This is a genomic window from Rummeliibacillus sp. TYF005 (assembly GCF_003844195.1).
In the GTDB taxonomy this organism is placed as follows: Bacteria; Bacillota; Bacilli; order Bacillales_A; family Planococcaceae; genus Rummeliibacillus.
In genome coordinates, this window is sequence record NZ_ML122569.1 from 1 (window position 1) to 48,454 (window position 48,454).

Annotated in this window: 55 protein-coding genes and 1 riboswitch; of the genes, 48 read left to right on the forward strand and 7 right to left on the reverse strand. The window is 34.5% G+C overall.

Going from position 1 to position 48,454, the window contains the following annotated elements; all coding sequences use genetic code 11:
- The first annotated feature begins 40 nt into the window (after nucleotides 1–40).
- The 8 genes from CW357_RS13070 to phoU all read left to right on the forward strand — a co-directional run bounded on the left by CW357_RS13070 (nucleotide 41) and on the right by phoU (nucleotide 8,892).
- A complete protein-coding gene (locus CW357_RS13070) occupies nucleotides 41–520 on the forward strand; it encodes a DUF456 domain-containing protein (RefSeq protein WP_119417306.1) in 480 nt (159 codons plus the stop codon).
- Between the two features lie 195 nt (nucleotides 521–715).
- Nucleotides 716–1,324, forward strand: a complete 609-nt coding sequence (locus CW357_RS13075; RefSeq protein WP_119417299.1) for a superoxide dismutase — start codon at nucleotides 716–718, stop codon at nucleotides 1,322–1,324.
- Between the two features lie 281 nt (nucleotides 1,325–1,605).
- Nucleotides 1,606–3,795 carry a peptidoglycan D,D-transpeptidase FtsI family protein gene (locus CW357_RS13080; protein WP_119417300.1) on the forward strand — a complete coding sequence of 730 codons (2,190 nt, stop codon included), beginning with the start codon at nucleotides 1,606–1,608 and terminating at the stop codon, nucleotides 3,793–3,795.
- 729 nt (nucleotides 3,796–4,524) lie between these two features.
- Entirely contained in the window at nucleotides 4,525–5,490 is a 966-nt protein-coding gene (locus CW357_RS13085) for a PstS family phosphate ABC transporter substrate-binding protein (RefSeq protein ID WP_119417302.1), read from the forward strand.
- A gap of 63 nt (nucleotides 5,491–5,553) precedes the next feature.
- The gene (gene pstC / locus CW357_RS13090; RefSeq protein ID WP_233548163.1) at nucleotides 5,554–6,501 is read left to right on the forward strand and encodes a phosphate ABC transporter permease subunit PstC; all 948 of its coding nucleotides are present in this window, start codon (nucleotides 5,554–5,556) and stop codon (nucleotides 6,499–6,501) included.
- Complete coding sequence (pstA, locus tag CW357_RS13095) at nucleotides 6,501–7,379, forward strand: phosphate ABC transporter permease PstA (protein WP_124218279.1); 879 nt, start codon at nucleotides 6,501–6,503, stop codon at nucleotides 7,377–7,379. The genes pstC and pstA overlap by 1 nt, the downstream gene beginning before the upstream one ends.
- Before the next feature lie 16 nt (nucleotides 7,380–7,395).
- On the forward strand, nucleotides 7,396–8,223 hold the full coding sequence (gene pstB / locus CW357_RS13100) for a phosphate ABC transporter ATP-binding protein PstB (protein ID WP_119417304.1): 828 nt from the start codon (nucleotides 7,396–7,398) through the stop codon (nucleotides 8,221–8,223).
- Nucleotides 8,224–8,235: 12 nt separating this feature from the next.
- Nucleotides 8,236–8,892, forward strand: a complete 657-nt coding sequence (gene phoU, locus CW357_RS13105) for a phosphate signaling complex protein PhoU (protein ID WP_119417305.1) — start codon at nucleotides 8,236–8,238, stop codon at nucleotides 8,890–8,892.
- A gap of 162 nt (nucleotides 8,893–9,054) precedes the next feature.
- On the opposite strand, the gene CW357_RS13110 is transcribed toward phoU, so the two are convergent.
- Together CW357_RS13110 and CW357_RS13115 are read right to left on the reverse strand one after the other, a co-directional pair.
- On the reverse strand, nucleotides 9,055–9,525 hold the full coding sequence (locus tag CW357_RS13110) for an endolytic transglycosylase MltG (protein WP_124218280.1): 471 nt from the start codon (nucleotides 9,523–9,525) through the stop codon (nucleotides 9,055–9,057).
- Nucleotides 9,522–9,902, reverse strand: coding sequence for a hypothetical protein (locus tag CW357_RS13115; RefSeq protein ID WP_119417357.1), 381 nt, complete (start codon nucleotides 9,900–9,902; stop codon nucleotides 9,522–9,524). Before CW357_RS13115 ends, CW357_RS13110 begins: the two co-directional genes overlap by 4 nt.
- Nucleotides 9,903–10,174: 272 nt before the next feature.
- Between CW357_RS13115 and rpmG the strand changes: the two genes are divergently transcribed.
- The 5 genes from rpmG to CW357_RS13140 all read left to right on the forward strand — a co-directional run bounded on the left by rpmG (nucleotide 10,175) and on the right by CW357_RS13140 (nucleotide 14,592).
- The gene (gene rpmG / locus CW357_RS13120; RefSeq protein ID WP_010287907.1) at nucleotides 10,175–10,324 is read left to right on the forward strand and encodes a 50S ribosomal protein L33; all 150 of its coding nucleotides are present in this window, start codon (nucleotides 10,175–10,177) and stop codon (nucleotides 10,322–10,324) included.
- Nucleotides 10,325–10,391: 67 nt separating this feature from the next.
- A complete protein-coding gene (locus CW357_RS13125) occupies nucleotides 10,392–10,955 on the forward strand; it encodes a 5-formyltetrahydrofolate cyclo-ligase (RefSeq protein ID WP_124218281.1) in 564 nt (187 codons plus the stop codon).
- 23 nt (nucleotides 10,956–10,978) lie between these two features.
- Nucleotides 10,979–11,188 carry a YqgQ family protein gene (locus tag CW357_RS13130; RefSeq protein WP_119417355.1) on the forward strand — a complete coding sequence of 70 codons (210 nt, stop codon included), beginning with the start codon at nucleotides 10,979–10,981 and terminating at the stop codon, nucleotides 11,186–11,188.
- A 246-nt stretch (nucleotides 11,189–11,434) separates the two neighbouring features.
- The gene (locus CW357_RS13135; RefSeq protein ID WP_124218282.1) at nucleotides 11,435–13,318 is read left to right on the forward strand and encodes an LTA synthase family protein; all 1,884 of its coding nucleotides are present in this window, start codon (nucleotides 11,435–11,437) and stop codon (nucleotides 13,316–13,318) included.
- A gap of 191 nt (nucleotides 13,319–13,509) precedes the next feature.
- Nucleotides 13,510–14,592 (forward strand): YqgU-like beta propeller domain-containing protein, encoded by a 1,083-nt coding sequence (locus CW357_RS13140; RefSeq protein WP_371684199.1) that lies wholly within the window; start codon nucleotides 13,510–13,512, stop codon nucleotides 14,590–14,592.
- A gap of 85 nt (nucleotides 14,593–14,677) precedes the next feature.
- On the opposite strand, the gene CW357_RS13145 is transcribed toward CW357_RS13140, so the two are convergent.
- Nucleotides 14,678–14,857, reverse strand: coding sequence for a DUF2759 domain-containing protein (locus CW357_RS13145; RefSeq protein WP_119417352.1), 180 nt, complete (start codon nucleotides 14,855–14,857; stop codon nucleotides 14,678–14,680).
- Between the two features lie 300 nt (nucleotides 14,858–15,157).
- Between CW357_RS13145 and CW357_RS13150 the strand changes: the two genes are divergently transcribed.
- Nucleotides 15,158–15,796 (forward strand): MBL fold metallo-hydrolase, encoded by a 639-nt coding sequence (locus CW357_RS13150; protein WP_124218284.1) that lies wholly within the window; start codon nucleotides 15,158–15,160, stop codon nucleotides 15,794–15,796.
- A gap of 239 nt (nucleotides 15,797–16,035) precedes the next feature.
- Here the strand turns inward: CW357_RS13150 and CW357_RS13155 are convergent, their stop codons facing one another.
- Both CW357_RS13155 and CW357_RS13160 read right to left on the reverse strand, forming a co-directional pair.
- Nucleotides 16,036–16,278, reverse strand: coding sequence for a DUF2626 family protein (locus tag CW357_RS13155; protein WP_119416339.1), 243 nt, complete (start codon nucleotides 16,276–16,278; stop codon nucleotides 16,036–16,038).
- A gap of 143 nt (nucleotides 16,279–16,421) precedes the next feature.
- Nucleotides 16,422–17,117 (reverse strand): helix-turn-helix transcriptional regulator, encoded by a 696-nt coding sequence (locus CW357_RS13160; RefSeq protein ID WP_119416338.1) that lies wholly within the window; start codon nucleotides 17,115–17,117, stop codon nucleotides 16,422–16,424.
- A 280-nt stretch (nucleotides 17,118–17,397) separates the two neighbouring features.
- On the opposite strand from CW357_RS13160, the gene comGA reads away from it, so the two are divergent.
- The 11 genes from comGA (at nucleotide 17,398) to gcvPB (ending at nucleotide 26,308) form a co-directional block, all read left to right on the forward strand.
- Entirely contained in the window at nucleotides 17,398–18,417 is a 1,020-nt protein-coding gene (comGA, locus tag CW357_RS13165) for a competence type IV pilus ATPase ComGA (protein WP_124218285.1), read from the forward strand.
- Entirely contained in the window at nucleotides 18,389–19,462 is a 1,074-nt protein-coding gene (gene comGB, locus CW357_RS13170; protein WP_124218286.1) for a competence type IV pilus assembly protein ComGB, read from the forward strand. Before comGA ends, comGB begins: the two co-directional genes overlap by 29 nt.
- 54 nt (nucleotides 19,463–19,516) lie before the next feature.
- The gene (gene comGC, locus CW357_RS13175) at nucleotides 19,517–19,786 is read left to right on the forward strand and encodes a competence type IV pilus major pilin ComGC (RefSeq protein ID WP_119416341.1); all 270 of its coding nucleotides are present in this window, start codon (nucleotides 19,517–19,519) and stop codon (nucleotides 19,784–19,786) included.
- Nucleotides 19,776–20,234, forward strand: a complete 459-nt coding sequence (comGD, locus tag CW357_RS13180; RefSeq protein ID WP_119416335.1) for a competence type IV pilus minor pilin ComGD — start codon at nucleotides 19,776–19,778, stop codon at nucleotides 20,232–20,234. Before comGC ends, comGD begins: the two co-directional genes overlap by 11 nt.
- On the forward strand, nucleotides 20,224–20,526 hold the full coding sequence (locus CW357_RS13185; protein ID WP_119416334.1) for a hypothetical protein: 303 nt from the start codon (nucleotides 20,224–20,226) through the stop codon (nucleotides 20,524–20,526). The genes comGD and CW357_RS13185 overlap by 11 nt, the downstream gene beginning before the upstream one ends.
- Nucleotides 20,508–20,954, forward strand: coding sequence for a competence type IV pilus minor pilin ComGF (gene comGF, locus CW357_RS13190; RefSeq protein ID WP_124218287.1), 447 nt, complete (start codon nucleotides 20,508–20,510; stop codon nucleotides 20,952–20,954). The genes CW357_RS13185 and comGF overlap by 19 nt, the downstream gene beginning before the upstream one ends.
- A complete protein-coding gene (locus CW357_RS13195) occupies nucleotides 20,932–21,162 on the forward strand; it encodes a hypothetical protein (RefSeq protein WP_124218288.1) in 231 nt (76 codons plus the stop codon). Before comGF ends, CW357_RS13195 begins: the two co-directional genes overlap by 23 nt.
- 202 nt (nucleotides 21,163–21,364) lie before the next feature.
- Nucleotides 21,365–21,877 (forward strand): shikimate kinase, encoded by a 513-nt coding sequence (locus tag CW357_RS13200; RefSeq protein ID WP_119416331.1) that lies wholly within the window; start codon nucleotides 21,365–21,367, stop codon nucleotides 21,875–21,877.
- Nucleotides 21,878–22,027: 150 nt separating this feature from the next.
- A riboswitch (glycine riboswitch) is annotated at nucleotides 22,028–22,123 on the forward strand.
- A 239-nt stretch (nucleotides 22,124–22,362) separates the two neighbouring features.
- Nucleotides 22,363–23,463: a glycine cleavage system aminomethyltransferase GcvT gene (gcvT, locus tag CW357_RS13205; RefSeq protein WP_124218289.1), complete on the forward strand. Its 1,101-nt coding sequence runs from the start codon at nucleotides 22,363–22,365 to the stop codon at nucleotides 23,461–23,463.
- A 24-nt stretch (nucleotides 23,464–23,487) separates the two neighbouring features.
- A complete protein-coding gene (gene gcvPA / locus CW357_RS13210) occupies nucleotides 23,488–24,837 on the forward strand; it encodes an aminomethyl-transferring glycine dehydrogenase subunit GcvPA (protein ID WP_124218290.1) in 1,350 nt (449 codons plus the stop codon).
- Nucleotides 24,830–26,308 carry an aminomethyl-transferring glycine dehydrogenase subunit GcvPB gene (gene gcvPB, locus CW357_RS13215; RefSeq protein ID WP_124218291.1) on the forward strand — a complete coding sequence of 493 codons (1,479 nt, stop codon included), beginning with the start codon at nucleotides 24,830–24,832 and terminating at the stop codon, nucleotides 26,306–26,308. Before gcvPA ends, gcvPB begins: the two co-directional genes overlap by 8 nt.
- A gap of 416 nt (nucleotides 26,309–26,724) precedes the next feature.
- Here gcvPB and CW357_RS13220 read toward each other — a convergent pair whose 3' ends face one another.
- Entirely contained in the window at nucleotides 26,725–27,105 is a 381-nt protein-coding gene (locus CW357_RS13220) for a rhodanese-like domain-containing protein (protein WP_119416327.1), read from the reverse strand.
- 107 nt (nucleotides 27,106–27,212) lie between these two features.
- Here CW357_RS13220 and CW357_RS13225 point away from each other — a divergent pair, with 107 nt between their 5' ends.
- The 4 genes from CW357_RS13225 (at nucleotide 27,213) to CW357_RS13240 (ending at nucleotide 32,048) form a co-directional block, all read left to right on the forward strand.
- Nucleotides 27,213–28,046 carry a lipoate--protein ligase family protein gene (locus CW357_RS13225; protein ID WP_119416326.1) on the forward strand — a complete coding sequence of 278 codons (834 nt, stop codon included), beginning with the start codon at nucleotides 27,213–27,215 and terminating at the stop codon, nucleotides 28,044–28,046.
- 174 nt (nucleotides 28,047–28,220) lie between these two features.
- Nucleotides 28,221–30,785 carry a vitamin B12-dependent ribonucleotide reductase gene (locus CW357_RS13230; protein ID WP_119416325.1) on the forward strand — a complete coding sequence of 855 codons (2,565 nt, stop codon included), beginning with the start codon at nucleotides 28,221–28,223 and terminating at the stop codon, nucleotides 30,783–30,785.
- 196 nt (nucleotides 30,786–30,981) lie between these two features.
- The gene (locus tag CW357_RS13235) at nucleotides 30,982–31,578 is read left to right on the forward strand and encodes an HAD-IA family hydrolase (RefSeq protein ID WP_119416324.1); all 597 of its coding nucleotides are present in this window, start codon (nucleotides 30,982–30,984) and stop codon (nucleotides 31,576–31,578) included.
- A gap of 122 nt (nucleotides 31,579–31,700) precedes the next feature.
- Nucleotides 31,701–32,048 carry a hypothetical protein gene (locus CW357_RS13240; protein ID WP_119416323.1) on the forward strand — a complete coding sequence of 116 codons (348 nt, stop codon included), beginning with the start codon at nucleotides 31,701–31,703 and terminating at the stop codon, nucleotides 32,046–32,048.
- A gap of 16 nt (nucleotides 32,049–32,064) precedes the next feature.
- Here CW357_RS13240 and CW357_RS13245 read toward each other — a convergent pair whose 3' ends face one another.
- Nucleotides 32,065–32,961 carry a DUF1385 domain-containing protein gene (locus CW357_RS13245; RefSeq protein WP_124218298.1) on the reverse strand — a complete coding sequence of 299 codons (897 nt, stop codon included), beginning with the start codon at nucleotides 32,959–32,961 and terminating at the stop codon, nucleotides 32,065–32,067.
- Between the two features lie 146 nt (nucleotides 32,962–33,107).
- On the opposite strand from CW357_RS13245, the gene CW357_RS13250 reads away from it, so the two are divergent.
- The 19 genes from CW357_RS13250 (at nucleotide 33,108) to CW357_RS13340 (ending at nucleotide 48,341) form a co-directional block, all read left to right on the forward strand.
- Nucleotides 33,108–33,587 (forward strand): hypothetical protein, encoded by a 480-nt coding sequence (locus CW357_RS13250; RefSeq protein WP_147414510.1) that lies wholly within the window; start codon nucleotides 33,108–33,110, stop codon nucleotides 33,585–33,587.
- Nucleotides 33,588–33,638: 51 nt separating this feature from the next.
- On the forward strand, nucleotides 33,639–34,079 hold the full coding sequence (gene aroQ / locus CW357_RS13255; RefSeq protein ID WP_119416321.1) for a type II 3-dehydroquinate dehydratase: 441 nt from the start codon (nucleotides 33,639–33,641) through the stop codon (nucleotides 34,077–34,079).
- 6 nt (nucleotides 34,080–34,085) lie between these two features.
- Nucleotides 34,086–35,147 (forward strand): M24 family metallopeptidase, encoded by a 1,062-nt coding sequence (locus tag CW357_RS13260; RefSeq protein ID WP_119416320.1) that lies wholly within the window; start codon nucleotides 34,086–34,088, stop codon nucleotides 35,145–35,147.
- Between the two features lie 24 nt (nucleotides 35,148–35,171).
- A complete protein-coding gene (efp, locus tag CW357_RS13265; RefSeq protein ID WP_119416319.1) occupies nucleotides 35,172–35,729 on the forward strand; it encodes an elongation factor P in 558 nt (185 codons plus the stop codon).
- A gap of 264 nt (nucleotides 35,730–35,993) precedes the next feature.
- Nucleotides 35,994–36,218: a SpoIIIAC/SpoIIIAD family protein gene (locus tag CW357_RS13270; protein ID WP_119416318.1), complete on the forward strand. Its 225-nt coding sequence runs from the start codon at nucleotides 35,994–35,996 to the stop codon at nucleotides 36,216–36,218.
- A 54-nt stretch (nucleotides 36,219–36,272) separates the two neighbouring features.
- A complete protein-coding gene (locus CW357_RS13275) occupies nucleotides 36,273–36,593 on the forward strand; it encodes a hypothetical protein (RefSeq protein ID WP_124218293.1) in 321 nt (106 codons plus the stop codon).
- Nucleotides 36,594–36,720: 127 nt separating this feature from the next.
- The gene (locus tag CW357_RS13280; protein ID WP_119416316.1) at nucleotides 36,721–37,521 is read left to right on the forward strand and encodes a stage III sporulation protein AE; all 801 of its coding nucleotides are present in this window, start codon (nucleotides 36,721–36,723) and stop codon (nucleotides 37,519–37,521) included.
- A 283-nt stretch (nucleotides 37,522–37,804) separates the two neighbouring features.
- Nucleotides 37,805–38,182, forward strand: a complete 378-nt coding sequence (locus CW357_RS13285; protein ID WP_124218294.1) for a hypothetical protein — start codon at nucleotides 37,805–37,807, stop codon at nucleotides 38,180–38,182.
- A gap of 2 nt (nucleotides 38,183–38,184) precedes the next feature.
- Nucleotides 38,185–38,730, forward strand: a complete 546-nt coding sequence (locus CW357_RS13290) for a SpoIIIAH-like family protein (protein ID WP_119416314.1) — start codon at nucleotides 38,185–38,187, stop codon at nucleotides 38,728–38,730.
- A 115-nt stretch (nucleotides 38,731–38,845) separates the two neighbouring features.
- A complete protein-coding gene (gene accB, locus CW357_RS13295; RefSeq protein WP_119416313.1) occupies nucleotides 38,846–39,355 on the forward strand; it encodes an acetyl-CoA carboxylase biotin carboxyl carrier protein in 510 nt (169 codons plus the stop codon).
- 14 nt (nucleotides 39,356–39,369) lie between these two features.
- Nucleotides 39,370–40,725 carry an acetyl-CoA carboxylase biotin carboxylase subunit gene (gene accC, locus CW357_RS13300; RefSeq protein ID WP_119416312.1) on the forward strand — a complete coding sequence of 452 codons (1,356 nt, stop codon included), beginning with the start codon at nucleotides 39,370–39,372 and terminating at the stop codon, nucleotides 40,723–40,725.
- A 21-nt stretch (nucleotides 40,726–40,746) separates the two neighbouring features.
- On the forward strand, nucleotides 40,747–41,157 hold the full coding sequence (locus tag CW357_RS13305) for an Asp23/Gls24 family envelope stress response protein (RefSeq protein WP_119416311.1): 411 nt from the start codon (nucleotides 40,747–40,749) through the stop codon (nucleotides 41,155–41,157).
- A gap of 412 nt (nucleotides 41,158–41,569) precedes the next feature.
- Nucleotides 41,570–41,944: a transcription antitermination factor NusB gene (gene nusB, locus CW357_RS13310; protein WP_119416310.1), complete on the forward strand. Its 375-nt coding sequence runs from the start codon at nucleotides 41,570–41,572 to the stop codon at nucleotides 41,942–41,944.
- A gap of 38 nt (nucleotides 41,945–41,982) precedes the next feature.
- Nucleotides 41,983–42,834, forward strand: coding sequence for a bifunctional methylenetetrahydrofolate dehydrogenase/methenyltetrahydrofolate cyclohydrolase FolD (gene folD / locus CW357_RS13315; protein ID WP_119416309.1), 852 nt, complete (start codon nucleotides 41,983–41,985; stop codon nucleotides 42,832–42,834).
- Nucleotides 42,835–43,040: 206 nt separating this feature from the next.
- Entirely contained in the window at nucleotides 43,041–44,393 is a 1,353-nt protein-coding gene (gene xseA / locus CW357_RS13320) for an exodeoxyribonuclease VII large subunit (RefSeq protein WP_119416308.1), read from the forward strand.
- 3 nt (nucleotides 44,394–44,396) lie between these two features.
- Complete coding sequence (locus tag CW357_RS13325) at nucleotides 44,397–44,639, forward strand: exodeoxyribonuclease VII small subunit (RefSeq protein ID WP_119416307.1); 243 nt, start codon at nucleotides 44,397–44,399, stop codon at nucleotides 44,637–44,639.
- The gene (locus CW357_RS13330) at nucleotides 44,636–45,520 is read left to right on the forward strand and encodes a polyprenyl synthetase family protein (protein WP_124218295.1); all 885 of its coding nucleotides are present in this window, start codon (nucleotides 44,636–44,638) and stop codon (nucleotides 45,518–45,520) included. The genes CW357_RS13325 and CW357_RS13330 overlap by 4 nt, the downstream gene beginning before the upstream one ends.
- A 92-nt stretch (nucleotides 45,521–45,612) precedes the next feature.
- The gene (gene dxs / locus CW357_RS13335) at nucleotides 45,613–47,520 is read left to right on the forward strand and encodes a 1-deoxy-D-xylulose-5-phosphate synthase (protein ID WP_124218296.1); all 1,908 of its coding nucleotides are present in this window, start codon (nucleotides 45,613–45,615) and stop codon (nucleotides 47,518–47,520) included.
- Nucleotides 47,520–48,341, forward strand: a complete 822-nt coding sequence (locus tag CW357_RS13340) for a TlyA family RNA methyltransferase (RefSeq protein ID WP_124218297.1) — start codon at nucleotides 47,520–47,522, stop codon at nucleotides 48,339–48,341. The genes dxs and CW357_RS13340 overlap by 1 nt, the downstream gene beginning before the upstream one ends.
- The last annotated feature ends 113 nt before the right edge of the window (nucleotides 48,342–48,454 follow it).

Genomic DNA, 48,454 nt, shown 5'->3' on the forward strand with positions numbered 1-48,454 from the left:
GGAAAGAGCTCTTACTACTAATATACGAGGGAGAGCGTTAATGGATATTCTTTCATGGATTTTAGTTATTACAAGTTTTATCATTGCGTTTGTTGGTTTAATATATCCGGTTATACCATCTGTTTTATTTATTTTTTTAGGCTTTATCATACATGGACTATTCCATGGCTTTAGTGAATTCCCTTGGTGGTTCTGGGTATGCGAAATTCTTTTTACTATATTGTTATTTGGTGCAGATACACTTGCAAATGCGTTTGGTGTAAAAAGGTTTGGGGGTTCAGAAGCAGGCATCTGGGGAAGTACAATTGGTTTATTAATAGGACCGTTTGTTATACCGTTTGCAGGTATTTTAATAGGACCTTTTATAGGAGCAGTAATCGCCGAATTACTTTTTTCAAAAAGTTCTCTTAAACTGTCGTTGAAGATAGGAGTCGGATCGCTTGTTGGTTTTTTGACATCCGTAGTAACGAAGGGAATTGTACAAATAGTGATGATTGTTTTGTTTTTGGTCGTTATGTAAATTCGCTCTAAAAACTGGCTTTGCGTAAAACATTCAATCTTTTTATGTAATAGGCTAGTTGTATAAAATTCATAGTAATTCAGTCTAAAGGATGAAATTGAAAAATATAGTTAATAATATTTGAACGCAAATATAAATTTTGATAACCTAATGGATGTAGTAAATAATTACTTAATTTCAAGGAGGAATTTTATTATGGCATTTGAATTACCAAACTTACCTTATGCTTTTGATGCATTAGAACCACATATCGACGCAAAAACAATGGAAATCCATCACGACAAACACCATGCTACATACGTAGCTGGCCTAAACGCTGCTCTAGAAGGAAAATCTGAATTTGAAGGTAAAACAGTTGAAGAAGTAATTGCTAACTTAGACGCTGTTCCTGAAGCAGTTCGTACAGCTGTACGTAATAACGGTGGCGGCCATGCTAACCACTCACTATTCTGGGAATCATTAGCTCCAAATGCAGGTGGCAAACCAACTGGTGAACTTGCAGCAGCAATCGATGCAAAATTCGGTAGCTTCGATGCTTTCAAAGAACAATTCGCAGCAGCTGCTAAAACTCGTTTTGGCTCAGGCTGGGCTTGGCTATCACTAGCTAACGGTGAATTAGAAATTTCATCTACTCCAAACCAAGACTCACCAATCATGGAAGGTAAAACTCCATTACTTGGTCTTGATGTTTGGGAACATGCTTACTACTTAAACTATCAAAACCGTCGTCCTGATTACATTTCAGCATTCTGGAATGTTGTAAACTGGGACAAAGTTGCAGAACGTTACGCTGCTGCAAAATAATCCATTATTCTTGGAACAAAGCACGTATCTTACACGTCAGTAAGATGCGTGCTTATTTTTATGGGCTCGTTTAAAATGGGCATATATTTCTGTATTTCGTTACTACTATTTACTGTTGATCATATTAAAAATTTACAATTACATAGGCAAGAAAAATATTAATTCCCCTATGTCTTTGAAAGGCATGCAATTATTCATTTTTTAGCGAAAATGTTTTATGTTTTTTCACAGAAAAATGATATACTACTAATTGTGAATTGAGTGGAAAGGGGGCTAAAAGCATGCGCAAAAAAAACAAAAATATAAACAAACGTGCATCCAATGTCAAAGCAAAACAGCGTGCAAATCTTTCTTTTCGAATGAACGTACTGTTCTTCTCGATTTTCTTATTATTTTCAGCCTTAATATTACGATTAGGATATATGCAAATTGTAAAAGGAAAAGATTATGTTAGAGAATTAGAACAAACGGAAGAAGTCACAGTAAACACTAGTGTTCCACGAGGTCGAATATATGATCGACAAGGTCGTGTATTAGTTGATAATAAACCTAAAAATGCAATTACCTATACAAAATTGCAATCTACGACAAGCGAAGAAATGTTAGCAACAGCTAAAAAGTTATCAAAACTTATTAAAATGGATACAAGTAAAATAGCGTTGCGAGATAAGCAAGATTATTGGATTACTCTTCATAAAGATGAAGCTTATGCAAAAGTTTCAAAAAAAGAGCAAAGCGCTATTAATAAAAACGATAAGTTATCTACTTCTGATAAACAATCTGAACTCGATAAATTAGTACGGGATCGTATTACAAAAGCAGAATTGAAAAGTTTAACGAAAGAAGACTTACAAGTTTTAGCTATTTATAGCAAAATGGTAGCAGGGTATAACTTATCACCTCAAATTATTAAAAGTGATAAAGTAACAGATAAGGAATTTGCTATCGTATCCGAACATTTAAACGAGTTACCAAATGTCAATACAACAACAGATTGGGCCCGACAAAAAAATTCAGATTTAAGTATTCTTGGCTCTACGACTACACCATCTGAAGGGATTCCAAAGGATAAGCTCGATTATTATTTGGCTCGTGGCTACTCACGAAATGACCGAGTTGGGAAAAGTTATATTGAAGCTCAATATGAAGAATTACTGCAAGGGCAAAAAGCAGTTGTCAAAAACGAAACTAACGGAAAAGGCCAAGTTGTCGAAACAAAAACAACATCTCCAGGTTCACCTGGGAAAGACCTTGTATTAACAATTGATAGTAATTTACAAAAGAAACTTGAAAAACTAGTTGAAGAGCAATTACTTACAGCAAAAGCAACTGGTGCTTCTAGTCTTTTAGATCGTGCCTTTCTTGTCATGATGAACCCAAATACTGGGGAAATATTATCAATGGTAGGCAAAAAAATAGATACAGATGAAACTGGTAAAACTGTCATAAACGATTATGCTATTGGTACTTTTACTTCAGCTTATGAAGTAGGGTCAGTAGTAAAACCAGCGACATTACTTACTGGTTATTCATTAAATGCCATTACACCAGGAGAAGTCTTAACCGATAAACCGATTAAAATTGCTGGAACAAAAGCAAAATCTTCTATCTTTAACCGTTCTGGTGCAATTCCTTTATCAGATTTACAAGCGCTTGAACGTTCTTCTAACTCATATATGTTCCAAGTTGCGATGAAGATTGCTGGAGCTAATTATGTGTATAACGGTGGTTTAAGAGTACAACCAAATGATTTTACAAAAATTCGTAATTCATATGCTCAATTTGGTTTAGGAGTGGATACAGGTATTGACTTACCTGGTGAATTTACAGGATTTAAAGGTGAAGAATCGATTTCAGGTAAATTACTCGATTTAGTAATTGGACAATATGATACATTTACACCACTACAATTGGCTCAATATGTATCGACAGTTGCAAATGGTGGGAAGAGAATCCAACCGCATTTAGCAAAAGAGGTACGTGAACCTTCAGTAGATGGGAAAAAATTAGGACCTATTGTTAAAGAATTTACACCAAACGTATTAAATACGATTAACAATCCTCAGTCTCAAATTGATCATGTGAAGCAAGGGATGCATTTAGTGTATTTTGGTAGCCAAGGTTCAGCAGCTTCATACTTTAGAGATGCAAAATTTGACGCAGCAGGTAAAACAGGTACAGCTGAAGTTGTATACTACGGACCTAAAAGGGCTGCATATGGCACTCAAACATTAACAATTACTCATATCGGATTTGCTCCATACAAAAATCCGGAAATCGCCTATGCTGTAGTTGTTCCATGGGTGACAACAAGCCAAAGTTATACAGCTATCAACAATATCATTGCACGTAAAGCTGTTGAAACGTATTTCTCTTTACAAAAGAAAGAAATGAATAATAAAGAAGAAACCGTAGGACAAAAAATAGAAAGAGCAAACAATAAAAACGCTAGTAATAATTCTGCACAGTAGAATGATGCTTAGTAATATAAAAATACAGTGAATTCCATTTGAGGGAACTGAGAAACTTACCTTTTTTAGTTGTGTAAATGAAATTCAATACAATAAAGGCAAATTGTCGTCTTATTTGGACGGCAATTTGCCTTTTTCTCTCTCTTTTTTTCACTCAGAATTTTTAGTATTCGCTTAAGGTTGTGGGTCAATCACATTCTTCGAGGATAAAAGTAGACTCTACAAATTGATTAATTTTCCGAAGCATATTTCCCTTCGGCACCACAATATTGTGCTATGAATGGGTTTCTTGGTTTTAAATTTTTGGGAAAAGTATTTTAGAGAAGAGAAAAGAGTGGATTGGAGTGGAAGGCAGCGAGTCCTCGAAAATGTATTCACATTTTCTTCGTGCGGTGTAAATTCGAGGAAGCTAATTCAATGTCTAGCGGGAACAGCACGAGCTGAAGCACCCGGACTGAGCGTAGCGAGGGAGAAGGCTGAAGCCGTGCCCGCAGAAAGCGTAATCAGAACTAAAGTATATAAGTAAAAGATAAATNAGAAAGCGTAATCAGAACTAAAGTATATAAGTAAAAGATAAATCGATAGCTTTTTAAATTTATTTATATCAATTTACATCCCCTTTACAAAACCATAATAATCCCTAACATTCCATTTATATTCCCTCAACAAACTCCCATTATAGTAAGTATTGTAATAAACAATACAAATTCCTTTGGGAGGCAAACACAGATGAAAAACTGGAAGTACTTAATGATGACATCAGTTATCGGATCTGCATTATTTTTAGGAGCATGTGGTAATAACGATGACTCAGCATCAAAAAGCAATAACGGTTCAACAGAACAAAAAGCAGATGCAAGTCAAAAATTAGAAGGTAAAATTTCAGGTGATGGTTCATCAACAGTAGCACCAATTATGGAAGCAATCGTAGAAGAATATGCAAACGAACAACCAAAAGTTCAAGTATCAGTAGGCGTATCTGGAACAGGTGGCGGTTTTGAAAAATTCATAAAAGGCGAAACTGATTTTTCAAATGCCTCTCGTGAAATTAAAGACGAAGAAGCTGCGAAATTAAAAGAAGCAGGTATTGATTATACAGAAATGAAAATTGCATTCGACGGAATTTCAATCGTTGTTAACAAAGATAATAACTGGGTAGAAGATTTAACTGTCGATCAATTAAAACAAATTTGGTTAGAAGATGGTAAAGATAAAAAATGGTCAGATATTAACCCTAAATGGCCAGATGAAAAAATCGTATTCTATTCTCCTGGTACAGATTCAGGTACTTATGACTATTTTGTAAATGATATTTTAGAAGAAAAACAACTAGTAAAATCAGTTACTCTTTCTGAGGATGATAATGTCCTAGTTAAAGGAGTAGAGTCAGATAAAAATGCTATTGGCTATTTTGGATATGCATACTACTTAGCAAACAAAGATAAGTTAAAAGTTGTTAAAATTGGTGGGGTTGAACCAACACATGACACAATCGAATCTGGAGAGTATACACCACTTTCTCGTTCACTATACGTATATGTGAAAAACAGTGCTATAAAAGACAACCCTGTTATGTATGATTTTATGAAATATACAATTGAAAATGCTGGAGAAATGGCTGAAGCAGTTGGTTACGTAAAAACTCCAGATGATATATATCAAAAAGACTTATCTGCATTAGAAGCGTTGAAATAATAAGAGTTAAAAGGGAGTGAGTAGCAAATAGCTACTCACATTCCATTTGAAGGGGGACTTCAATTGGTTAGCTTTAAGCAACAAGATTCGCAATCTGTTCAACAACTAATCGAACAAGCAAAAGGCAAAGGTTCAAAAAAGTTAATGGAAAAAATAATGCCGAAGATATTATTTTTGACGGCATTAGTATCCGTCTTAACGACAATTGGTATTGTATTTACACTGATTTTTGAAACTTTTGAGTTTTTTACAAGAGTGAATATTATAGATTACCTAATCGGTAGAGAATGGCTACCTTTTGCTGGAGATTCACCAGCATATGGGGTTTTGCCATTAATCGCTGGCACATTAAAAGTTACATTGATCGCAGCAGTTGTAGCGGTTCCACTTGGGATAGCGGCAGCAATTTATCTAAGTGAGTATGCAAGTGATAAAATACGCAGAACGATTAAGCCAATTTTAGAAGTTTTGGCTGGCGTTCCTACTATTGTATATGGATTCTTTGCATTGACGTTTGTTACACCAATTATTCAAACTGTTATTCCATCAGTGAAAATTTTTAATGCAATAAGTCCAGGAATCGTAATTGGAATCATGATATTACCAATGATTGCTTCATTATCAGAGGATGCTATGTCTTCCGTTCCAAACTCGATTCGTGAAGGTGCTTTGGCACTGGGCTCTACAAAATTAGAAGTAACATTAAAAGTTATTCTACCAGCGGCAATATCAGGGATTCTTTCTTCTATTGTACTTGCAGTTTCTAGAGCAATCGGTGAAACAATGATCGTTTCTCTAGCTGGTGGATCGACTCCAAAATTCGACATGAATATTACTGATTCTATTCAAACTATGACTGCATATATCGTTCAAGTATCAAGCGGTGATGCTGGTTATGGAACTACTATTTATTATTCAATCTATGCTGTTGGTTTTACTCTTTTTATCTTCACATTACTGATGAATTTATTAGCACACTTTATCTCAAAACGCTTTAAGGAGGAATACTGATGAATTATATCAATCAAAAAGAAGTCATCAAGAGAATGTCAGGGCGAATATTCCTCAATGGTCTTTTTAAAGTGATCTTTCTATTAGCGACATTGTTCGCTTTAGCAACGCTTGGAATTTTGATTTATCGGATGGTTACACAAGGTTCTGGATATTTAGATGCTGATTTCCTGGGAAATTTCTCATCTAGATTTGCCGAAAAAGCTGGGATTAAGGCAGCATTGATAGGGTCGATTTGGCTAATGGCAGTTGTTGCTCCAGTATCACTTTTACTTGGTATAGGTGCAGCTCTTTATCTTGAAGAATATGCTTCTAAAAACAAAATGACGGATTTTATACGTATGAATATCTCCAATTTAGCTGGAGTTCCTTCTATTGTATTTGGTTTACTTGGATTGACCATTTTTGTTCGAAGTTTAGCTTTAGGAAAAAGTGTATTAGCTGCTGGATTGACCATGAGTTTATTGATATTACCTGTCATAATTGTTTCTTCTCAAGAAGCAATTCGCGCTGTGCCGAATGAATTGCGTGAAGCATCATATGGTATGGGTGCAACTAAGTGGCAGACTATTTTAAAAGTTGTACTACCTTTTGCGATACCGGGTATTTTAACTGGCTGTATTCTAGCACTATCAAGGGCCGTTGGTGAAACAGCTCCTTTAGTTGTAATTGGTATTCCTGTCATCGTACATTTTTTGCCAGAAGGAATTTTAAGCCAATTCACTGCTTTACCAATGCAAATATTTGATTGGGCAAAACGTCCACAACCAGAATTTCAACATGTCGCAGCAGCAGGGATTCTTGTTTTACTGATATTCTTAATTGTTTTAAATTCAATTGCTATTTTCATCCGAAATAAGTTCCAAAAACGTTATTAAAATTGGAGGATATAAAATGTTAAAAATTCAAGTGAAAGATGCAGAGCAAAATTCAACTGATAATCTTAAGGTACTTCAAACAGATAAGAAAAAAACTGTTTATCAAACAAGAAACTTGAATCTTTGGTATGGTGAGCAACAAGCTTTAAAAGATATAAATCTTGATATTATAGAAAATGATGTAACGGCTATTATTGGACCTTCTGGTTGTGGAAAATCCACTTATATTAAAACGTTGAATCGAATGGTAGAACTTGTACCAATTGTTCGTACAACTGGTGAAATTATCTATCGCGAACGAAATATTTTAGATAAAAATTATCAAGTAGAAGAATTAAGAACGAAAGTAGGAATGGTATTCCAAAAGCCAAATCCATTTCCAAAATCTATTTATGATAATATTGCCTATGGTCCAAGAATTCATGGTATAAAAAACAAAAAGATTTTAGATGAAATCGTAGAAAATAGTTTACGTGGTGCGGCTATTTGGGATGATGTAAAAGATCGTTTACATCAAAATGCATATGGGTTATCAGGAGGGCAACAACAACGTATTTGTATTGCTAGATGTTTGGCAATAGAACCAGATGTCATCTTAATGGATGAACCGACTTCAGCACTTGATCCTATATCAACATTAAAAGTAGAAGAACTTGTTCAAGAATTAAAACAAAATTATTCTATTATAATTGTGACACATAATATGCAACAAGCTGCACGTATTTCTGACAAAACAGCATTCTTCTTAAATGGTGAGGTAATTGAATTTGATGATACAAATAAATTATTCTCAACACCATCAGATCGACGTACAGAAGACTATATATCTGGAAGATTTGGCTAAGGAGGAAATAACATGACACCAAGGGAAAAATTCGATAGTGACTTAAAACGTGTTCAAAATCTACTTGTTGAATTGTGCGAACGTTCAATTCAGGCATTCGAGAAATCGCTGAATGTATTATTTTCAAAAAATATGGACGGTGCAATCGTTATTATTGAGCAAGACCGTTTCATCAATCGCTTAGAAGAACATCTTCATGATGAAATTATTCTTTTAATCACAAAACAGCAACCAGTAGCCACAGACTTACGAAGATTAGTTGCTCTCATCCGTGCTGCACAAGATATGGAAAGAATAGGTGACTATGCCGTAAGTATTGGAAAAGAAACAATTCGTATAGGTGAAAATCCCAAACCTTATCCAGAAGAGCAATTACGAGAAATGGGAAAATTGACTGTTAATATGTTAAAAGAAATGTTGGATGCTTTTGTAAAAGAAGATGTTGAAAAAGCAAAAGAAATCGCTTTACGAGATGATCAGATTGATCATTGTTATGGAGAAACAATGTCATCTATCGAAAAAATGATGACTAACGAATCCTCGAGTGGCCATGCAATTCAATTGGCGCTAATATGCAAATATATTGAAAGAGCTGCCGACCATGCCACAAATTTAGCTGAAGCTTTATTCTTTATAGTCCAAGGAAAAAGATTCGCTCTAAATTCATAAAAGGAGTTTTCCGTAAATAGTGGAAACTCTTTTTTATCATACATTTTAAATGTAATTCGTTAATTAATTAATTAATTTTAAGTTTTACATACAGTGTAGTGAAGTTTCAAAAATCACAAAAGATGTTTCAAACAGCAAATTTAGCTGATGAAACATCTTTTCTTATTTTGCGGATGTAATGATTTTGACTATGTCTTTATTAGACATATCAGATGATAATTGATAATCACCGATTTGAATATCTTTTGCTTTGTTCTTATTGATGATGTATCGTTCTAATTCACCATCATCCTTTATAATACCGCCATCTTTTAAAGCTTTTGTGACTTCGGTAGTCCCCATACCTTTTTTGATGACCAATTTATAAGTAGTGACTTTCTTTTTCTCTTTACTTGTCGAGGTGTTTTCTTTTTTTAAAGTTTGATAGTCTGTCTGAATCTTTGCAAGTTGTTCTTTTGCATCAGCAGCTTCTTCTTTTAAAGTATCGAGCTCTTCTTTTTTTATAACAACAGATCCTTTTGAAGCTTTTATAGAATTCTGAGTGTTTTCTTCAAAAAAGTGAGTTTGGATAGTCATTATACTTCCAGCAAGAAATAATCCAATGCCAAATGAGCGAATTGTGGATTTCATCATAAACGATTTCCCCCAGAAGCAATAATCGCTTGTACTTGTTCTGTTGATAGGGATGATCGTTTACTTATTTCTTCGGTGTTATAGCCTTGCTTATGTAAAGTGATAACTTGGCTAATTATAATTTGATGTATGCCCTTAATATTTGCCTTTGACGTTTGTTTAGGACTAACTTTTGTCTTTTTAACAAATGATTGAGGCTCAAATAGTAATTCCTCCTCAACGGCTTTTAAACGCCGTTTCAATTGATGGGTTTCTTGATAGAAGTTTAACGATAATTCTTCAACATCCTTCTCAAGTTGTTTAGATTGTTTCCCAACAAAAAAAGATGCGAAAATTATGAGCAATCCGACAATGATTAGTATGAGAGATAAGTCCATTCTGTTCACCTCATGTAGTTATTTAGTTGTGTATTCAGCCGAATATTAACGGGCAGTAGATTAGGAGGCAACTGCCCGTTAATACTGGAATGTTGTAACTGATTCTCAGCGAAGGAAAACCTTAACTGAGTGAATTTTACTTTATTTTAACATAACAAAATCTAATTAGAAATGACAGTAGATTTTTTTGCGAATTATGATATAATGGTTTAGTCGTATAAATCATGCTCACTAAGACATTTTATTCTTTATATAGAGTGGGAGGGATAACAATGCGCGTTAATATTACATTAGCTTGCACTGAATGTGGCGAACGTAACTACATTTCAAAGAAAAACAAACGTAACAATCCAGAACGTCTAGAACTAAAAAAATATTGTTCTCGTGATAACAAAATGACACTTCACCGTGAAACAAAATAATGCTCATTGCCAAAACCTTTGTGGTTTTGGCTTTTTCCATTTTTAGAGAAGTTGGAGTGAAAAAATAATGCATAAAAAAGAACTTCGAAAAATAATTATGAGTGAATTAAAAAAAATTAATAAAGAAACATATAAAGAAAAATCTGAACTTATACATAAAATGTTACTTCAAGAATCAGCTGTGAAAAATGCAAATATTATCGGTATTACACTTTCTGCTTTTCCAGAAGTAGAGACCTGGGATTTAATTAAAGCCTTTTGGGCATTAGGGAAGAAAGTGGTCGTACCGAAATGTGAGCCAAAGTCTAGAAGAATGACATTTTATGAAATCACATCGTTTCAACAACTTGAAACTGTATACATGCAACTTTCAGAACCAATTCCACATTTAACAACTAAGATTCCAAAGGAAGAGATTGAATGTTTAATTGTTCCTGGTCTTGCTTTTGATAGACAAGGGTTTCGATTAGGTTTTGGCGGTGGGTATTACGATCGATTTTTGTCAGATTTTGATAAAACGACCATTTCTTTGGCTTTTCATATGCAGATAGTTGAAAAAATCCCTACAGATGATTATGATGTACCTATTGAAAAAATAATTACTGAAAAAGAAATTATAAATTGCAATTGATTTGAAAGGGGAGAGTTAACTCCTTGGAAACAGTATATGATGTAATGCAACTTTTAAAACGATTTGGTACTTTTGTTTACACAAAAAACAGAATCGGCGATTTACAGTTAATGGAGATGGATTTAGTCGAATTGTATAAGGGTGGACTTATCGAGGCACGTGAATTCCAATCAGCCCGTCATATCTTAAGAACAGAAACTGTAAAACTTGAAAAAGAAATAACATCAAAATAAAAATTCAATTATACAAAGGACCTATTGAAAAGAATTTTTAAAAATGGTTTAATCTTTTTTAAAATGATGAAACTTTTTGTTGGATGTATTCGTTATTATAATGATAAATGAATACGGTATTATGGAAATAATAATTATGTAACAAAAATGTTGCTTTATTGTTAGAAAAGGATTAAGATATATTTTGTTTCTTTCATAATGGAACTAATTTTGTAACGAACGAAAGAAAGTAGGAGGATGTTAGGAATGAAATTCAATAAGCTACCTAAACATTCAATATTGGTGATCGCTATTATCACCACTTGGATTAAGACATACATTACTTATCAATCTAGTTTTGATATGGAAATTGACAATTCAATGCAACAATTCATCTTATTGATTAACCCGCTTGCATTCTTGTTATTTATATATGGGATTTCTTTATTCTTTAAAACTGCAAAAAGAAGAAATCGATATTTAATAACAACAAGTGTTATCTTATCAATACTTGTATACGGAAATGTTGTTTTTTATAGATTCTTTAATGACTTTATAACACTACCTGTATTATTCCAAACAAGTAACTTTGGAGATTTAGGAAACTCAGCTACATCATCTATTAACTGGTACGATGTTTTCTATTTCACTGATGTTGTATTATTAATACTAGCTGTTAAATTCTTACCTAAAACTAAAGAAGCTACAATTACTAAACCAAATTTACGCCGCACTTACTTTGTGCTAACTTTTGCTATATTATTCTTGAATTTGGGTTTAGCTGAAACACAAAGACCACAATTATTAACTCGTAGTTTTGACCGTGAATTATTAGTTAAAAATATTGGTACGTATAACTATCATTTATATGATATTTTCATTCAATCAAAATTCCACGCTCAACGTGCTATGGCAGATGGTAGTGAGCTAACAGATGTAACGAACTATGTGAAATCAAACCAAGGTGAAAATAATAAGAAAACTTTTGGTGTTGCTAAAAAACGCAACGTAATTATTATTTCACTTGAATCAACTCAAAACTTTGTTATAAACAATAAAGTGAATGGTCAAGAAATAACACCATTCCTTAACAAGCTAACAAAAGATAAGGATACTTTTTATTTTGATAACTTCTACCATCAAACTGGATTAGGTAAAACTTCTGATGCAGAATTTATCGTAGAAAACTCATTATATGGTACAGGACGAGGATCCGTATTCTTTACAAACAGTGGTAATACTTTTAACTCAATGGCAGAAAGATTTAACGAAAATGGCTATTTCACTTCTGTACTACATGCAAATAATAAGAGTTTCTGGAACCGTGACATAGTGTACCAAGCATTCAATATCAAAAAGTTCTATGATGTAGAATCTTATCATGTAACTGATGAAAACTCTGCAAACTGGGGATTAAAAGATATTCCTTATATGGACCAATCTGTAGAGATTATGAAATCAATGCCACAACCATTCTATACACGCATGATTACATTATCTAATCACTTCCCATTCACTTCAGATGAGGAAGATCAATTGATTAAACCTTACACTTCTGATGATAATACTGTAAATCGTTACTTCCAAACTGTACGGTATACAGATGAAGCGATAAAAGAATTATTTAAAGACTTAAAAGCATCTGGTTTATATGATAACTCAATCATTGTTATGTATGGTGACCATTACGGTATTTCAGAAAACCATAACAAAGCTATGGCACAATATTTAGGTAAAGATGCAATTACACCATTCGATACTGCACAACTTCAAAGAGTACCATTCTTTATCCATATACCAAACTCAGGTATAGGTAAACAAATGCATGAAGTTGCAGGACAAATGGACATTAGACCAACAGTATTACACTTACTAGGTATTGATACTAAAAATGATTTACAAATGGGAACTGACTTATTCTCAAAAGACCATAAAGACTTCGTAGCATTCCGTGACGGTCGTATTGTAACAGATAAATTAGTTTATGCTGGCGAAGTATGTTACGATAAAGCTACAGAACAAAAGACCGATTCATCTAAATGTTCACCATATATTGAGCAAGCAAACAAAAAACTAGATTACTCTGATAAGATTATCAATGGAGATTTGCTTCGTTTCTACGACAACAAAACGGGTGAAGCAAAAAAATAAAATAAGATTTTAAGTTATTCATTACCGCATGGCTATTACTGGCTATGCGGTTTTTTTACATTTATGTTAGTAAAAAGTAAATTTCATAAATTTAAATTCTCTAGATAAAAAATTATTAATATAATACTAGAATTTTTATCATTTAATCGTATAATGAAATAGTCAGAAAGGATGTGAAAAACGTGTTAAAGATGATTTATCTATTAGTGACTGCAGTTCTCTTTCTTGGTGCCTGTCAACAACAGTCGATTTCAAAAGAAAATAAAACAACAACTGAGAACAATAAAATTCATACCGTAAAATCAATCTCGAATATCGTCCCATATCAAATAAAGGCAGAACAATTACATACAGTTGTTGGATTTTTATCTGAGGTTGACTTATTAATCATTGAGCAACATCAAAATAGGGAGCAATTGGTTCGATATAATTTAGAAACAGGGAAAAAGAAAATTCTTTATACTTCGGACGATGCAATTATTCAAGTTTTAATTCATCCTAGTATGAAAGAGATTCTGGTGCAAACAGCGAATAACTCAGAAAGTGCGAACGTTACGATAATTACTGTTGCAGGTAAAATTCTACATAATTTTAACGTCAAATCACAAGAAATCTCTCTAGTTTGGAATCCTAATAACACAAATTTAGTAGGATTATCAGCTTTTAATAATGATTTTTCGTATAATAGTTACATATATGATGGAAGCAAAAACAAACTAGTTGAATTCCAATCTGACAATCCATTTTGGACTTGGTACTCTGATAATATATTATGGGTAAACAAAATGGGGAATAATCCACTTAACGGTGGTACTTTAACAACCATCAATTGGAGAAATGGAAAAGTAACGTCCGAATCTAAACAAAAGATAGTTTATGTAAGTTGTTTTAAACAGTCTTCTCTGATTGTTACAATGGATTTTACTAAAGAAGAATTTCGTTATGTATTAGAAAAAGGTAATAAAAAGCAAGAGTGGACATCACCAGCTGTTACGGATTATGCTCAATGGTTTGTACCGGAAGTACAATGGCTGGATGATCAATCACTGATGGTATTATTGCCTATGGAAAATGGGAAAATAGATGAGGGTGAGCATCCTTTTAAACTTGTACATGTTTCTTTAAATGGTGTTCATACCATTGGACAATCACCAAATTATGAGCAAATTATATGTTCAGCTAAAGGAACACTTTGCCTTTCTGGAAATAATTATGAAACTGTTATTTCTATCAAGCCTTATGAAAAGAAAAAATGGTTAGTAGTAAAAGATTAAATTTAGCTAAATCATCTGAATAGTAAAGAACTGATCAAATAAAAAAGGATGCCCCGAAATGGAGCACCCTCTTTTATACCAAATTTTAGTGAAGGCTTGGTGGGAAACCTTGATGTAGGATAGTCATAACTACGAACCATCCAAACACTGCGAACGCTGCAAAGTTAAAGATTACACCAAGAATAGCTTTTTCTTTAAGAGCTTGCACTGTTCCTACTAGACCTAGAATTGCAACTAGGCCGAAAATAACCATTAATAAGTTCAATATAGACACTCCTTTCGACATCAGAAAATGAATGTCGTAAAACAATATTCCTTCTCTATTGTAAAGCTATTTGTTTTGTTTGTCGAGAACTTAATGTGACGGTTATTTGAACGTAATATAAAATAGTTGCTTTTTTATGAAATACAGAAACTTACAACTTTAGCATGTGCAGTTTGTATTTTGTTTTAGGTGTATTTTAAAAGTTTCTTCGTCTGATATATAGATAAAACCAATTTTTGAAATAGCCTTCGCCTTGAGAAATGTTTTAATATTTCTGTATAATGGGTCTGAGGTGAAGAAATGTTAAATATTCGTACATATCCTTTAGGGCCTATTCAAGCCAATTGTTATATTATTAGTAATTCTCATAAAGAATGTCTTGTGATTGACCCTGGTGGTGAAGGAGAGAAGCTAGTAAAGCAATTGAGAAAGCTTCATTTAAATCCAGTTGCGATTTTATTGACACATGCACACTTTGACCATATAGGCGGTGTGGATGCAGTAAGAGATGCTTATAACGTGCCAGTATATTTGCATAAAAAAGAATCCAGTTGGCTTCAGGATCCAATGCAAAATGGTTCTGGTCGATATAAGGAAATACCTGATATTTTAGTATCTCCAGCAAATCATTTAATTGAAAGCGAACAAATATTAGAAATTAGCCATTTTAAATTCAAAATATTGCATACACCTGGTCATTCGCCTGGTAGTATTAGTTATGTATTTTTGGATGAAGGGTTTGCGATAGTTGGAGATACATTATTCGAAGGAAGTATTGGCCGTACAGATTTAGTTGGTGGAAATAGTAAGCTATTGCTTTCATCCATTCATAATAAGTTATTAACACTAGATGAAGAAACAATTATATATCCAGGTCATGGCGGCCCAACAAGAATAGATATAGAAATGGAACAAAATCCATTTTTAAACGGCTTTTAAACGAAACACACCAAATTTAGTATGGCTGCTATTTTAATGTCTTAGATATTAAAAAAAGAGGCTCAAATGGGCCTCTTCAACTTGAAGATATTATCTTCATCTAGGGGATGTTTTCTCTCCATATATTAATGGGAGGGATAAAGTTAAGCTACGACTATATAATAAAATATCTTTTACAATATGTCAATAGTGTAAAACTAAATAAAAAAAGACAGTCAAATGACTGTCTCTTTTTGCAATTAATGTTCTAAACCTGGTACGTGAATGAATGTAGCGTAGTATGTGAATCCAGCAAAGAATACTGTTAAGTAAGCACCGAAAATATACATATACATACGTTCTGTAAGGTTTAAGAAGCCTAATAGAAGGAAAAATCCTGTGTTAGCTACGAATAATAGCGAAACCTCTTTCATACCACCTAAATAAAACATAACTGCGAAAATACCTGTCCAGAAGCCAAGCACCTTATACATATTATCCATGTACGGTTCCCTCCTTTTCGACGACACAATAATCTCTTAACCATTATAAATGATTTTATTGACACATGTAAACTGCAAGTTGCTAAGAGTTTGTGACAATACAGTGTAAAAAATTCACAAATCCTAAGAATTTAAATATTATATTATATATTTACGTGATAAGTACAGTAATCACAACTATTAGTCATGCTTTCAATTTTTACAAAATCTTTTACATCGAATAATGTATCGAATTGACCTTTAAGATAAGATTCATGTAAATTACATACAATGTTAGAATGTTTACCTATTTCATCATGGTAAGGACAATTATAAACTGCAAATGACATTGTTTTTCCTTCAGGTCCCTCGTTAATTGATGGGACATATCCGATAAGGGATGCTGCTTCTGTTATTAAGTCCATTTTTTCATCAATCGATAATTGAGAGCGATCTTTGCCATGACTTAAGATAAGTTGTTCCATATCTTTTAGACCGTGGTTATAACTGATTTTTTGTCCAATGCGATCTGCTTCAGGACCAATTTCTTCAATAACTTCGAGTGTCCATTGAAGTAATTCTTCATAATTTCTTTTAGGAAATGATAAGGTTACGCCATTTTCATTTGCTTTATATCTTCTTCCTGGTCGTCCACCTTTTCCTGTTTTTTCATATTCTGCACTAACGACTTCGATTTCTGTAAGCTTTGATAAATGTAATCTAGCTACGTTAGGATGAATATTGAATTTTTCAGCAATATCTTGAACGGAAAATGATTTTTTTTCTTGCAACATAAATTGGTATATGGAAAATCTAGTTTCATCAGATAAAGTACTTGTAACTTTAAGTTGATTAAACATATCAACTCACCTCCTATTTCATTACTTACTATTATATAGCAATATACCAATTGTGAAAGTAGAAAAAAACTATTCTTCAAGAAAATGTGATTTTTTTTAGAAATTTTAAAGATAAAAATGTCAATACTTTGACAATCTCTAAAACCATTCGTATGTTTTTACTTTCAGAATAAATGAAATAAAATGTTTCAATATATTCTTCCATTTCCATAATAGACCATGTATAATATTGCTAACAAGTATAGAGCGGTCATTACTTGTTTGGTAGAGAGGAGGTAAAATGTCATTTACTGAAACAATAATAGAACAAAAATCGATACAATTATTGCAAAAAGCTATTGATTTTGGCGCATCTGATTTACATTTAATGCCTTCGAAGGAGCAGTACAGCGTTTATTTTCGAAAATATGGACAACTTAAATCAGTTGGACAACTTCCCCAAGATATAGGAGATCGGATGATTTCTTATTTAAAATTTTTATCCTCATTAGACATAAGTGAAAAACGTAAACCCCAAAGTGGCTCATTCGAGCAAATATTCAATGACAAACATATTTCTTTTCGTGTTTCTACCTTACCTTCTGTGTATTTAAAAGAAAGTTTAGTTATTCGGTTAATGTTACAGAATCGAACATTACCAATTTCAGAGTTGAGCTTATTTCCTCATTCTGCTAATCAGCTAGTCGAACTTGTAGAGAGGCCTCAAGGGATTCTATTTATGACTGGACCAACTGGATGTGGGAAATCGACGACTTTATATTCTCTTATTCATCATCTAGCAACAAAGCATCAAAAGCATATTATTTCTTTAGAAGATCCTGTTGAAAACAACCAATCTGATTTGCTACAAATACAAGTAAATGAAAGAGCGGGAGTAACTTATGCAGTTGGGTTAAAAGCAATTCTAAGGCATTCTCCGGATGTTATTATGATTGGAGAAATAAGAGATCGTGAAACTGCACAAATAGCAATCGAGGCCGTGTTAACAGGACATCTAGTAGTGACGACAGTGCATAGTAAAAATACTGTTGGTTGTTTATACCGTTTATTAGATTTAGGGATTTCTTTAGAAGAACTTAAACAAACTGTTTTAGGTGTCGTTGCCCAAAGATTGGTTCATTTGAAGTCAACTCAAAAAGCTACTGCTGTTTTTGAAGTGTTATCGGATGGTTATTTAGCTGAAGCTTTTCGAGCAATCGAATATGGTCGTACTTATGAACTTCCATTAGAAAATACATTAGAAGGTCAAATTGAAAAGGGGGTTAAGCTAGGTGCTATTACCCTTCATCCAAAAGAATAATTGGATTGATAAATTTGATTTGATAAAAGAAAAACGGATAAAAGAGCCAGCACAATTGTTAAAGAAAATGAGTGTCTTATTAGAAGAAGGTTATACTTTTTCTGATTCTTTGTTTATGTTATTACCACATCATAAGAAAAATAATACAGATATTGAAATAGAGATACAGGAAGCATTACGTAATGGGGCTTCAATGACTGAAGTACTTGATTTGTTAAACTATCCTAAAATTCATCTTATGACCATATTGGTAGCCGAAGAATATGGGAAAACTGTACAAGCTTTAGAAACTGTTGCGTTACAACTGGAAAAAAAGGAACAAAACAGACAAAGACTTATTAAGCTGATGATCTATCCTACGATTCTTTTTGTATTTCTTATAGTACTTTTCTTAGCATTTCGAACATATTTTCTACCGAATATGACATTTATGATGAATTCTCAAACGACTGAAAAACAGCTTGATTTAAAATTATCTGCATTTTTTTTACATTTGCCTGATTTGTTTATCACAATGGCAATCGTTTTACTAGTTTTATTATTTTTATTGTGGAAATGGTTAAGAAAAAGAACTATTGAAGATCAAATTGAATTTCTGTTGAAAATTCCTATAGTTAATCGGCAATTTAGATTGCAAATAACTAGACAGCTCTCATATGAACTTGGTGGTTTAATCGAGAGTGGTATGCCTATGCAAGATGGGTTAGAGCTATTACAAAAACAGTCCATGCAACCTTATTTGTCAAAGGTAGCTGAAAAGATTAAACAAAGAATTTTTTATGGAGATTCTTTATCTAATGCTGTTACTCAAGAAGATTTTTTTTATAAAGGATTTTCAGAACATGTTCTACATGGTGAACAGGGTGGGAACTTAGGACGTGAATTGCAAATCTATAGCGAATTTCTAACGGAACGCACAGAAAATAGTATTAAAAGAATTTTAGCTTTAATACAACCGTTACTTTTTGTTATCGTCGCACTTTGTATATTAGGAGCTTATCTAGCTATTTTGTTACCTATGTATAAAATGATGGAGCTTGTTTAAAAAGGAGGGAGTTTTTTGGGACAAAACGGCCAAAAGGGGTTTACTCTAATTGAGATGCTTATTGTTTTATTTATCATTTCAGTGCTTATCTTAATTGCGATACCAAATGTTACAAAGCATTTTGCAACTGTTGATAAAAAAGGTTGTGATGCTTATGCCAAAATGGTGCAAGGACAAGTAGAAGCTTATCGAATTGACCAAGGTAAATACCCTGCAACAGTAGCTGAATTAGAAAGTAAAGATTACTTGAAAACAAGTGATTCTAAAGCCTGTGAAGGGAAAAACATTACCATTAGTGACGGTAAAGTAGAAGTTGCAAATTAAACAACTTTTAAAAGGTCAAGAAGGTTTTACCTTTATCGAAATGTTACTTGTTTTAGTAATCACCATGCTTATATGTTCAATTGGTATAAACGTTGGAAAGCAATATATGGATAGGCAAGAAGAAAACCGTTTTATGGAACAGTTAAAGTCTGATATTGAAATGACGCAAGCACTCTCCTTTCAATATCAAACACCCGCTAGTTTCTATATTTATGAGAGTTTAAGGGAAATTCATATTTATGCAAATGGTTATGATATGGTTAAGCCTTTGGTCATAAGAAAATACCCCGAAAATATAAAATTTAATCTAAAAAGCAATATGGACCATGTATTATATACCGAAAATCAAACTGTGTTAAAAGCTGGAACAATTAAATTCACTGTGAATGGTAGAAATAAGGAAGCAATTGTATATATAGGAGAAGGAAGAGTGAGAATTGTACAATGAAAAAGGACATTCGCTGCCAGAGTCATTATTAACACTTGTAATTGTCATGCTAATATTCGGGACATTGTTGCCATTGTTTTATCGTCTCGAAACTTCGTTATATGAAAAAAAGTTAAGTATGCATGCGGCAGAAGCAGCCCTATATGCTGCTGGTAATATTAAAAAGTTCAAAAAATATGAAGGTCAAATTATGATCGATGACATTACTTATTTTTGGGAAGGGGATGAGCAACAAATTTGTGTTGTGTATACAAGTATTCAAGAAGAAAAGCTATGTGTAAACAAAAATTAGGATCTCAACGATGCGAAAAAGGATTTACATTATTAGATTCGCTATTGCAACTTATGATTTTAGTGCTTTTTGCTCATTTCTTCCTTTTGTTTTTTTCATGGTATGCACAAAAAAATAACGGCATGTTTAATAATGATGATTTACATTGGGAACTTTTTGCTTTTCAACTTCAAAAAGAATTAACACATTCAGAAATGTTTACTTATAATCCTAAATTATCAAAAATAATTTATTCAACAGATCGAGGAGACCTAAGTGTTTCGAATATGAGTGGTGAGCTTAGGCGAGGGCTTGGCTATCAACCACTATTATTTGGAGTTGCTCAATTAACGTTCGATTATTCAGAGTATATTCTTAAGATGAATGTTAAGTTTCATGATGGCACAGAAAGGAGTAGAGAGTATATTGTCGCAAATTTCGAAGAATGAAAGAGGATTCTTATTGCTGACAGCTATGATTTTCTTAGCTTTTTGTACCAATATTTTACTCACAGCTGGAGTTGCTTATGATTCTCGCTACCGTGCGTATAATGCATTAAAAATAGCTGCAATCGATCAAACAAAAGAAGTTTTATACTCCATGGAAAAAGAAAAAAATGATGGAAGTACAGAAATCATAGAAGAACATAAACAATAATAGTGGGTTAGAAAATATAAAAAGTATATAAGTTATCTTTATTTTTACAACATATAGTCAAAAATTTTGACATAATCTTCTAATTTACTTATATTTCTTCTTATCCTTGAATGAATTATTGGAATCGATTAGTGTTCATGCTACTATTAATAAAAAGTAATAGTTAGTTGTAAGGCAGTCGAATGGGTAAGAAGGTGAGAAGATGAGAAAAGTATATTTGGTCGGCTATATGGGATGTGGGAAAAGTGCAATTGGCAGAAGACTCAGTTATTATTTAAGAATGCCTTACTATGATATGGACAAAGAAATCGTACGACGGGAAAAAATGACAATCCCTGAGATTTTTGAACAAAAAGGTGAAGCCTATTTCCGAAAAATAGAAACGGAATTTTTAACTACTTTCAGAGATGAATTTTGCATTATTTCAACTGGTGGAGGAGTTGCAGTTAATGCAGAAAATCGTAAAATAATGCGACAAACAGGTCTAGTATTATTTTTAGACGCAACATTTCCTGATATTTGGAAGAGAATTCATAAAGACAAAAATCGTCCCATTGTCCAGCGTTCAACTAAAAAAGAGTTAGAAGATTTATATTATCAGCGTAGGAGATTTTATAAAAGTTCAGCACATATTACAATTCGTACAGAAGGACGGTCTTTAAGACAGATTGTAGAATATGCAGCATATCAGGTGAATAGATTAAAAGGCGAATAATTTTTTGTCTGCATACTGTTATAATTCGCTTTTTAAAGATGTTTATAAAAAATATTGCAAGTTATTTCATTCAATGTTAGGATGTAATCAAGCAATCCTGTTATAGAACATTGATATGTGAATAATATCAAGATGATTATTCTTGGGCGGATGATTGTACGGGGAGAGAATGCATTGAATGCATCGCCGAAGGAGCAAGTAGTAAAATACTATGAATCTCTCAGGCAAAAAGACTCGTACGGGACGCAACTCTGGAGAGCGCTATTATTAGCCACCAAAGAGGCCAGCCGTAATGGTTAAACTTTCAGGTGCATGGACAGAGAAATCCTTATAAGGGGTTTCTCTGTCCTTTTTTTGTTGAAATGGGAGAGACATTTAAAATCATTATATACTTTGGCAACAAGTTAGAGTTTGGCTAAAGTAAATAGGGTTGTCTCATCGGGGCTGTGGTAGCTGGTTAAATTATATTTATTAGGAGGAAGTACATGGGAACGGATTTAAAGCATACACCATTATTTGAATCTTATAAAAAGTATGGTGGGAAAACAATTGATTTTGGCGGATGGGATTTGCCAGTGCAATTCTCCTCTATTAAAGCTGAACATGAAGCAGTTCGCACAAAAGCTGGATTATTTGATGTTTCACATATGGGAGAAATTTTTGTTGAAGGTTCAGAAAGTTTAGCTTATTTACAAAAACTTGTGACAAATGATGTTTCCAAAGTGGCAATTGATCAAACTCAATATACAACAATGTGCTATGAAGATGGCGGTGTTGTAGACGATTTACTTATATATAAACTTGCAGAAAATCGCTACCTATTGGTCGTGAACGCTGCGAATATTGAAAAAGATTTCGAGTGGATGAACAAACAATTGTTTGGAAATGTAGAACTGACAAATCGTTCATCAGAATTTGGACAATTAGCACTCCAAGGCCCACTAGCTGAAAAAGTTTTACAGAGATTGACCGAAACTAATTTACAGGATATAAAGCCTTTCCGTCTGAAACAACATGTAGTCATTAAGGGATATGATACATTAGTATCTCGAACAGGATATACTGGCGAAGATGGTTTTGAAATATACGCTTCAAATGAAGCGACAGTTGCACTTTGGGACATTATTTTAAGTGCAGGCGAAGCGGAAGGTGTAATTCCGTGTGGTTTAGGGGCGCGTGATACTTTGAGATTTGAAGCATGTCTTCCGCTATACGGTCAAGAATTGTCAAGTACCATTTCCCCGCTTGAAGCAGGTATTAACTTTGTTGTGAAATTGAACAAAGAAGATTTTAATGGTAAAGCAGCTCTAGTAGCTCAGAAGGAGAACGGGGTAGCGCGTAAAAGTGTAGGGATTGAAATGATTGACAAAGGAATTCCTCGCCATGGTTATAAAGTGTTTAAAGGTGATGAAGAGATAGGTGAAGTAACAACAGGTACACAATCACCATTGACGAAACGTAATATCGGTTTAGCACTTATTAAAAGTGAATACGCTGAAATCGGGCAAGAATTAGAAGTTGAAATACGAAATCGTCGTTTGAAAGTAAAAACGGTTGAAACACCGTTTTATAAACGCCAAAAATAGGGAAAAGAAGAGAGGGCTTACTGCATGAAACATCGTTATTTACCAATGACTGAACAAGATCAGCAAGAAATGCTAAAGGTGATTGGCGTTTCGTCTGTTGATGAATTGTTCGAAGACATCCCAGAAAAAGTTCGATTTAAAGGTGAATTAAATCTAAAACCTGCAAAATCGGAATCAGCATTATTAAAGGAATTGGCGCAACTTGCAAAACAAAATGCAAATAGTGATGAATATGTATCGTTTTTAGGTGCAGGTGTATATGACCACTACAAACCCGTAATTGTAGACCATGTTATTTCTCGTTCAGAATTTTATACAGCTTATACACCATATCAACCAGAAATATCACAAGGTGAACTACAAGCAATCTTTGAGTTCCAAACAATGATTGCTGAATTGACAGGCATGGACCTTGCAAACTCTTCTATGTATGATGGTGGAACTGCTCTTGCCGAAGCTGGTATGTTGGCAGCAGGACAAACAAGACGTAAAAAGATACTAGTATCAGATGCTGTTCATCCAATCGCGCTAGATGTTGTGAAAACTTATGCATACGGTCAATCAATCGAAGTTGTGAATGTTCCACTAAAAGATGGTGTTACGGATTTAGATGCTCTAAACAACTTGATTGATAATGATACTGCAGCAGTTATGGTTCAATATCCTAATTTCTATGGTCAAATTGAAAACGTTCAAGCTATTTCTGATGCAATTCATGCAGTAAAGGGAATTTCTATCGTATCAGCTAATCCTCTAGCTCTAGCTATTTTAACTCCACCAGGTAAAATGGATGCAGATATTACAGTTGGAGATGCGCAACCTTTTGGTATTCCAGAAGCCTTTGGCGGACCGCACTGCGGTTACTTTGCAACAACAAAGAAACTAATGCGTAAAGTGCCTGGAAGATTAGTCGGTGAAACAGTTGATGAAGATGGACGTCGTGGTTATGTACTTACTCTACAAGCACGTGAGCAACATATTCGTCGTGAAAAAGCAACATCGAATATCTGTTCAAACCAAGCTTTAAATGCATTAGCTGCATCTGTAGCAATGACTGCACTAGGTAAAAAAGGCGTCCAAGAAATGGCTAAACAAAATATTTTAAAAACACATTACGCTAAAGAAGCCTTTGAAAATGCGGGATTTGAAGTTCCTTTCAAAGGACCACATTTCAATGAGATTGTTGTCAAAGTGGAAGGCTCTGTTCAAGCATTAAATGATGCATTATTCGAAAAAAATATTATTGGTGGATTTGATTTAGGAAAAGTGAGTCCTGAACTTGAAAATCATATTCTAATTGCAGTCACTGAACAACGTACAAAAGAAGAAATCGACGCACTCGTGCAAGAAATGGGGGCTCTACAACATGCATAAAGAAAACCAACCACTTGTTTTTGAATTATCTAAAGAAGGCCGTGTAGGCTATAGCTTATCAAAAGTAGATGTACCGGAAGTAGAACTATCAACTATCTTACCTTCTGAGTTTATTCGTACAGAAGAAGCTGAACTTCCAGAGCTTTCAGAATTAGATATTATGCGTCATTATACTGCACTATCTCGTCGCAATCATGGTGTAGACTCTGGTTTCTATCCACTTGGTTCTTGTACGATGAAATATAATCCAAAAGTCAATGAAAATGTTGCAAGATTCCCAGGCTTTGCTAATATACATCCATTGCAAGATGAAAAAACAGTTCAAGGTGCTTTAGAGCTCATGTATGACTTACAACAACATCTGATTGAAATTACCGGAATGGCTGAAGTAACATTGCAACCTGCAGCTGGTGCTCATGGGGAATGGACAGCGCTAATGATGATCCGTGCTTTCCATGAAGCAAATGGAGAAACTGGTCGTACAAAAGTTATCGTTCCAGACTCAGCACATGGCACAAACCCAGCATCTGCAAATGTTGCTGGATTTGACATCGTCACTGTGAAATCAGATGAAAATGGCTTAGTAGATTTAGAGGATTTACGCAAAGTTGTTGGTCCTGATACGGCAGCATTAATGTTAACAAATCCTAATACTTTAGGTCTTTTTGAAGAACATATCCTTGAAATTGCAGAAATTATTCATGGCGTTGGCGGTAAAGTTTACTATGATGGGGCAAATTTAAACGCTGTTATGTCTAAAGCAAGACCAGGTGATATGGGATTTGACTGTGTACATTTGAACTTGCATAAAACATTTACCGGCCCTCACGGTGGTGGAGGCCCAGGTTCAGGTCCTGTAGGTGTAAAAGAAGATATGATTCCATTCCTTCCAAAGCCTGTTCTAGTTAAAACAGAAAATGGCTATCAATTTGACTATGACCGTCCTCAATCTATCGGGCGTGTAAAACCTTACTATGGTAACTTTGGTATCAATGTACGTGCATATACTTATATTCGTTCAATGGGCCCTGATGGCTTAAAAGCTGTCACTGAAAACGCAGTGATCAACGCAAACTACATGATGCGTCGTTTACAACCATATTACGAATTGCCATACAATCGTCATTGTAAACATGAATTTGTGTTAAGTGGAAGTCGCCAGAAAAAACTAGGAGTCCGTACGCTCGATATAGCAAAAAGACTGTTGGATTTTGGTTATCATCCACCAACAACTTACTTCCCATTAAATGTGGAAGAAGGGTTAATGATAGAACCAACAGAAACTGAATCTAAAGAGACGCTAGACGCTTTCTGTGATGCTATGATTCAAATAGCAAAAGAAGCAGAAGAAACGCCTGAAATCGTACAAGAAGCACCTCATACGACTGTAATAAGCCGTTTAGATGAAACACGAGCTGCACGCCATCCAGTTTTGAAATATGTAAAACCAAATGAAACGGTAGAAGTATAAAAAGAATAATCGATTTAATCTGAAAGTAAAGACGATTCACTCCGATAATCATATTGGAGATGAATCGTCTTTTTATTGAATTTTATAGTTCCTTTAGTATGTCGAAATTCCTGGATTTTAATTTGAAAAGAGAAATAAAATCGAAAAAATGGAGTTTCTTCCTATTATATATACCCAGGAAATGAAGTGGGAAATAAAATCTTAACTAATTGCGTATGAAAGAGCAGTATTATGCTTAAAATGGAAATGCCTAGTACTAATGAGGATCTCAGGAGAGCGATTCTTCAAGTTAAAGTTTTAATTCAAAATATAAAAAATATTACTTTTTACTGAATATATAAATGGTTCAACTAATTCTAAAAAGAAAAAGAAAGCCATTTCATATTTGAAATGACTTTCATATTTTTAGAAGAAAACTATTTGACTTTAATTTTACCGTGCCAGTTTTTGTAGCCGCCTTCTAATTGATACAATTCATTGTATCCTTTTTTCTTTAAAAATAATGCAGCACGTGCGCTACGGCCAGCATTTTGGCAGTAAAGATAAACCGGTTTATCTGGGCGAAGCTCATGATAACGGTTGCGAAGTTGAGTTGTTGGTAGGTTACGAGCACCTAAAATGTGTCCACCTTCAAATTCTTTTAATTCGCGAACATCGATTAGTTGCGCTTTACGATAACCTTTTTTAAATTCTTCTTCATTTAAAGTAATTACTGCTTTTTTTAAGCGTAATGCGTTAATTAGTGCGTAAATAATAATTACGCCAAGGATGATTAATATTGTATATAACCAACTCAAGTTGCCTTACCCCTTTCTATCTATAAATAATATTATAAAAGAAGAACTAGCGATAGTCCAATGACTTTGTTAAAATAGAAAAGTTGATATAAAAGGGAGACGATAAAATGACAAATAAATGGTATTTTATTAATTCAGGTCCATGTAGTCCAGCATATAATATGGCTCTAGATGAAGCGCTTCTACATTGGCATAGTAAAGGTTTAATTCCACCAGTAATTCGATTTTACGAATGGAATCCTGCAACACTCTCTATCGGATATTTTCAACAAGCAAAAAAAGATATCAATTTCGAACAATTACATAGATTGAATTTAGGATTTGTCAGACGCCCAACAGGTGGACGCGCAGTCCTACATGAGCATGAGTTAACTTATAGTGTCATCGTGTCAGAAGACTATCCAAATATGCCTAAAACGGTCACTGAAGCTTATAAAGTGATTAGTGAGGGATTATTATTAGGGTTCAGAAATTTAGGCTTAGATGCGTATTTCTCTATTCCTGATACAGAAGAAAAAAGAGATATTTTAAAGAATCCAAAAAGTGCAGTTTGCTTTGATGCTCCTAGTTGGTATGAACTTGTTGTAGAAGGAAAGAAAGTCGCTGGTAGTGCACAAACTAGACAAGAAGGCGTAATTTTACAACACGGTGCTATTTTAATCGATTTAGATGATGAAAAATTGATATCACTTTTCAATTTTCCATCAGACGCATCGAAGGAACGCATGCGCAAACATTTACCACAAAAAGCAGTGGCTATCAATCAATTAGCAAATCGAAGAGTAGATGTAGAAACTTGTACTAAAGCATTCCACAAGGGATTTGAAGATGCTCTTCATATTGAGTTGATCCCTTATGAATTGACACAAGAACAAAAGGATTTTGTTGAAAATCTTGCAAAAACAAAGTATGCAACAGATGAATGGAATTTCAGAAAATAGTAGGTTTTTAGTCTTATTTTTTGTGGTAAAAAGACGAAAAATCCTAAAAAACGCGATATAACAACGTTCTTTGAAAAAAAAGACCATTTGCTTTTCTAATCAATATATAGTATCGTATTTAAATGTAAATATACTATATATTGTGTTTTGCTATAAGAATAGGGGGCGGATGGTATGGTACTTGCATCGCAACATCATCATCAGACAATCGACATTAAACAATTAAACAAAGACATTCAACAATTTCCTCAAGTTCATTCCATCACAGAGGATATGCATATTACTCATAAAGGTGTATCTAGACTTGTGATGATTGACCGTTATTCTTTTAAAGATACTGAAAAGAAAACGTTAAAAGCTGGGGATTTTGTTGTTTTAACAGTAAAGGCAGATCCGAAGTTCCCTGCTCGTGGACTTGGTTATATCGTTTCAATCGATGAAACAACTAAAAAAGCAAAAATCTTAATCGAGGAAGACTATCGTAGTGCAATTGATGATCCAGAAGAACAAGCTTCAGGAATTGTTTCTCGTTCATTAGATGTTATTGAAAAACCTTTAGAAGTCTTTTATGAACAAATAGCTAAACGTAATGCTACAGGTTTAGCATCTGTTGAAAAGACAGAAGAAAAACGTAAAGAATGGTATCAAAAATTTTATAAACAGCTTGTAAATTTAAACTTCATCCCTGCCGGACGAGTTATTTATGGAGCAGGCTCCGGTACGGATGTTACATATTTTAACTGTTACGTAATGCCATTTGTTGCTGATTCACGTGAAGGAATAAGTGATCACCGTAAACAAGTAATGGAAATTATGAGTAGAGGTGGCGGTGTTGGCACAAACGGTTCAACATTAAGACCGCGTAATACATTGGCTCGTGGTGTAAATGGTAAATCATCAGGTTCTGTATCATGGTTAGATGATATTGCGAAATTGACACATCTTGTAGAACAAGGCGGATCACGTCGCGGTGCTCAAATGATTATGTTATCTTGTACGCATCCTGATATCTATGAATTTATTATTTCTAAAATGCAAAATCCACGTATATTGCGATTCTTAATCGAAAATACAAAGGATGAAGAGATTAAACGTCTTGCAAAAGAAAAACTTAAATTCACACCATTAACAGAACAAGAAAAGGCTATGTACCAAGGAATCATAAATTATAAAACAATTCCTGGTTTCGGCGGATTTAATGAGGGTATTTTCAAAGATGCAGAAGCAAAACTAAGAGATGGCGGAACTTATACAGTTAACAACCCAGAATTCTTAACAGGTGCCAATATTTCTGTCACATTGACAAACGAATTCATGGAAGCTGTTGAAGATAATAAAGAGTTTGAGCTACGTTTCCCTGCAGTTGAAACTTATGACGAAAAAGAAATGGCAATTTATAACGAAGAATGGCATAAATGTGGCGATGTTCGTGAATGGGAAGCTATGGGACATGCTGTTCGTACATATCGTACGATTAAAGCACGTGAGCTTTGGAATTTAATCAATATCTGTGCTACCTATTCAGCAGAACCTGGTATTTTCTTTATCGATAATGCCAATGAAATGACAAATGCAAAAAGTTATGGACAAAAGGTTGTTGCAACTAACCCTTGTGGTGAACAACCATTAGCGCCATATTCAGTTTGTAACCTAGCTGCAGTAAACCTAGCTCAGTTTGCAAAGAAAGACACAAAAACAGTGGATTTCGAAGCACTAAAAGAAACAGTTAGAGTAGGCGTACGCATGCAAGATAACGTAATCGATGCTACACCATACTTCCTTGAAGAAAACCGTGTACAAGCACTAGGAGAACGTCGTGTAGGACTAGGTGTTATGGGTCTTGCGGATTTACTTATCTACTGTGAAAAAGAATATGGATCTGAAGAAGGTAATATCCTAGTAGATGAGATCTTTAAGACAATTGCTATTACAGCTTACGAAACATCTACAGAATTGGCAAAAGAACGCGGTAGTTTCCCATTCTTAGTAGGCGAAACGGAAGAAGATACAGCTGTTCTTCGTAAACGTTTCACAGAAACAGGTTTTATGAAAAAAATGCCAGAATATATACGTCAATCAGTAGTAGAAAACGGTATTCGTAATTCTCATCTATTAACAGTTGCACCTACTGGTTCTACTGGTACAATGGTGGGCGTCTCAACAGGTTTAGAACCTTACTTCTCATTTACTTATTATCGTAGTGGACGACTTGGTAAATTTATCGAAGTAAAAGCAGATATTGTCCAAGAATATTTAGAAGCACATCCAGAAGCGGACGAAAATCATCTACCAGAGTGGTTTGTGACTGCAATGGAATTAGCTCCTGAAGCACATGCAGATGTACAATGTATCATTCAACGTTGGATTGATAGTTCAATTTCTAAAACTGTTAACGCCCCACGCGGTTATACTGTAGAACAAGTTCAAAAAGTGTATGAACGTCTTTATAAAGGTGGCGCAAAAGGCGGTACAGTTTATGTTGATGGAAGTCGTGATTCTCAAGTGTTGACATTAAAAGCCGAAGAGAATCATATGGATGAAACAGTAGTTGAAGAAAAAGTAATTGAAAAACGTCCAGTTGTTCTTGTAGATACTATTCAAGATCTACGTTCTACTAACGTAACAATTGGTTCAGAAGTCGGAAATACTTGCCCAGTATGTCGCAAAGGGACAGTTGAAGAATTAGGTGGCTGTAATACTTGCACAAACTGTGGTGCTCAACTAAAATGTGGATTATAAAATAGACAAAATTAGAAAGGGCATGTATGAAAATTCCTTTTAAGATATGCCCTTTATGATAGATGGTAGAGTCTTGATTCGACCGGCGCAGGAGTATTACTTCATAGCGGATATTTGTTCTAGAAAGAAGGTGGCTGCCTCATAAGTTTTATGCTTATGGGACAGTCCTTTTTTAATAATTAAAGGAGCTGAAAAGATGAATATATTATGGGACTTTGACGGTACAATTTGTAATACATACCCAGCATATGCAAAGCTTTTTTGTCAAATGATTAATAAGAATGTAAGTTATGACGAAGTATTACAACATTTGAAGATATCATTTTCTAATGCGTTTGAATATTTTCAATTAACTAGCAAAGAGATTGAAGATTTTATGAAACAAGATGAACAGTTGGATGTTTCTAAATTGCCTCCATTTGCAAATATTGAAAATGTACTTAGACTAGCAGATCAAAATGTAATTATGACGCATAAAGACAAAGCAACAGTAGAGAAAGTTCTTCATCACTATAATCTTGCACAATACTTTTCTGAAATTGTGACACCAGAAGATGGGTACCCCAGAAAACCAGACCCTGCATCTTATGAATATTTACATCGAAAATACGACTTAACATTAGCAATTGGTGATCGAGAACTCGATTTAATACCTGCTAAAAAAGTAGGGATTTATACTTGTATGTTCCAAGGGGAAAGTGAGGTAGCCGATTTCTATATTACTGATTATGCAGAGTTTAATAATACTTGGATAAAATTCAAAGGGAAACAAAAGGAACCTTTTCGACATTAATATATTATATGATTTCAAATACTCTAAACGGACCTAAAAGCCATATTGAGATTTCATAATATTAATACTTCTTGTAATCCTTTTCATGTTAAAATAAAAGGAACTGCAAGGAGTTGAAACACATGTACAATAAAATTGCTGGCTTAATCTTTCCAGCTTTTACGATGCTGACATTAACTGTATTAGCAATGTTCGGTCTTTTCGGTGAAGGTGATGTCAACAAATCCTTCTTTCTATTAGGGATAGTCATTATTTTTCCTTTAACATTCTTAATACAGGGGATATCATGCGCAACTAATAATATTAATCCTTTTTTGGCTCTACTCGTATCTTATATAGCATTTACGATAGTTATTCTTTCATTTTTAAATAGTTCCGCTTGGGGATATTCAATCTATTATTTAGTATTTTGGCTAGTCGGTTTCTTTGGAGCAAAAGGTATGAGAAAGTGGAGGAGTCGAAAGAAATAAAAAATGCAAGGTGCTGTTAAGCGCCTTGCATTTCTTTTTGTTCTGGGATTTTTGTCGGATCCTTTTCAATTTCTAATAACTTATTAAATGAAGCGATTGCCACTTCTACTTGATCGTCTTTAGGTTCCTTTGTTGTTAAAAGTTGTAACCATAATCCTGGATAACCTAAGAAACGAAGCACCGGGATATTACGGCAAGCATTTGTGGCTTGTAACACCTCGAATGCTACACCAAGCACAACTGGTATTAGTAGGATGCGGTCCACAATTCGTAGCCAAAATGGATCTGTTGGTACTAAGAAATAGATGAACATCCCTACAATTACTGTAAAGAGCATAAAACTACTCCCACAACGATAATGAAGGCGAGATTGTGCTTGAACATTTTCTACTGTCAATGGTAGCCCGTTTTCAAAGCAGTTAATCACCTTATGCTCAGATCCATGGTATTGGAATACACGTTTTATCAGTGGTGTTAATGATACAAAATATATGTAACCTAGTAAAAGAATAAGCTTAAATCCACTTTCCAGTAATATCTGTGCAGTTTTCCCAGGAAGCCAAGTGTGAAATAGTTGTGCAAGAAATACTGGGATTAACGTAAAGATGAATTTTCCAAAGATGAAAGATAAAATACCGATAGCAGCAACACCGAGCCATACTTCTAGTTTTGAGCCCTCTTCTTTTTCTTCTGTCTCTTCTTCACCTGGATTTACACCATATCTAGCACTCGCAAAGTTTAAGTGTTGAGAACCATTAGCTGCTGATTCTATTAACGCGATAATCCCGCGGATAAAAGGGATTTTTTTAAGCTTTTTTAATTTTGGATTTGCTTTCCGAGCCACATAAAAGTATTCGATAGAATTGTCATTTCGACGAATAGCAGTTACTGTATGTTCTCTACTGCCCATCATGACACCTTCAACCAAAGCTTGTCCTCCATATACGGGAGGATTTGATTGTTTTTTCACGATTTACACCGCTCTCCTAGAATATATATTAAAACTGCTTTCATTGTACCAAAAATTTCATAGAAAGCTCTAGGGAAAGCATATTATTATTGGATTTTGTCTATCCTTTTGATGAAGGAGGGGTTATTTTGAGGTTTTATGTGTATTTATGGACTATTTTATCAAGTTCTCTCACGTTTTTATTTTCGCTAAAAATACTGCATGTGTTTAAATTTATAAAATTTTCACCAATTGGTTGGGCGGAAAATTTGAATGTATATGATCACGCCCATCCACTTGTTAAATGGTTTATCCTTTGGATATTTATAATGGTGATTATTGCAATTTTATTTGCATTAGGTGAATTAATGAAAAATATTAAAATGAATTTTATAGCTATTTTGTTAGCGGCTTTGTTTGTGTGGCTAATTGAGTGGTATATGCAAAAAACGCCTAATATCCATAAATTTTCAATTCCATTAAGTGTGATTATCGCGATACACCTTCTGTGGATATTAGAAACTGCCTCATTTCACGCCAAAGTTAGAAGCTTAGATTCTCGAAATAAATTGCCCAATTCCGATCAATAATGTGCTAAAATAAGAATATTATGAAAAGGAACATATTGGGGGGATTTCTGGATGAAATATTTAGTTTTAAATGGTCCAAACCTGAATCGTTTAGGTAAAAGAGAACCTACAATTTACGGTTCTGAAACTTTACAAGACATTGAATCACAGCTAAAAAAGCTTGCAGAAGAATATGATGCAACAATTGAATGTAAGCAGTCGAATTATGAGGGACAGTTAATAGATTGGATTTATGAAGCTGAAGATTCAGGAGTAAATGGAATTGTATTTAATCCAGGTGCTTATACTCACACTAGTATTGCATTAAGAGATGCAATTGCTGGTGTGGATATCCCAGTAGTTGAGATTCATATTTCTAATGTACATAAGCGCGAGGAATTCAGACATCACTCGTATCTTGCCCCCGTTTGTGTAGGACAAATCACAGGACTTGGTACATTCGGTTATCAAGCTGCATTACGAATGTTTTTAGAAGCGGAAAGAGGGGAATAGACAGCGATGGAAAAACTAGAAAAATTACGTAAAGCACTTCAAAAACAAAACTTGGATGCATTATTAATCACCAATGATTACAATCGTCGTTATATGACAGGTTTTACTGGAACAACAGGTGTTGCGATTGTATCGCTTAATGATGCTGTGTTTATCACAGATTTTCGTTATACAGAGCAAGCTAGCGAACAGGTAAAAGGATATCGTATTGTTGAAAACAAAGGTACGATTATGCAAGAAATCGCTAACCAAGTACAATTGATGGGTATAAAAACACTTGGTTTTGAAAAAAATAACGTAACCTTTGAAATGTATGAAATCTATTCTAAGCTAATTTCAGCTGATTTAGTGGGCGTTTCTGGAATTGTTGAAAATATTCGCTTGATAAAGAGTCCAGAAGAGATTAAAATTATTAAGGTCGCTTGTGAGATTGTGGATGCCACATTCGAACATATTATTCAGTTTATCAAACCTGGAAGAACAGAACTTGAAGTTTCTAACGAAATGGAATTCTTCATGAGAAAACTTGGTGCTACTTCATCTTCATTTGACACCATTGTTGCTTCCGGTTTGCGTTCAGCATTGCCACACGGCGTTGCAACTGATAAAATAATTGAAAAAGGTGATTTAGTCACTTTAGACTATGGTGCTTTATACAATGGCTATATCTCTGATACAACACGTACAGTTGCTGTTGGTGAACCTGCTGATCAACTAAAAGAAATTTATCAAATTGTTTTAGAAGCTCAATTACTTGGACTTGAACAATTTAAGCCTGGTATGACGGGCATTGAAGCGGATGCAGTTGCACGCGATTATATTAAGAAACATGGCTATGGAGATGCATTTGGTCATTCAACTGGCCATGGGATTGGTTTAGAAGTACATGAAGGTCCTGCATTATCAATGCGCTCAAGTGTAGTATTAGAACCAGGAATGGTCGTAACATGCGAACCAGGGATCTATCTACCAGGTATTGGTGGCGTACGTATTGAAGATGATACGCTTATTACAGCGACTGGCAATGAAAAATTAACTCATGCCCCTAAAGAATTAATCATCTTATAATTTAATATTGGAGGATATTTAGAAATGATTTCAGTAAATGATTTTAAAACAGGATTAACAATTCTTGTTGATGGTAACCTATTCCGAGTTATCGAATTCCAACACGTAAAACCAGGTAAAGGTGCTGCTTTCGTACGTTCAAAATTACGTAACCTACGTAATGGTAACGTTGCAGAAAAAACTTTCCGTGCTGGTGAAAAAGTAGAAAAAGCACAAATCGATACTCGTAAAATGCAATATTTATATGCTTCAGGTGATTCATATGCATTCATGGATATGGAATCATACGAACAAATTGAACTTACAAAAGAACAATTAGAATATGAACTACAATTCTTACTAGAAAACATGGAAGTATTCATCATGATGTTCGAAGGTGAAATCCTTGGTATCGATCTTCCAAATACAGTAGAACTTACAGTAGCAGAAACTGAACCAGGTATTAAAGGTGATACTGCAACTGGTGGTTCTAAACCAGCAACTCTTGAAACTGGCTTAGTTGTAAACGTACCATTCTTCGTTAACGAAGGCGATAAATTAGTCATCAACACTTCTGATGGTTCTTACGTTTCTCGTGCTTAATTAAATCAGCACAACAGTAGAAAAAATAAGGATGCTGAGGCATAGTTTGTTTCAGCTCATAAAAAGGGGAATTGCGATATGCAATTCCCCTTAGTTTTTTTAAATTGAAAATATGCGATGAGGGAATCTACTCTTATCGCATATTTTTTCGTTAGAGACATTCATGCAAAGATATCAGTTTTTAAACCTGCACCTTTTTGCAGACAGAAAATCACAGTGATACTTTCTTTTTTGCATATTTTTTTTAGCTATACATAAATTGAAATGAGAGGAGGGACGACTTCGGAACTTCAAGATTTATTACGAATTGCTGGCATAGGACTTGTCTTAGGATTATTGCATGTTTTCTTTGAACAAACAGGGAAAAAAGAGTTTTCATTTTTTCTTAATTTTATTGCTTATTTATATATAACTATAGAATTATTAAGATTTATGCGTCTCTTCTTTGATGAGATCATTACATTTTTCCAATGGTTGATGACGTCATAGATGGTGTTCTTATTCTTTATATTGCTGTCACTTTTGCTTTTGGTAGGTATACAAATGACGTCACCGGCACTACATCGGTTATTAGCCATTGTATACTTTTTTATATTATGGAGTTATTTAATGATGCGAGTAGTACTACCTTTTTGGCAAAGATTAAAGACATTTTACTTGTTTGATCTACCTTTTTTGCCTTTGATATTAGGTAGTTCCTTGCTCTATTTATGCTCTATTATCATTTCAGAAATCCTTGAAGAAAACGATTATAGTAGTATTGCTTTTATTAGTCATCTTGCTATTAAAATTTGGATTGCTACACTTTGGTTGGACAAGTTAGGTGAACTTTTAAAACAATGGGAAAAGCTATTAGTGCCATAGGGAGGGTGGGGAAATCGAACAACTAACTGCATTTTTTTTAGAACCTTTTAAAGAACAAATTTTTTCACTACGTTCTTTTTTTCTATACGCATTCCTGTTTCTATGTATTAATTGGCTTATTCCATCAATGAAAGAGTGGACAAGATTTTTCTTTTTAATCGTTGTCATCATGGTCACTATTCGTCCTGTATTTGATGCATTCGATGAAATGCGAAATATAACAAACCAATTGATGCATATTTATGTTGTGTTATCCCCATTGTTAACTTCATCTTTGCTTCTTGGATCAGGACTATTTTCTGTTTTAGCGATTAGTCCTGTTTTTTTGATGTTTTTACAAACAATTTTAGTAGTTGTTTCTAAATTTTTAATCCCTATGTTAATAGCTGCATTTGTTTTTGATTTTATTACTAGAATGTTGCCGGATTTATCATTTGCGAAGATGTCAGATTTTCTACGAATGTCAGTATTAAGTATTGTCTCTGCATCTGTTGTTGTCTACACCATGTTACTCGCAGCAAATGGTGTCATTGCCGGATCTTTTAGTAATGATATATCTGAACCTATTAAAAGACTTATACAGCAGAATATACCGATTATTGGATCTCTCGTGACAGAATCGCTCAATACATTTAAAACGTATTCTTCTACTGCTATTGTGACGACAAGCACTGGATTATTAATCTCAGTTTGGGGAGTAACAATCATACCAACCGTTAAGATTTTAGTCTTAGGGTTTAGCTATCGATTTATGGCTGCAGTTTTAGAACCATTTACGGATAGCAAGGTGAATGGCCTCATCGAAGATATTAGTAAAACGCTCTTTATATTATGTGCGGTTTCTTTTTTAATAGCGTTTGCTTACTTTTTTACTATTATGATGGTAGTTCTAATGATACAAATGCAAATTGGCAGGGGAGGAGCATAGTAAAGTGTCTAGCTTCTTGTTTGGCTTATTGATATACAGTATTATCGGGAAAATTATCCTATTGCTCATTCCAAAAGATTATGAAGAGGAATCCAATATTCTATTAAAAATGTTTGTCGCATTATATTGTATAAACTATTTCTTTTTATAACTAGTTTTGCATATTGTGTACAAGACATTCATAAGATGAACTAGTTGTTAATGTATTGAAGGAGGAGATGTCCTTGGAAAAGCACCAAACATCAAAAAAACGCGGTTCCTCATTGCAGCAGTCATCATTGTATTGCTTCTAATTAGTGGTTTTTGGAGCCTTACCAAAGGAACAAAAGATGATGTCAATACATCTAAGAGCGCTTCACAGCAATATAACCAATTAACATCTATTTTAAGTTCAATTGAAGGCGTAGGGAAGGTCATGGTCTACTTTTATTATGACCAACCAAGCGGAGAAGCAAAAAATGATGACACATCATCATTAAGCCAATATTTTAGTTGGCAACAAAATGCGGAAAGCAAACAAAAAGTAACAGGCGTTTTAGTAGTGGCAGAAGGAGCTGATTCTATAACGGTAAAAAAAGATCTTGTTACAGTGTTATCTAGTGTGTTAGAAATACCATCTCATCGTATTGTTGTACGACCAATGGAAAAAAAGGAGGATTAATTTTGAAAGTAAAAAAGAAAGCAGTATGGTTTTTAACATTACTAAGTTTAGTTGCGGTTATCTCAGTGTATTATTTGTCTAATCCTGTGACACCATTTAATGGACTGGCAATTTTTAGCGATTCGTTAAAGGACACACAAATCAGTGATATTGCTAGTAAAACAGGAAAAACTACTCCAGTAACAACAGAAAGTCATCTGTTTGAAGAGATGCGTATGGAATTACAGAACAAACGTAGTGAATTAAAAGAAACATTAACTCAAAAAATTGCTTCATCACAATATACTGCCGAAGAAAAAAATGATGCATTTAACGAAATTGATGCAATTACTAAAGATGAGTCTAACGAAGCAATGTTAGAAATGTTGATCAAAACTTTAGGATATTCTGATGCTTTTGTACGAGCTGAGGACAACCAAATTCGTGTTACAGTACAGGCAAACGAATTATCAAAAACAAAAGCAAATGAGATCATTTATGTCGTAAAAAAAGAGATGAATGAGACTGGAAAAGTAGTCGTGGATTTTCAATCTGAAACAATTAACTGAATTTTGAGCGAATTTTCTTGAATAATGATAATTTTTAAATAAGTGTTTAAAAATTGTAATAAACGCGATAGAATAAGGGATGTATTATATTACACAAAAGTTAGGGGAGCAATGTATGTTGAAAATTCAAGAAATTCGCGAAATTATTAAGTTAGTAGATGCTTCATCAATCGATGAATTCGTATATGAAGTAGATGACACTAAAGTGAAACTTAAAAAGAATGGTACTAAAACTATTGTAACTGATGCACCTGCACCAGTTGCTAAAACAGTTACACCAGCGCAAACAGCACCAGCAGCACCAGTTGTTGAAGCGCCAAAAGCACCAGTAGCACCAGTTGCAGAAAAAACAGCACCAAAAGCTGAAGTAGCAAATGATGCATCATTACACAAAATCGTGTCACCAATGGTTGGTACTTTCTATAAAGCGCCAAATCCTGAATCTCCAGCATTCGTTCAAGTAGGAGACAAAGTGGGCGAAGAATCTGTTGTTTGTATCGTAGAAGCGATGAAACTATTCAATGAAATTGAAGCAGAAGTACAAGGGGAAATTGTTGAAATTCTGGTAAATGACGGCGAATTAGTGGAATACGGTCAACCTTTATTCCTTGTAAAAGAAAACTAAGGGAGGTTTACCACATGAAAAAAGTATTAATCGCAAATCGCGGTGAAATCGCGGTACGTATTATTCGTGCATGTAAAGAATTGGGGATTCAATCTGTAGCTGTTTATTCAGAAGCAGATAGTGATGCACTTCATGTACAATTAGCTGATGAAGCTTATTGTATCGGTTCAAAATTTTCTAGTGATAGTTATTTAAAAATTGATCGAATTCTAACTGTAGCTGAAAAAACAGGTTGCGATGGTATCCACCCAGGATATGGTTTCCTTGCTGAAAATGCTAGCTTTGCAGAAGCTTGTGAAGATGCAGGAATTACTTTTATCGGACCAACTTCAGATGCCATTAAAATAATGGGGATCAAAGATATTGCAAAAGATACAATGATTGCCGCAGGTGTTCCAACTGTTCCAGGTTCAAAAGGTCTAGTAGCAGATGAACACGAAGCCGTTGAAGTAGCAAAAGAAATTGGATATCCAGTTATTATTAAAGCTACTGCCGGTGGTGGGGGTAAAGGGATCCGTGTTGCACGTGATGAAGCAGACTTGATCAAAGGTGTGCAAATCACTCAAAAAGAAGCAGCTGCTGCTTTCGGGAACCCTGGCGTATACTTAGAAAAATTCATAGAAGATTTCCGTCACTGCGAAATTCAAGTATTAGCTGATAACTATGGTCACACAATCCATTTAGGTGAACGTGATTGTACTGTTCAAAGACGTATGCAAAAATTAGTTGAAGAAGCACCTTCTCCAGCTTTATCAGAAGAACGTCGTGCTGAAATGGGTGAAGCAGCTGTTAAAGCAGCAAAAGCTTGTGGTTATCGTGGTGCAGGTACTGTTGAATTTATATATGATTACAAAGAGGACAAGTTCTACTTTATGGAGATGAATACTCGTATCCAAGTAGAACACCCAGTTACAGAAGCAATTACAGGTATCGATTTAGTTCGTGAACAGTTAAAAATTGCATCTGGTGAAAAATTGGTGTATAAACAAGAAGATGTGAAAGTGAATGGTTGGGCGATTGAATGTCGTATCAATGCAGAAAATCCATCTAAAAACTTCATGCCATCTCCAGGTAAAGTTGAAAATTATTTAGCTCCTGGTGGTAATGGAATCCGCATTGATTCAGCAATGTATCCTGGTTATGCAATTCCACCTTATTACGATTCAATGGTTGCAAAACTAATTGTACATGCTGATACTCGTGAAGAAGCCATTGCTAAAATGAAACGAGCTTTAGGTGAATTTATTGTTGAAGGACCTGGAATCCATACAACAATTCCTTTCCACGAAAAACTAATGGATCATGAAGTATTTAAATCAGGGAAATTTAATACAAAATTCCTTGAAGAAAATGACGTTATGAATTCTTAATAAGTGAAAGGGGCGAACTCTATGGCTGAAAAAGTCGTACAATCTCTACCTCAAAATACACCTTCTGGTAAGGATGAATTGGGTAAGATTGAGGTTGCACCTGAAGTCATTGAAGTTATTGCGGGAATTGCTACAACAGAAGTAGAAGGGGTCTCTAAAACAAGAGGTAACTTCGCAACTGGTGTTGTAGAAAAATTCGGTAAAAAAGTTCATGGTAAAGGGATTAAAACAGAGTGGACTGAAGAAGGCTTAATTGTGGATGTCTATTGTTTTGTACAATATGGAGTATCTGTAGCTAAAGTAGCAAAACAAGTTCAAACTCAAATCCGAGAAGCAATTGCCAATATGACATCTCACACAACAAAAGAAGTGAATGTACATATTACTGGGATTTTATTTGACCAGGTGAACGACGCAAAAACTGATAACTAACAAAAAAGATGCCTTTACGGGCATCTTTTTTGTTTTTGCTGAAGAAGAAAAAGAAAGTGTACATAAATGAGTTCTGGAGGATTTAAAAAGTATGAAAATGTGGATTAACTCATTTTCTTATTTAGAATAGCAATTTTGAAAATTAAACTTCAATGACCGTAGATTGAGGCTCGAAATGCTATGATTACACCTGAAATTTCGTCAATTACCATTTATTTCTTAATATATTATTTTGATTTTTCTAAACATATAACAATCCATGCGGTTCAGGCTTTTTTATGATAGAATAAAAATACTTGTAAACAAATGAAACACTTCACATAATGGACTTTTTGTGATGATACTTGCTATTTTTTAATAAATAGTGCCTCACAATAACCAGATGTAGTAGTATAAAGGAGAACAAATTAACATGAAGCGACGAGAAGCGCGTGAAAAAGCCTTACAAACACTTTTTCAACTAGAAAATACAGAGTTAACAATTCAAGAAGCAATGGAACACGTTATGGAAGAAAGAACAGATGCATTTTATGAAAAATTAGTATCTGGAACTGTTCAACATCAATCAGAAATTGATACTGCATTAGCGGAAAAACTTGAAAATTGGTCATTCGATCGCATAGCGAAAATTGAACGCACAATTTTACGCTTAGCGGCTTATGAATTGATGTATACACCAGAAACTCCAAAAAGTGTTGTATTAAACGAGGCAATTGAGCTAAGTAAAACATTTGGTGACGACAAATCAAGTAAATTTGTAAATGGTGTATTATCAAAATTCGCATAATATATTACAAAAAAGCTGAATTTGGGAGTGTTAACAAGATGTCAGGTAAACTAATTAACGGTAAAGAAATTGGCAATACAATTCGAAAATCCATTCAACAAGAAGTGAATGCTTTAAAAGAACAAGGTATTAATCCAGGTCTAGCAGTTATTTTAGTAGGTGACGATCCTGCCTCACATACGTATGTTTCGAACAAACAAAAATCATGTGAACAAATGGGAATCTACTCAGAGCTTATCAAGCTTTCAGCAGACGTCACAGAAGAAACATTGTTACAACAAATTGAACGTTTAAACGAAAATCCAGCAATTGATGGTATTTTAGTTCAATTACCACTTCCAAAGCATATCGATGAACAAAAAGTAATCGCCACAATCTCTCCAGAAAAAGATGTTGATGGTTTTCATCCAATTAGTGTAGGGAAAATGCTGTTAGGGCAACCTACATTCTTACCTTGTACCCCATTTGGTGTTATGAAATTACTCGAATATTCAAATGTAGATATTAGGGGAAAACATGCTGTCGTAATAGGTAGAAGTCATATTGTTGGCGTTCCGATGGGACAACTATTACTACAAAAAGATGCAACAGTTACATATTGTCATTCAAAAACACCTGATTTAAAAGCTATAACTAAACAAGCAGATATTTTAGTAGTTGCAACGGGTCGTGCAAAAATGATTGGTGCAGAACATGTAAAAGATGGAGCTGTCGTTATTGATGTCGGAATGGACAGAGATGAAAATGGCAAACTATGTGGTGATGTAGACTTTGATGCAGTCATCGATAAAGTTTCAGCAATTACACCAGTTCCAGGTGGCGTTGGTCCAATGACAATTACAATGTTATTATTCAATACATTGCAATCTGCTAAAAAAAAGCTATCATAAGACAAATGGTCACAAAACAGGTAAAATAGTAACGTCAAGGCTGTTTTTCTAGCGAAAGACAGCCTATTTTAAATGTTAAGGCTGGCTCGACCAACTGTAATAATCACTTGAGTACTTGAATCGATAGCTAAGACCAAGGACAGAAATGATTATAAAGCGTTAATATAAAAGTCGCTAATAAGTAGATAGATAAGGAGTTTGAAGATTTGACAAGCACACCTTATTTAACCGTACAAGCATTAACAAAATATATAAAAAAGAAATTTGATGTGGATCCTCATTTACGTAATGTATATGTAAAAGGGGAACTTTCAAATGTAAAACACCATGGCTCAGGCCACGTCTATTTTACGTTGAAAGACGAAAAAGCACAGATCAAATCAGTTATGTTCGCTTCCAGTGCTAAACGATTAAAGTTTAATCCTGAAAGCGGTATGAAAGTACTGATTAAAGGTGACGTAAACGTTTATGAAAGTGGCGGACAATATCAATTATACGCACAAGGAATGGAACCAGATGGACTTGGAAGTTTATATTTAGCTTTTGAGCAGTTAAAAGAAAAACTTCAAAAAGAAGGGCTTTTTTCGGATTTATATAAAAAGCCAATTCCAACCTTCCCTAGAAAAGTGGCCGTCGTTACAGCTACAACAGGTGCAGCTATTCGAGATATCTGTACGACCATTAAACAACATTATAAATTGGCGGATATCGTTATTTTCCCAGCATTAGTACAGGGTGAACATGCTGCGAAAAGTATTGTAAAAGCAATTGAACAAGCAAATAATACACCTGAAATTGATACGTTAATCGTGGCACGTGGTGGTGGCTCTATAGAAGATTTATGGGCATTCAATGAAGAAATCGTAGCAAGAGCTATATTCGAAAGTGCACTTCCCGTTATTAGTGGGGTTGGTCACGAAACGGATACGACTATTGCAGATTTAGTAGCTGATGTGAGAGCTGCTACACCAACTGCTGCTGCAAAGCGTGCAGTACCTAGTAGCGAAGAACTGGCAAAATATTTGCTCACAAGAAAAACACAATTATTCCAATTGACACAGGCTCGTATTAAACACGAGAAATCAAAATTAGAGCGCTTACAAAAATCCTACCCACTAGCGTATCCAGAGCGAATCTATCGACCTTTTATTGAAAAAATTTCAAGAATGGAAGATAGATTACATCAAAGTATTCGGGATTATGTAAAAAACCAAAAATTTTCTATTGCTCAAATAGATCATCGCTTACAGCTTTGCTCACCATTGCAACAATTACGCTATGAAAAGACGAGAGTCGAAAATGATGAAAAATTGCTTAAAAAGGCAGTTCTGCAACAACTTAATCTAAGAAAAGAAGAATTTCGTTCGGTCATTAGAACACTAGAGGCACTTAATCCTTTATCTATTATGACCCGAGGATATAGTCTAACTTATCACAATGGAAAAGTGCTAAAGTCGATTAAAGACATTAAAGAGCACGATGAAGTTGAATTTCATCTACATGACGGTACAGCAAATGCAACAATCACATCGATTACAAAGGAAAATAAGGGGGAGTAATGGATGACTAGTAAGAAACAAACTTTTGCTACATCAATCAATGATTTAGAGGCAATTGTTCAACAACTTGAACAAGGTGATGTACCATTAGAGGATGCTATTGAATTATATAAAAAAGGTATGCAATTATCACAGTACTGCCATGAGCAGTTAACGAAAGCTGAAGAACAACTTGTTTCTGTTATGGATGAAAATGGCAAGGAAACACCGTTTGAACCAATAGGAGAAGAGGGAAAAGGTAAATGACGCAACATTTAAAGGACTTCATGAATGCGAATATTCCAATGGTTGAAAAACGCATGAATGATCTTGTAAAAGAAATTACAGCACCAGATATATTAAAAGAAGCTATGCTTTATTCATTAAATGCAGGTGGTAAACGTGTTAGACCATTATTTGTACTAGCTGTTATGGACCATTTCAATGTAGAAGATGATGCAGCTTATACTGTAGGTGCTGTCATTGAAATGATTCATACCTACTCTTTAATTCATGATGATCTTCCAAGTATGGATAATGATGATTATCGCAGAGGTAAATTAACTAATCATAAAGTATATGGAGATGCTTTTGCCACTCTTGCAGGAGATGCATTAAATACAATTGCCTTTGGTATTTTAGCTCGTATGGAACAAGTGGATGCTCAAAAACGTCTAGAACTTATAGATAAACTAAGCGTAGCAGCTGGCGCAGAAGGTATGGTAGGAGGACAAATCCTTGATATAGAAGGAGAAACAAAGTCACTAACATTGCCGGAACTAGAAAAAGTGCATGTCCATAAAACGGGAGCTATTCTTCGATTTAGTATCGAATCAGGAGCTATCTTGGCAGGCGCCTCTGAAAAGGAAAAAGCCATTTTGGTGGAATATGCTCATCATATTGGTTTATGTTTCCAAATACAAGATGATATTTTAGATATTGTGGGAACTACAGAACAACTAGGAAAAACAGCAGGAAAAGATGTTGCAAGTGATAAAAGTACTTATCCTGCACTTTTAACTTTAGATGGAGCAAAAGACAAACTTCATGTACACTATAATTTAGCTATTGAAGCATTAGAAAAATTGCCATCTGAAAGTAATTTATTAAAAGAATTTGCCGAATATATTGTTCATCGTAACAAATAAAAACTCTTTTAATTTTGTGCAATTGTTTATCACTGCTATAATGGTAAAAAACAATGTGCGATGAATCTACAATGAAAAGGTGTGTGATGGCGATGGATTTAAATAGTATCTCAAGTCCATCCTTCTTAAAAGAATTAAATTCAAAACAACTTCGTGACTTAAGCTATGATATTCGAAAGTTTCTAATCAAAAAATGTTCGAATACAGGTGGACATATCGGTCCAAATTTAGGGGTTGTTGAGCTAACAATCGCACTTCATCGTGCTTTTAATAGTCCGAAAGATAAACTTCTATTTGATGTTGGACATCAAGCTTACGTTCATAAAATCCTTACAGGTCGTGCATCAGAATTTGATACACTTCGACAATACAAGGGATTATGTGGTTTTCCAAAACGTATCGAAAGTGAACATGATGTGTGGGAAACTGGACATAGTTCAACATCACTTTCTGCAGCTATGGGTATGGCAGCAGCACGGGATGTAAAAGGAGAACATAATTATATCGTTCCAATTATAGGTGATGGTGCTTTAACAGGTGGTATGGCGCTGGAAGCATTGAATCATATTGGACACAAAAAAACAAATATGATCGTCATTTTAAATGATAATGAAATGTCAATCGCACCAAACGTTGGTGCTGTTCATAATATTTTAGGTCGCCTTCGCACAGCGAGCCAATACAATAAAGTAAAAGACGATTTAGAAATGTTATTGAAGAAAATACCGGCAGTAGGCGGTAAATTAGCCTCTACAGCTGAACGAGTAAAAGATAGTTTAAAATATTTACTTGTGTCTGGTGTCTTCTTTGAAGAACTTGGTTTTACTTATCTTGGACCAATAGATGGTCATAATTTTGATATGCTCGAAGAAACATTACAAAACGCTAAAAAAATGCAAGGACCTGTTATTATCCATGTAATCACGAAAAAAGGTAAAGGGTATTTACCAGCTGAAAACGATAAAATTGGTACTTGGCACGGTACTGGCCCTTATAAAATTGAAACAGGGGATTTTGTTAAATCAAAAACAGCAGCGCCAGGTTGGTCCAAGTTAATCGCGGATACAGTTTCTCGAATCGCTCGTCAAGATGATCGAGTGGTAGCTATTACACCAGCAATGCCTGTAGGTTCAAAATTAGAAGGATTTGCAAAAGAATTCCCAAATCGTTTTTATGATGTTGGGATTGCGGAACAGCATGCGGCTACAATGGCTGCGGGAATGGCTGCTGCAGGTACAAAACCGTTTTTAGCAATTTATTCTACGTTCTTACAGCGTGCATACGATCAAATGCTACATGATATTTGTCGTCAAAACTTAAATGTTGTGATCGGTATTGATCGTGCTGGATTGGTTGGTGCAGATGGGGAAACACATCAAGGTGTATTTGACATTGCGTTTTTACGTCACATGCCGAATATTGTGATCATGATGCCGAAAGACGAAAATGAAGGCCAACATATGGTCAAAACGGCATTTGATTATGAAGATGGTCCAATTGCACTTCGCTATCCGCGTGGTAACGGTTTAGGTGTGCCAATGGATGCTGAATTACATGATATTCCGATTGGTACATGGGAAGTGCTAAGAGAAGGAAAAGATGCAGCAATTGTAACATTTGGTACAACAATTTCATTAGCTGAACGTGCAGCCAATATTCTTGCTATAAAGGGTATAAATGTTGAAATTGTCAATGCACGATTCATCAAACCAATGGATGAAGAAATGTTACATCGCCTTATGCAAAGCGGAAAACCAATCTTAACGATTGAAGAAGCAATGCTTGAAGGCGGCTTTGGCAGTGCTGTATTAGAATTTGCGAATGATCATAGTTATTCAACAGATATGATTGATCGAATGGGTATACCAGATACTTTCGTTGAACACGGTAGTGTAGATTTGTTGCTTCGTGATTTGCATATTACAGACGAAGAAGCTGCAAAGAAAATCGAAAATCTAATCGCAAAAAATTCAAAAAAGCAAGCAGGTTTGAAAGCATAATGACAACAAAAATTCCAAAAGAACGCGTTGACGTATTATTAGTACAACGTGGCTTATGTGAAACAAGAGAAAAAGCAAAACGGACAATTATGGCAGGTCAAGTTTTTTTAAAGGAAGTTCGCATCGATAAGGCGGGAGAGAAAATTCCCGTCGATAGCGAATTGACGATTAAAGGACATCAATTACCATATGTAAGCCGTGGCGGTTTAAAATTAGAAAAAGCATTAAAACTGTTTGATGTGGATGTCAAAGACAAATTGATGCTAGATATCGGTTCCTCAACGGGTGGTTTTACGGATTGTGCATTGCAAAATGGTGCAAAACACTGTTATGCATTAGATGTTGGTTCGAACCAATTAGCTTGGAAAATTCGTTCTGATGATCGTGTAACAGTGATGGAAAAGACGAATTTCAGATATGTAACAGCTCCCGATTTAGTAGAAGGCTTACCTGATTTTGCAACAATCGATGTATCTTTCATATCTTTAGAACTCATCTTACCGGTTTTGAAAACACTTCTTTTACCTGGTGGAAATGTGGTCGCTCTAGTGAAACCACAATTTGAAGCAGGAAAAGAAAAGGTCGGAAAAAAAGGTGTAGTACGGGAAGCAAAAACGCACTTAGAAGTTCTAGAAAAAATCGCTACATTTGCTGAATCTATAGGATTTGTTGTAAAAGATGCATCTTATTCACCTATAACAGGTGGTGAGGGGAATATTGAATTCTTATTCCATCTTTATAATCCAAAAGCTGGGGAAGAAATAAAATCCTACACAGATTTTGCTTCGTTAGTAAAAGAAGCACATGAACAGTTGAAGTAACGCGGTCTGAGCTTTGTCAGACCGTGTTTTTTCTTGTTAAAATAAAGAAATAATGTTACGTTATTTATAATAGAGCATAAATAGGTTCTATACTAATTGTTGGGGTTGTCAAA

What these genes read in the sequence shown, in the direction of transcription:
- efp (WP_119416319.1), top strand. Translation starts at nt 35,172, where the DNA reads ATGATTTCAGTAAATGATTTTAAAACAGGATTAACAATTCTTGTTGAT.
- phoU (WP_119417305.1), top strand. Translation starts at nt 8,236, where the DNA reads ATGACACCAAGGGAAAAATTCGATAGTGACTTAAAACGTGTTCAAAAT.
- accB (WP_119416313.1), top strand. Translation starts at nt 38,846, where the DNA reads ATGTTGAAAATTCAAGAAATTCGCGAAATTATTAAGTTAGTAGATGCT.
- CW357_RS13235 (WP_119416324.1), top strand. Translation starts at nt 30,982, where the DNA reads ATGAATATATTATGGGACTTTGACGGTACAATTTGTAATACATACCCA.
- CW357_RS13160 (WP_119416338.1), bottom strand. Translation starts at nt 17,117, where the DNA reads ATGTTTAATCAACTTAAAGTTACAAGTACTTTATCTGATGAAACTAGA.
- CW357_RS13110 (WP_124218280.1), bottom strand. Translation starts at nt 9,525, where the DNA reads ATGATGAAATCCACAATTCGCTCATTTGGCATTGGATTATTTCTTGCT.
- CW357_RS13330 (WP_124218295.1), top strand. Translation starts at nt 44,636, where the DNA reads ATGACGCAACATTTAAAGGACTTCATGAATGCGAATATTCCAATGGTT.
- CW357_RS13155 (WP_119416339.1), bottom strand. Translation starts at nt 16,278, where the DNA reads ATGGATAATATGTATAAGGTGCTTGGCTTCTGGACAGGTATTTTCGCA.
- CW357_RS13115 (WP_119417357.1), bottom strand. Translation starts at nt 9,902, where the DNA reads ATGGACTTATCTCTCATACTAATCATTGTCGGATTGCTCATAATTTTC.
- folD (WP_119416309.1), top strand. Translation starts at nt 41,983, where the DNA reads ATGTCAGGTAAACTAATTAACGGTAAAGAAATTGGCAATACAATTCGA.
- CW357_RS13150 (WP_124218284.1), top strand. Translation starts at nt 15,158, where the DNA reads ATGTTAAATATTCGTACATATCCTTTAGGGCCTATTCAAGCCAATTGT.
- comGC (WP_119416341.1), top strand. Translation starts at nt 19,517, where the DNA reads ATGCTTATTGTTTTATTTATCATTTCAGTGCTTATCTTAATTGCGATA.
- CW357_RS13080 (WP_119417300.1), top strand. Translation starts at nt 1,606, where the DNA reads ATGCGCAAAAAAAACAAAAATATAAACAAACGTGCATCCAATGTCAAA.
- CW357_RS13225 (WP_119416326.1), top strand. Translation starts at nt 27,213, where the DNA reads ATGACAAATAAATGGTATTTTATTAATTCAGGTCCATGTAGTCCAGCA.
- CW357_RS13075 (WP_119417299.1), top strand. Translation starts at nt 716, where the DNA reads ATGGCATTTGAATTACCAAACTTACCTTATGCTTTTGATGCATTAGAA.
- comGA (WP_124218285.1), top strand. Translation starts at nt 17,398, where the DNA reads ATGTCATTTACTGAAACAATAATAGAACAAAAATCGATACAATTATTG.
- CW357_RS13135 (WP_124218282.1), top strand. Translation starts at nt 11,435, where the DNA reads ATGAAATTCAATAAGCTACCTAAACATTCAATATTGGTGATCGCTATT.
- accC (WP_119416312.1), top strand. Translation starts at nt 39,370, where the DNA reads ATGAAAAAAGTATTAATCGCAAATCGCGGTGAAATCGCGGTACGTATT.
- CW357_RS13240 (WP_119416323.1), top strand. Translation starts at nt 31,701, where the DNA reads ATGTACAATAAAATTGCTGGCTTAATCTTTCCAGCTTTTACGATGCTG.
- CW357_RS13260 (WP_119416320.1), top strand. Translation starts at nt 34,086, where the DNA reads ATGGAAAAACTAGAAAAATTACGTAAAGCACTTCAAAAACAAAACTTG.
- comGF (WP_124218287.1), top strand. Translation starts at nt 20,508, where the DNA reads ATGTGTAAACAAAAATTAGGATCTCAACGATGCGAAAAAGGATTTACA.
- CW357_RS13325 (WP_119416307.1), top strand. Translation starts at nt 44,397, where the DNA reads ATGACTAGTAAGAAACAAACTTTTGCTACATCAATCAATGATTTAGAG.
- rpmG (WP_010287907.1), top strand. Translation starts at nt 10,175, where the DNA reads ATGCGCGTTAATATTACATTAGCTTGCACTGAATGTGGCGAACGTAAC.
- pstB (WP_119417304.1), top strand. Translation starts at nt 7,396, where the DNA reads ATGTTAAAAATTCAAGTGAAAGATGCAGAGCAAAATTCAACTGATAAT.
- CW357_RS13230 (WP_119416325.1), top strand. Translation starts at nt 28,221, where the DNA reads ATGGTACTTGCATCGCAACATCATCATCAGACAATCGACATTAAACAA.
- aroQ (WP_119416321.1), top strand. Translation starts at nt 33,639, where the DNA reads ATGAAATATTTAGTTTTAAATGGTCCAAACCTGAATCGTTTAGGTAAA.
- dxs (WP_124218296.1), top strand. Translation starts at nt 45,613, where the DNA reads ATGGATTTAAATAGTATCTCAAGTCCATCCTTCTTAAAAGAATTAAAT.
- CW357_RS13275 (WP_124218293.1), top strand. Translation starts at nt 36,273, where the DNA reads ATGACGTCACCGGCACTACATCGGTTATTAGCCATTGTATACTTTTTT.
- CW357_RS13140 (WP_371684199.1), top strand. Translation starts at nt 13,510, where the DNA reads ATGATTTATCTATTAGTGACTGCAGTTCTCTTTCTTGGTGCCTGTCAA.
- gcvT (WP_124218289.1), top strand. Translation starts at nt 22,363, where the DNA reads ATGGGAACGGATTTAAAGCATACACCATTATTTGAATCTTATAAAAAG.
- CW357_RS13200 (WP_119416331.1), top strand. Translation starts at nt 21,365, where the DNA reads ATGAGAAAAGTATATTTGGTCGGCTATATGGGATGTGGGAAAAGTGCA.
- CW357_RS13280 (WP_119416316.1), top strand. Translation starts at nt 36,721, where the DNA reads ATGAAAGAGTGGACAAGATTTTTCTTTTTAATCGTTGTCATCATGGTC.
- CW357_RS13340 (WP_124218297.1), top strand. Translation starts at nt 47,520, where the DNA reads ATGACAACAAAAATTCCAAAAGAACGCGTTGACGTATTATTAGTACAA.
- pstA (WP_124218279.1), top strand. Translation starts at nt 6,501, where the DNA reads ATGAATTATATCAATCAAAAAGAAGTCATCAAGAGAATGTCAGGGCGA.
- CW357_RS13125 (WP_124218281.1), top strand. Translation starts at nt 10,392, where the DNA reads ATGCATAAAAAAGAACTTCGAAAAATAATTATGAGTGAATTAAAAAAA.
- CW357_RS13305 (WP_119416311.1), top strand. Translation starts at nt 40,747, where the DNA reads ATGGCTGAAAAAGTCGTACAATCTCTACCTCAAAATACACCTTCTGGT.
- CW357_RS13245 (WP_124218298.1), bottom strand. Translation starts at nt 32,961, where the DNA reads ATGATGGGCAGTAGAGAACATACAGTAACTGCTATTCGTCGAAATGAC.
- CW357_RS13085 (WP_119417302.1), top strand. Translation starts at nt 4,525, where the DNA reads ATGAAAAACTGGAAGTACTTAATGATGACATCAGTTATCGGATCTGCA.
- CW357_RS13270 (WP_119416318.1), top strand. Translation starts at nt 35,994, where the DNA reads ATGAGAGGAGGGACGACTTCGGAACTTCAAGATTTATTACGAATTGCT.
- gcvPB (WP_124218291.1), top strand. Translation starts at nt 24,830, where the DNA reads ATGCATAAAGAAAACCAACCACTTGTTTTTGAATTATCTAAAGAAGGC.
- nusB (WP_119416310.1), top strand. Translation starts at nt 41,570, where the DNA reads ATGAAGCGACGAGAAGCGCGTGAAAAAGCCTTACAAACACTTTTTCAA.
- gcvPA (WP_124218290.1), top strand. Translation starts at nt 23,488, where the DNA reads ATGAAACATCGTTATTTACCAATGACTGAACAAGATCAGCAAGAAATG.
- CW357_RS13070 (WP_119417306.1), top strand. Translation starts at nt 41, where the DNA reads ATGGATATTCTTTCATGGATTTTAGTTATTACAAGTTTTATCATTGCG.